The following is a 56,202-nucleotide window of genomic DNA, read 5'->3' on the forward strand; positions in this document are numbered from 1 at the left end:
TCCAGCTCCAGCTCATTCTCGACAATGAGGAACTGGACCTGACCATGCGGCACGCGGACTGCGCGGTGCGGCTGCGCCAGCCGCAGCAACCCGACCTCATCCAGCGCCGCCTGTTCACCGTCCACATGCATGTCTATGCGTCGGCGGGTTACGTGTCGAAATATGGCAAGCTGAACTCGGTCGACGAGATCGACCAGCATCGCATCGTGACCTTCGGCGAGCCTGCGCCGAGCTATCTGACCGGGCTGAACTGGCTGGAAAGCGCCGGACGCACCGATGGCAGTTCGCGGATACCGGTGTTGCAGGTGAACAATCTTCTCTCCGTCCGCCGTGCCGTGCAGCGCGGTGTCGGCATTGCCGTCCTGCCCGATTATATGGCGGACAAGGAAGCCGGTCTGGTGCAGCTTCTGCCTGAACTGGAGGAAATCCCTTCCTTCGATACGTTCTTCTGCTACCCGGAAGCTTTGAAGAATTCCGCGAAATTGCATGCCTTCCGCGACTTCCTGTTCTCCAAGGCGCGCAACTGGTCCTATTGATCGTATCTTGCAGTTTGTGAAAAGGCCGCGCTGATTGCCAGCGCGGCCTTTATCGTAGGGCCGTCCCGCACCTCAGGGCGAGGGCGTCGGCTGTTACTTGCGCGGCAGCAGGCGCTGGACTTCCTTCGCGGCATCGGCGAGAGCATCTTCCGGCGTTGCGGACTGCTCGACCACGCGGGACAGATTATCCACGATGGTCTGCGTGACCTTGACGCCGTTCGAGCCGGGGAAGGCGTACCACGGGATCATCCGGTCCATCTGGCTGAGGCCTGCCTTGAAGAGCGGATTTTCCTCGTAGAACTTGCCCAGATAGTCGTCCGACTTCGCGGCCAGTTCGTTGTTGGGCACATAGCCGGTGCCGGGAACGACGACGGAAGCGCCGTAGGGACCGGCGGCAAACTTGGCGAATTTCCAGGCCGCATCGAGCTTGGACCGGTCTTCGGTCAGGATCACGACGGCATTGCCGCCGGTCGGCAGATGGCCTTTTTCAGAGTTGATGAGCGGGATTTTCGCCGTTCGCAGATCGAATTTGTCACCGACATTCTTGATCGTGTTGCGCAGCGCGCCGGTCGTCTGGAACTCGAAGCCGACCTTGCCGGCGGCGAAAGCCTGTTCGCCCGCGGCCTTGGTCAGGACCGGCATACCGCCTTCCTTCACCATGCGGTCAACCATCTTGAAGGCTTCGAGCCCTTCCGGCCCGTCGAAGGCGACCTTCTTTTCATCTTCGGACAGCATGGTGCCGCCAGCGCCGAACAGAAGCGCGGAGAACATCCAGTCGTCGCCCTGCCAGCGGAAGTCTATGCCTTCATTGCCGTCGCCGAGCGCTTTGATCTTGCCGCCAAGCGCGATCACTTCGTCCCAGGTCGTGGGCGGCGTATCGGGATTGCCGCCAGCCGCGCGCACCAGATCGGCATTGTAATACATGATCGGGTTGGAAGTCGCGAAAGCAAGACCAACCTGACGGTCGCCGACGCGGGCGAGGCTCAGAAGGTGATCGGTGAAGCCCTGGGCTTCCATATCGGTTTCTTTTTCGACCAGCGGCTTCATGTCCACGCCGATATTGCGCTCGGCAAGTACGCGCAGACGGTTGAGGCCGGTGAAGGTGATGTCCGGCATTTCCGACGTGCCGGCCTGACGCATGATCGTCTGGATGCCTTCTTCGTAAGTGGCCGAAGGGCTGACGAAGTTGATCTTGATGTCCGGGTTCTCTTCCTCGAACTTCTTCGAGATGTCGGCCATGACATCCTTGAAGAAGCCGGGCATCGGATAATGCACGTTCAGCGTCGTGTCGGCAAAGGCAGGCGAGCCGAGGCCGGTTGCGACCGCAAGGGCGGCGAGGGCGCTTTTGAGGCGTTTCATGAGTTACTCCTGAGTATGGACGAGGTGAAAAGTCAGCCCTTGAGGCCGGTGAGGGTGATGCCTTCGATGAAGCGGCGCTGCGCGGCCAGAAATGCCAGCAGCAGCGGCAGGGTGATGATCAGGGTCGCAGCCATCAGCGCGCCGTAATCGTCGCCTGCTTCCGCGGCGCGGAAATAGAGCAGGCCCAGCGGGGGCGTGGCGCGCTCCATGCCGTTGATGACGATCAGCGGCCAGAACAGGTCGTTCCAGTGCGCGACGACCGAAAAGATCGAGAAGGCGGTGATGGCGGGCCATGCATTGGGAACGATCACCCGCGTGACGATACCGGCTTCCGACATGCCGTCGAGGCGCGCCGCGCTGATGAGATCATCGGGCATGGCGCGGAAGAACTGGAGAAACAGAAATATGCCGAAAACCGAGATGAAGAAGGGCGCGCCGAGCGCAAAATAGCTGTTGAGCACACCGAGCCGGTTGAAGCCGACATAGAAGGGCAGCGCCGTGGCGTGGATCGGCACCAGAAGGCCGAGCATGACCATCATCATCATTGTGCGCTGGCCGCGAAATTTCAGCTTCGCCATGGCATAGGCGCAGGGGATGGCGATCACCACCTGCACGACGAGGACGAGCGCGCAGACGACGACGCCATTGAACAGCAGAAGCCCCATCGGAACACGGGTCAGGGCCTTGGCGAGATTGTCCCAGAGCGCCCAGTTTCGCGGTATCAGCGACAGGGAGGACGAGAAAATGTCCTGCTGCGACTTTGCCGCCGTGGAAAGCATGAAGATATAGGGTGCTAGGAAAATGAGCGCTCCCAGCGAGAGGAGGCCGAGACGGAACGAACGGGCGAAAGACATACCGGTTTCCTCAATAGTGGGTGCGGCGGTCCAGCACGCGGAACTGCAACATCATCAGGACCACGAGAACCGCGAGAAAGATCACGGTCATGGCCGAGGCGTAGCCGACGCGCAGATAGACGAAGCCTTCCTGATAGATGGTCCAGAGCAGAACCTCGGAGGCCTTGTTCGGACCGCCCTCGGTCAGCGTCTTGACCGTTTCGAAGACCTTGACCGCATTGATGATGCTGATCGTCGTGACGAAAAGCGTGGTCGGGCCGAGCAGGGGCCATGTGACCAAGCGGAAACGCTCCCAGCTACTCTTCACCCCGTCCACTTCGGCAGCGGAATAAAGCTCGCGCGGGATGGCGGTGAGACCGGCCAGAAACAGCACCATGTTGAAGCCGACGCTCTGCCATACGCCGATGAGCGCGAGGCTGAACAGCACCGTATCGCTGGAGCCAAGCCAGTTCGGACCGGCGATGCCGACCATGCCGAGCATTGCGTTGACAGGGCCGAGGGTGGGATGCAGCAGATATTGCCAGACGGTTGCCATGGCGACCAGAAGCGAGGCGACGGGCAGGAAATAGACCGTGCGGAAGAAGGATTTTCCGCGCACTTCGCTTTCGATGAGAAGCGCGACACCCAGACCGAGAAAGACGGAAGCGGGCGCGACGATTGCCGTATAGAGAGCCGTGTTCTTAAGCGAGACGAGGAACGTGCGGTCGCTGAACAGTTCGGCATAGTTTTCCAGTCCGATGAATTCGAAGCCGTCATAGCCGAGTTCGAAATTCGTCAGGCTCCAGAAGATGACCGCCGCCGTGGGAAGAAGGATCAGCAGCACCGTCAGGATGATTGCCGGGGCGGCGAGTTTCCATGCAAGCCGCTCCTCACGGCGCCGGGCTTCGTCGGCGGCGGAGCGCGCGCCGGCGGCGGGGATACCGGATAGGGTGATGTCAGACATGAGCGGATGCCTTTGCCGGCGATGCGGTCTTGACGATGTTTCCGGCGGGCTGACGCAGACGCAGGCCGTCTTCACCGAAGAGATAGGCGTCGCCCGCATCGAAATGCAGTCCGACCGGCATTCCGATGCCGATGTCGCGGGCCTGCGCGGGGTCGAGCTTTACGGTCAGATCCTGCGAGGCGCCGGGCGCCTTGAGATAGACCAGGACTTCGGAACCGAGAAACTCGATCCGCGAAACGGTCCCGGAAATGCCGGATTTGTCATGCGGCCTGAACTGGAAATGTTCGGGGCGGATGCCGATGCGGATCTGGGCGCCGGAATGGGCGGCAACGTCCTGCAGGATGGCGCGGCCAGCAAAATGCACCACGCCGTTATCGCTGACCAGCGCGTCCAGAATATTGATGCGCGGTGTGCCGATGAACTGTGCGACCTCGATATGGCGCGGATCGTTATAGATGGCGGTCGGTGTGTCGATCTGGAGCAGTTTGCCGCCCATCATCACCGCAACACGGTCGGCCATGCTGAGCGCTTCGGCCTGATCGTGCGTCACATAGATGGTCGGCACCCCGGCGCGGCGGTGCAGATCGACGATTTCGGCACGTGTGTGAACGCGCAGATTGGCATCGAGGTTGGACAGAGGCTCATCCATCAGGAATGCGCCGGGCTGGCGCACGAGCGCGCGGGCGAGCGCCACGCGCTGGCGCTGGCCGCCCGACATCTGGCCCGGCTTGCGGTCGAGGAGATGGTCGATCCTGAGGCTGGTTGCGGTTGCCTTGACCTGTTGCTGGATGGCAGCGCGTTTGCTGCGCTGACCGGGCATAAAACGACCGATCAGCGGCAGGCGCTCCACGGTGGCGAGGTCGCGCATGGCGAGCGGCACGGCGATGTTCTGTGCCGCCGTCAGATGGGGATAGAGCGCGTAGGATTGGAACACCATGGCGATGTTGCGGTCGGCGGGATGCGCGCCGGTTATGTCGCGCCCGGCAAGCTCGACGCTCCCCTCATCGGCATGGTCGAGACCGGCGAGGATGCGCAGCAATGTGCTCTTGCCGCAGCCCGACGGCCCGACAAGGGCGATGAATTCACCCTCCGCCGCTTCGATGGATATGCCGTCCAGAATGCGGTTGCTGCCATAGGATTTGCCGATATCGCGGATGACGAGCGTGCTCACTGGCTTGTCTCCTCGGCTACCTTCTCGCCGTCGCCGCTGTGATGCGGATAGACCTCGTGCACCACGTCATCGATGACATGAGGGGTCAGGTCGTCAATGCGCACGATGCGGCTGGTGGCGACTTCGTCCAGATCGTGGACGACCGCCCCCAGAATGCGTTCGCCGGGCAGGTCGCGTTCCATCGGGCCGACGATGAAGGCGGCGGCGGGCGCCCAGACATAATTTGTGCCGAAAGCTTCGCCCGACCATGCGCGATGAAGATGGCCGCTGGCGTGAAGCTGGACGTTATATTGCGCGAAGAGATCGTAGAGACGCTGGCGCGGGGCAGGGCGGATGCCCCAATAGCCGCTGTCGCCTTCATCCGGGTCGTCCACGAAAACCGGCTTGTGCGCGAAAACGGCGACCGGCTTGCCATCGCTGTTCTTCAGTTCTTCTTCAAGCCAGACGAACTGTTCGGCCTCTTCTGCGTCGCCCGCGCCGATGACGAGGCTGTTGAGGCCGATGATGCGCCAGTCGCCGAAATTTTCCGCCCAGCGATCAGGGCCGAAATGGCGACGCCAGCGCATCAGGCGCTGCGGATTGACCGGCTGGTGGCTTTCGGGAAGGTGCCCGATATCGTGATTGCCCGGAAGGCTGAGAACACGCGCGGGAAGATCGTTCAGGCAAGCCTGACAAAACAGAAGGTCGGCCTCCACGTCGGCGCCATCGACCGACAGGTCGCCGGTATGGATGATGAGGTCGGGTCGCTGCTGGTCAATCCAGGCGACGAGCGGTTCCCAGTTGCGGTTGAAGTGCGGCTTGATGGGGCTGAGATGGGTATCGGTAATCTGAACGATCCGCACGGGGACGCTCCTTCTCGGATAGTTTGCATCTGTCGCAGCGACTTTTCACGACTGCGCTGCCGCCGGGCGCTTTTGCACGGGCGGTCTCGCGGGGGCTTTTAGGCTCGTTCTGTGACAGGCCGACTGCACTGCAATGACAGTCGCATGACATCTGCGATGGCGACTCAGCGAGGAGTGATTTGCCGTTTCTGGAGGCAGTGCTTCGGTTCATGTGCCCGCAGTTTGGGCAGCTTTTTTATATGTAATGGAGTTCTAATGCAGAGCGGATTTCTATAACTCTTTGTTTTTTGAAGTACTTTTTTGTCGAATTGAGTCATGCGTAAAATGCATGGCTGCATTGCGCTAAAGTTGCATTGCAAAAAGAATGGGCACAGGGCATATAAAGATCATCTCAGCGCTGCGTTTCCTCCTCCCATTTGCGCAGGCTGAGTGTTCCCCTCTGGAGGTTTGCCTCAAAGGCACCTTCAAAACTCAAAGCCAGACATTTGTCTGGCTTTTTTTTTGGCTTTACGCCTTTCACCATCGTCCGGGGATATGAAAAAGGGGCCTTTCGGCCCCTTGAATAGTCAGATTGTTTGGATGATCAGCGCAGGCTGGCGCAGAAGCGCTGGATGCGCGTGCAGGCTTCTTCCAGAAGGGCTTCCGAGGTTGCGTAGGAGATGCGGAAATTCGGTCCAAGACCGAATGCCGAGCCGTGAACCACGGCCACGCCTTCGGCTTCCAGCAGTTCGGTGACGAAATCTTCGTCCGTCTCGATGACCTTGCCGGCTTCCGTCTTCTTGCCGATCAGCGCCGCGCAGGACGGGTAGACGTAGAACGCGCCTTCCGGGGTCGGGCACTCGATGCCGGTCGCCTGATTGAGCATGGAGACAACCAGATCGCGACGGCCCTGGAAAATCGCCTTGTTCTTGCCGATGAAATCCTGCGGGCCGTTGAGCGCTTCGACTGCCGCCCACTGTGCGATGGAGCAGGCACCGGAGGTCTGCTGGCCCTGCACCATGTCCATGGCCTTGATGAGCTGGAGCGGACCGGCCGCGTAGCCGATGCGCCAGCCGGTCATGGCATAGGCCTTGGAGACGCCGTTCATGGTCAGCGTACGGTCATAGAGTGACGGCTCGACCTGTGCGGGCGTGGTGAAGACGAAGTCGCCATAGACCAGATGCTCGTACATATCGTCGGTCAGGATCCAGACATGCGGATGACGCACGAGAACGTCGGTCAGCGCCTTCAATTCGCTTTCCGTATAGGCGGCGCCTGTCGGGTTGGAGGGCGAGTTGAAGATGAGCCACTTGGTCTTCGGCGTAATCGCCTTTTCCAGATCGGCGGCGGTCAGCTTGAAATTGTCCTCGATCTTCGTGTTGACGAAAACCGGGTTGCCGCCATTGATCGCAACCATTTCCGGGTAGCTGACCCAGTAGGGGGCGGGCACGATGACTTCATCGCCGGGGTTCAGCGTCGCCATGAAGGCGTTGAACAGGATCTGCTTGCCGCCGGTGCCGACGATAACCTGTTCCGGCTTGTAGTCGAGGCCGTTTTCGCGCTTGAACTTGGCGACAATGGCCTGACGCAGTTCAGGTATGCCGGCAACGGGCGTGTATTTCGTTTCGCCGCGATTGATCGCTTCGATTGCCGCCTTCTTGATATTGTCGGGCGTATCGAAATCGGGTTCACCTGCACCAAGACCGATCACGTCCTTGCCTTTGGCTTTCAGTTCGCGTGCTTTCTGGCTGACGGCGATGGTCGCGGAAGGCTTTACACGGGAAAGGGCGTCGGCGAGAAATGCCATGATAGATCTCCATAGATGGCAGGCTCTGTTAACCGGCACCGGGCACGGTCCGATTTTGCGCATTTTCTATGTCGCATCGGCGCAGGAAGCGCAACAGGCGGTTTGAGATTTCATCGGCAATTGCGGGATTTCGCAAAAATGTGTTGCTGAATCGATCAAATCCATCAGCATTGCTGACCTATCGCCATGAGCAAACCGATTGAACGGGCGATATTGATCTTTATGCCTGCACCCAAGACGTGCATTGTGGCGGCCATGCTGCATGGTTCATGCGAAGCGGCATATGGGAGAAACAATCATGACGACGAGTTTCCAACTGCTTGTTCTGCTGACGGCATGGGGAAGCGCCATAACGGGCGGAATCTTCTATGCCTTTTCAAGTTTCGTGATGGCGGCGCTGGCACGCATACCGGCCAATGCAGGCATAACGGCGATGCAATCGATCAATATCACCGTCATCAACGGCACGTTCTTTGCCGCCTTTTTCGGGACCGGATTATTGTGTCTGGCAATTATCGTGTTGGGTCTGATGGGTTTTGGCGGCCTGTCCAGATGGGCGATGATCGGCGCCGCCGTCTATCTTGTCGGCAGTATCGGCGTCACGATGGCCCTGAACGTGCCGCTGAACAACCAGCTTGCGGTGATGGACGCCAATGCCGCTACGTCGGCGGAAGGCTGGCTCGCTTATGTGCGCGACTGGACCATATGGAACCATGTCCGCACCGTCGCCTCGCTGGTCGCGGCCCTTATTCTGGGGGCGAGCGTGCTGGCAAAAGCCTGAGAGCCTGTTCCAGCATGCCGCTTTTTGATTCAGGCTCTAGTGATATGGAATGGAAGACAGGCCAACAAAAAAGGCGGGTCCGGGGACCCGCCTTTTCCGTTTTATTCTGACGATCAGGCTGCGACGAGATTGTCTGCAGACGAACGGCCGGAACGACGGTCCTGCACGATCTCGTAGGAGACCTTCTGACCTTCGTCGAGCGTGGTCAGGCCAGCGCGCTGAACGGCAGAGATGTGGACGAAAACGTCCGTGCCGCCCTGATCAGGCTGGATGAAGCCGAAGCCCTTGGTCGTGTTGAACCATTTAACTGTTCCCGTAGCCATGGGAATGTCCTTTGTAACAAAGTAATCTTAAGTCCGTATGCTTCGCACACGTTCCCGTGAATCGAATTTATGGACAGGAGATCGTCAGGAAGCACGGCGGGCCGTACGGGTCGCAAAGTCACTCGACCGAAAAATCGATGCTATAAGTATATGCGACAAATTTGACCAATACAAGACGGCTCACCGGGTGGATTTGAAGTTCCTGCCATTGTCGGCGATACAACTTCTGATCGTTAAATTTCACTAATATCAATGTGTTGCCCTTGCTCCCGGTATCCGTCGCCCGACATTGCGCGCATAAGGGCTTTATCGATGGGGCGACCAATTCGCCTTTGCGAAAAGCGTGATGATCTCCTTTCCTTGACTTCCGCGAGACGTAGATATTGAGCATGTTTCTGGAATATCCGCGGATGGAGCGGAGGATTCGCAGCGACGGCAGCGAGGCAGGATATGACGCCCGGACCGGAACAGGACAAGACGAAGCAGAGCGCATCGAAAAACGAGCGCCGTCGCAGGAAACCCAGGCGCGGCGTCGGTGAGCGCTGGCGCAAAGGTTCGGCAAAGCTGCTTGGCGGCACACCCGGCCGTGACGGCACCGATCTTTTCTCGCAGGTCTCGATGATGGTCGGGGCGTTTCTGGTTTCTCCGGTGCGCAACAGGCTGCTTGCGCTTGGCTTCGGCATTTTTGCCCTCATCGTCCTGATCGCCATCGGGCAGGTCGCCATCAATCGCTGGAATGAGCCGTTCTACGATGCGCTCGCCCGGCGGGATATGCAGGCGTTCTTCCACCAGTTGATGGTTTTCTTCAGCATTGCGGGTAGCCTGCTCGTGCTCAATGTGTCGCAGACCTGGCTCAACCAGATGTTCAAGCTGAAGATGCGCGAGGGGTTGGCGCGCGACCTCGTCGGGCAATGGCTGGCGCCGGGTAGGGCGTTCCGTCTGGCCAATGCGGGCGAAATCGGCATCAATCCCGACCAGCGCCTGCATGAAGATGCGCGCCATTTTGCCGAGATGTCGTGCGATCTCGGTATCAACCTGCTTCAATCGACCGTGATTCTGGTGAGTTTCGTCGGCGTGTTGTGGTCGCTGTCGAGCGGTTTCGTGTTCCATGTCGCCGGTTACAGTTTCTCGATACCGGGCTATATGGTCTGGGCGGTCATCATCTATGCCGCTTCCGCATCCTGGCTGACTTGGATCGTCGGGCGGAGCCTCGTCAACATCAACGCCAATCGTTATGCGCGCGAGGCGGATTTCCGCGCGTCCCTGATGCGGGTGAACGAACATCTGGACGCGATCACGCTGTCGCGCGGCGAGGCGGATGAGAAGCGGCGGCTCAATCTGGATATCGACGCGGTTCTGGCCGCAATTCGCAAGATCGTCTATGCGACGACGCGGCTGACCTGGGTAACCGCCGGTTATGGCTGGTTGACCATCGTCGCTCCCATCCTCGTGGCGGCTCCGGTCTATTTCGGCGGCGGGCTGACATTCGGCGGGCTGATGATGGCGGTCGGCGCGTTTTCGCAGGTGCACAATTCGTTGCGCTGGTTTGTCGATAATTTCGGCGCAATCGCCGACTGGCGCGCAACGCTGCTGCGCGTGGCGAGCTTCCGTCAGGCCGTGCTGCATATGGACGAACTCGGCCGTCTCGACCGGCAGATCGACCTTGCCGTCAACGATGACGAGGCGCTCACGCTGGATGGCGTTTCCATCGCGACGCCGGAACAGTGCCTGAAGCTTTCGCGAAGGACGTTTGCGGTGAAGGCTGGAGAGCGTGTGCTTGTCACCGGCGGGACCGAGACGCAGAGAACCCTGTTGTTCCGGGCGCTGGGCGGGCTATGGCAGTGGGGCGAGGGCCGGATCGGGATGCCGGCGGGCGACGGCGTCGCCTTCATGCCGCGTGCGCCCTATTTCCCACCGGGGAACCTCAAGAGCATGATCGCCTATCCGCTCGATATAAAGAAGTTTTCCGACGAGGCGCTGGAAAATCTCCTGCAACGGGCCGGATTGGGGCGGCTTTCGGCAAGCCTCGACCGTGTTGCGCGCTGGGATCGCGCCCTGACGGATGACGAAAGGCAATGCCTCGCCTTCGCGCGTCTCATTCTGCAACAGCCGAAATGGATCGTCATCGACGGTGCGCTCGACGGCCTCGATGCCGAGGCTTATGAGCGGATACGCGATATGCTGAACGGTGAACTGAAAGACGCCGCCATCGTCCATCTGGGCAAGCCGCATCTGCATGAAGGACTTTTTACCCAGCAGGTCCAGCTGGAAGACGATCCAAACCACAAGCCGCTGGAACTGCCCGCGCTGAAGACGGCATGAAAAAAGCCGCCGGAATGTCCGGCGGCTTCAATCTGTTCATACGGATACGACGATCAGCGGAAATAGTCCTGAAGCGGACGCACTTCCAGCGATCCGGCCTTGAGCGCCGCAATGGCTTCGGCGGCGGCTTCGGCACCTGCCATGGTGGTGTAGTAAGGCAGTTTCTGCATCAGGGTCGCGCGGCGGATCGACTTGCTGTCCGAAACCGCGCTGGCGCTGTCGGTCGTGTTGAAGACCAGATGAATCTGGCGGTTGCGGATCGCGTCCTCGACATGCGGACGGCCTTCGATGACCTTGTTGACCTTGGTCGCCTCGACGCCGTTGGCTTCGAGGAATTTCTGCGTGCCGCCGGTCGCCATGACCCTGAAGCCGATTTCCGCCAGCCTGCGGACGGCGCCGAGCACGCGTTCCTTGTCCTCGTCGCGCACCGACACGAACACCGTGCCTTCACGCGGCAGTTCCACGCCCGCGCCGAGCTGTGCCTTGGCGAAGGCCAGCGCATAATCGTAGTCGAGGCCCATGACTTCGCCGGTCGAGCGCATTTCCGGTCCGAGCAATGTATCGACACCGGGGAAGCGGGCGAACGGGAATACGGCTTCCTTGACCGCGATGTGCGGACGCGCCGGAGCCTTCGGCTTGCCGCCATAAGCGCCGAGTGCTGCTTCGAGGCTTTCGCCTGCCATGACGCGGGCTGCGACCTTGGCAATCGGCGTACCGACTGTCTTGGCGACGAAAGGAACCGTACGCGAAGCGCGCGGATTGACTTCGAGGATGAAGATTTCACCGTCCTTGATGGCGAACTGCACGTTCATCAGGCCACCGACATTGAGCGCCTTGGCGAGTGCCGCCGTCTGGCGTTCGAGTTCGGCGACGATCTCCGGCGAGAGCGTGTGGACCGGCAGAGAGCAGGCGCTATCGCCCGAATGGATGCCGGCTTCCTCGATATGCTCCATGATGCCAGCGACGAGGCTTTCCCTGCCATCGCACAGGCAGTCCACGTCCACTTCGATTGCCTCGGTCAGATAGGTATCGAAAAGAAGCGGATTCTTGCCGAGCAGCGTGTTGATCTGGCCGGTCTTGTCGTTCGGGTACTTGGCCTTGATGTCTTCCGGCACCAGTTCCGGCACCGTGTCGAGCAGATAGTTCTGCAAGCCCCGCTCGTCATGGATGATCTGCATGGCGCGGCCACCCAGAACGTAGGACGGACGCACGACCAGCGGGAAGCCGAGATCGGATGCGATCAGGCGCGCCTGTTCGACCGAATAGGCGATGCCGTTCTTTGGCTGATTGAGGTCGAGCTTGATGAGAAGCTTCTGGAAGCGGTCGCGGTCTTCGGCAAGGTCGATGGCGTCCGGCGAAGTGCCGAGGATCGGAATGCCTGCCTTTTCCAGTGCATTGGCGAGCTTGAGCGGGGTCTGGCCGCCAAACTGCACGATCACACCGTGGAGCGTGCCTTTTTCCTGCTCGATGCGCAGGATTTCCATCACGTCTTCCGCCGTCAGCGGCTCGAAATAAAGACGGTCGGAGGTGTCGTAATCGGTCGAAACCGTTTCCGGGTTGCAGTTGATCATGATGGCTTCGTAATCGGCGTCACCGAGCGCGAAGGCCGCATGGCAGCAGCAATAATCGAACTCGATGCCCTGACCGATACGGTTCGGACCGCCGCCGAGAATGACGACCTTCTTGCGATCAGACACCTGCGCCTCCGAACGCAGCTGGCCGACGAAAGGCGTTTCGTAGGTCGAATACATATAGGCGGTCGGCGAGGCGAATTCGGCGGCGCAGGTGTCGATGCGCTTGTAGACCGGGTGAACGTCGAGATCGGCACGCAGTCGGGCCACGTCTTCGGCGTCCTTGCCCGTCAGGCTGGCGAGGCGGGCGTCCGAGAAGCCCATGGCCTTCAACATGCGCAGGTTCTCCGCATCCTGCGGCAGGCCGTGTTCGCGAATGCGCTCTTCCGTTCTCACGATGGCTTCGATCTGTTCGAGGAACCATGGATCGATCTTCGAGGCGTCGTGCACCTGTTCCACGGTCAGGCCCAGGCGCATGGCCTGAGCCACCATGCGCAGGCGGTCCGGCGTCGGGGTGCCGATGGCGGCGCGAATGGCATTCTTCTCGTCGCCTTCCTCGATGTTGGGAATAGCGATTTCGTCGAGGCCGGTCAGGCCGGTTTCCAGGCCGCGAAGCGCCTTCTGCAAGGATTCCTGGAAGGTGCGGCCGATGGCCATCACTTCGCCCACCGACTTCATGGCAGTGGTCAGGATCGGCGAGGAGCCGGGGAATTTTTCAAAGGCAAAGCGCGGGATCTTGGTGACGACATAATCGATCGACGGTTCGAACGAGGCAGGCGTCGCGCCGCCGGTGATGTCGTTGTCCAGTTCGTCGAGCGTATAGCCAACGGCCAGTTTCGCCGCGACCTTGGCGATCGGGAAGCCGGTCGCCTTGGAAGCCAGAGCGGAAGAGCGCGAAACGCGCGGGTTCATTTCAATCACGATCATGCGGCCATTGGCCGGGTTGATCGCGAACTGAACGTTGGAGCCGCCGGTTTCGACGCCGATCTCGCGCAGCACCGCAATCGAGGCGTTGCGCATGATCTGGTATTCCTTGTCGGTCAGGGTCAGCGCAGGCGCAACCGTGATCGAATCGCCCGTATGCACGCCCATCGGATCGAGGTTTTCAATCGAGCAGATGATGATGCAGTTGTCCGCATGATCGCGGACGACTTCCATTTCATATTCCTTCCAGCCCAGAACCGATTCTTCGATGAGCACTTCGGTCGTCGGCGAAGCATCCAGACCGCGCTCGATGATCTCGAAGAATTCCTGACGGTTATAGGCAATGCCGCCGCCGGTGCCACCGAGCGTGAAGCTCGGACGGATGATGGCGGGCAGGCCGACGACATCGAGCGCCTGCGCGGCCTTGGCGAGCGCATGGCTCATATAACGCTGCTTGCGTTCGACTTCACCGAGCTGCCATTCGGTTTCCAGCTTGTCGAGCGCCTTGTCCAGTTCGTCGCCCGCATACTGCGCCTTGACCTCGGCCCGGCGCGCCTCATGACGCTTGCGATCCTCGTCCTTGATCTCGGTCGCATTCGCCAGCATCGAGCCGGGCGTGTCGAGGCCGATCTTCGCCATGGCTTCGCGGAACAGCGCGCGGTCCTCGGCCTTGTCGATGGCTTCCGCATTGGCGCCGATCATCTCGACGTTATAACGTTCCAGAACGCCCATGCGGCGCAGCGACAGCGCGGTGTTGAGCGCGGTCTGACCGCCCATGGTCGGCAGCAGCGCGTCCGGGCGTTCCTTGGCGATGATCTTGGCCACGACTTCCGGCGTGATCGGCTCGATATAGGTCGCATCCGCCAGATCGGGGTCGGTCATGATCGTGGCCGGGTTGGAATTGACGAGGATGATGCGGTAGCCTTCCTCCTTCAACGCCTTGCAGGCCTGCGTGCCCGAATAGTCGAACTCGCAAGCCTGACCGATGACAATGGGGCCCGCACCGATGATCAGGATCGATTTGATATCTGTACGTTTCGGCATGGGCGCGTCCTGTTCTTTTCGGTTGCGCATGTCAGCCCGAAACGGTTCCCGTTTTCGGGGACATGCTGATCTAGCCTGCCAGAAAAGCCCGCACGGTTTACCGGCGGGTTGGCAGCGTATGAATTCTGTGGGCTAAGCGGGCCTTATAGGCAATCGTTTGCGAAAGCGGAACCCCACAAATCGTTTTATTTCGAAGAAAGTGCAGAGAAATTCCGGGCATTCACGGAAAATCCCCGTTGTGTGCCGCTTTCTTCATCGATTGTGCGATTCCACATAACGTAACTGGACGGATTTCCGGCTGGAGCGGCTGACTGGAAGCACGGCGCCGTCCCTTGTCCTGAGACCGATGCCGCCATTTGATTTGAGCAGTTCGGCGACGTTGGCATCGGCGATCCAGTGCGAGCGATGAATCTGCATACCGGGTGTTTCGCCGGTTTCCCGCAGCGCATCCGAGAAACGCAGGAGAACGAGTTCCCTGCCGCGGCTGGTGACGACATATGTGTAGTGATCCTGCGCGGACAGGCTGAGCAACTGACCGCGGTTCGCCGGCTTCAGCCGCTCCATGATCGCCGGTGACACGCAGGCTGGCGTGGGTGGCTGAGAAACCATTTCGATCTCCCGGCGTAATGTCATATAGGCCAGAATGCAGAAAAGGGCGCTTAAGGGGAGCGATATGCCGACATTTGCGATGAAGCTGCGGTAGCTGGGCGGGACGTTGGTAAAACCAAAGTCAATCAGCGTGATCCACAGGCCGATCGGTAGTGCCGCCACGAGCGAGCCTACCATCATTCTTGCGAAGGGGCTGGCGATGCGCCCTTGCAGCAACCCGTCGGCGAGAACGGCGCAGAGGATGGCGGTCGACCAGCCGGTGGCCTGAATGGCGAGCCAGTAGAAGAAGCGGATCGCGACGGGCATTGCATCGGTGCTGAACGGGCCGGTAACGGTGAACAACAGGACAACGACCAGAAACGTCACCCACAGCCTCGGGGCCTGGATGATGACCAGCAATTCGCGAAGCGTGGATTGCATGAAACTGCCAGTCACGAAGTCATCCCGCATTTGACGCCATTTCGTTTGAGGGAAGGGCAGTTTTGTTGAAAGCCGGACGAAATTCAACCGGAGCTTTCAGATGAATTTCGAACCGCTTGCCACTGCGCCACTGCCCGTTCAACTCCATGTCGCCGCCGTCGTTCCAGCCGCGATCATCGGCGCTGTCATTCTCTTTTGCCGCAAGGGGACGCGCCTGCACAAGATGCTGGGCCGCGTTTGGGTCGCGCTCATGGCGATAACCGCCATGTCGAGTTTCTTCATTCATCAGATAGACCTGCTGTGGGGTTTCAGCCCGATCCATATTCTGTCGGTACTGGTTCTGGCCGGATGTGCGCGGGCGGTTGTGGCCGCGCGGAGCGGGCAAATCGATGTTCACCGGCGCATTATGCAGCGGGTCTATCTCGGCGGTATCGCAGGTGCGGGTTTCTTTGCGTTTATGCCGGGCCGCATCATGAATGCGGTATTGTTTCCGCTGGACGTGCGAACCGCCGTTCTTCTCGCCCTCCTTGCCCTGGTACTGTCCGCCCTTGCCTTGCAGCGATATCACAGGCAGCGGCGGGGAGCTCAGGCTTCCGCGGGCGCGGCCTTAGGGTCTAAACCCAATTAGGATTTGGAGCGTGGTATGGTCGAAAATGGCACAGTTTCAGGAGCGAAACCGAGGGTGGAGTGTTCCTCCATCAAGGTTTCGCGACGCCAAAATGGGTCATTTTCGCCATATCCCTCCGGGACGTGGCGGATTTTGCCCCTGAATGCGTCGAAAAATCCTCGTGGTGGGAGACACCACGTCGGCCTTTCCTCCTGTTCAGGGACAAAGCCCGGCTCACGCCACGCCCGAAACCTGATTGAGTTTAGACCCTGAAGCCGACTTGCTGCGCTTCGTGAGAGCATGGCCGAGCCTGTTCGACGGCATTTCGACGAGACGGTAGGAAATCCTGGCCGCGACGATGGCTCCGACCGCCATGGCAACCATGCCCGCAATTTCGGTCGCGGTTCCCGGATTCAGCTTGCGCAGCACCGCCCAGCCGAAGCCGACCACGAACATATGTGTCAGGTAGAGCGAATAGGAGATCGTGCCGAGACCGACAAAGAAATTGTCCTTCAGGTCGCCGAGCCAGCGCTCGATGCCCAATGCGCCGGCAACCAGCAGGACAGCCGCGCCGCACATGACCAGATAGGTCGAGAAATCATTGAATTCGGCCAGCGGGGTGGAGAAGGTGCCATAGAGCGCCGCCACGGCGAGGAGGCCAATTCCGGCCAGTGCGGCCAGAGGCATTTTTTCCCACAGGCGATGCTTTTCCGCTTCGGCCAGCCACATGCCGCACATGAAGGTCAAAAGGTTCTTGTGAAGATAAAACGCGGCGAAGCTTGCCGACGGCTCGACAAAGAAACTTCCGACGACGCAGGCGCCGAAGATGACAGTCAGGAGGATCGTGCGCTGCAAGGCGCTTCTGCACCACCAGAAAAGCGCGAAGACCAGATAGAAGAACAACTCATAGTTCAGCGACCAGCCCAGCTTGAAGATCGGGCGCCAGTCGCTGGGGGCGCCCGGTGCGGCGGCAGGGATGAAAAAGAGCGACTTGATGAAATAGCCGACATCGGCGACCGTGGTCTTGAACAGGGACGGCAGATAGAGCGCGCAGAAGAAAACCGTGATCGTGCACAGCCAGTAAAGCGGCACGATGCGGAAGATGCGCCGTATCAGAAAGTTGCCGGGCCGGAACGGACCATCCGCGTTGACATAGGCGATGATGAAGCCGCTGATGACGAAGAACAATTGCACGCCGAAGACGCCCAGCATCGTGATGGCATTGTTCGTTTCCGCACGTGGATGCTCGATCATATGGGCGATCATGACGATGGTCGCCGCAAGGCCGCGCAAGATCTGGATCGAATAAAGCTGTCTGCGGCTCTGCATCGCCTGTGTCTCCTGATTGACGGGGGATGCTGTAGCGGTTCCCGTGTGCTTCTGCAATCGCTGCGCGTACAGATTGTGGAGGGCGGGCCGTCATTTACTTTTTAATTTGCCGAACCAGTTCTATATGCGACAATTACTTCGATATATGGAATATCGTCATTATCCGTGGCGGTGTTGTTAAGGGAGTTGGTGAATGCGCTGGCAGGGCCGTAGGCAAAGCGACAATGTGGAAGATCTGCGCGGAGGGCAGCGCGGCGGTTTTGGCGGTGGTGGTGGCTTTGGCGGCCCCGGCTTCCGAATCGTGCGCGGCGGCGGCATTTCCGGCATTCTCATTCTGGTGGTGATGTTCTTCGTGCTGCGCGCGGTCGGCATAGATCCACTACCGATCCTGTTCGGTGATGGCGGCATGGGACCAGCCGTTACCCAGCAGACCGGGCAATCCGGCCGCACCGTTGCGGAAGGCGGCAATATCGCCAATGACGAGACAACCCAGTTCGTTCGTACCGTCCTCGCCGAAACGGAAGACGTGTGGAGCGGCATTTTCCAGTCGCGCGGCCAGACCTATACACCGCCGACAATGGTGCTGTTTTCCGGTCAGGTCCGGTCCGCCTGCGGTTTTGCTTCGGCTGCATCCGGTCCGTTCTATTGCCCCGGCGACCGCAAGCTCTACATCGACCTGAGCTTCTACAATGAACTGGCGAACCGCTTCGGCGCTTCGGGCGATTTCGCGCAGGCCTATGTTCTGGCGCATGAAGTGGGCCATCACATCCAGAATCTTCTGGGTATCCTGCCCAAGTTCAACCAGATGCGCCAGCAGATGAGCGAAGCGCAGGCCAATCAGATGTCGGTGCGTGTCGAGTTGCAGGCCGACTGTTTCGCCGGTGTCTGGGGTTACTATACCGAGCAGAAAGGTATTCTGGAGGCAGGCGATCTCGAGGAAGCGCTCAATGCCGCGCACCAGATAGGCGACGATACGTTGCAGCGGCGCAGCCAGGGCTATGTCGTGCCGGAAAGCTTCAACCACGGCACCTCCGCGCAGCGCGCCAAATGGTTCCAGCGCGGTTTCGACAGCGGCAAGCTGGAAAGCTGTGACACATTCAGCGGCGACGTTTAAGAGCTTGTTCCAAAAGTCGCATGAGCGGCTGCAAATGGCAATTTTCTGCGTTCCGGTGCTCATGTACATCCAGTACTATTCAAGCTCCGGTACTTTAAAAAAGGCGGTTTTGACCGCCTTTTTCTTCTGTTGGGAAAATCGCGCATTCTTTTTGTCCAAACTCGGCAATATTCGTCTTGTCGTGGAATAATTTTCCAGATAATGCATTGGCTCCGGCGCGGCCTTTTTTGCAATCTGCAAGCGTGACGCTCAGTTTTGAGCGGCGATGACGCGCGAGCTTTCCAATCAGCACAATTTTCGATGTTCCATCTCTCCCGATGTGGAGCGTATTTCAGGTGTCCCATGCATGATCCCCAGTTTGTACGGCGGGGCTTGTTACTCGTCTTCATGACACTGTTTCTGGACATTATCGGCATTGCGATCATCATGCCGGTTCTGCCCACCTTTCTCGAAGAACTGACGGGGGCGGATATCGGCACCGCCGCCGTCGATGGCGGCTGGCTGCTTCTGGTCTATGCCGGGATGCAGTTCCTGTTCGCGCCGATGATCGGCAATCTGAGCGACCGTTTCGGCAGACGCCCGGTATTGCTGGCCTCGATCTTCACTTTCGCGCTCGACAATCTGATCTGCGCGCTGGCGACGACTTATTGGGTGCTGTTCGTCGGGCGCGTGCTGGCGGGCATCAGCGGAGCGAGCTTCGCGACGGCTTCGGCTTATATCGCGGATGTCAGCGACGACAGCAATCGCGCGCGCAATTTCGGCCTGATCGGCATCGCCTTCGGCGTCGGTTTCGCGCTCGGCCCGGTTCTGGGCGGTCTGCTGGGCGAATTCGGGCCGCGCGTACCGTTCTATGGTGCAGCGTTCCTGTCCTTCGTCAATTTCATCCTTGCCTATTTCCTCCTGCCCGAAACGCTCTCCCGCGAGAACCGGCGCGCATTCCAGATCGCGCGCGCCAATCCGCTCGGCGCACTCAGGCAGATGCGCAGCTATCCGGGCATTGGCTGGGTGGTCCTGGTGTTCTTCCTGTTCTGGCTGGCACACGCGGTCTATCCGTCGGTCTGGGCCTTCGTGGGCGCTTATCGCTACAAGTGGAGCGAAGCGCAGATCGGCCTGTCGCTGGGCCTTTTCGGGATTGGAGCCGCCTTCGTAATGGCTGTCGTGCTGCCGCGCATTCTGCCGGTTCTTGGCGAAAGGCGCACGGCAATCACCGGCATCCTGTTCTCCTCTATCGGGCTTGCCGGTTACGCCATCGCGTGGGAGGGGTGGATGGTCTATGCCGTCATTTTCCTGACGGCGCTGGAAGGGCTTGCCGATCCGCCGCTGCGCAGTATCGCGGCAGGCAAGGTTCCGCCTTCGGCGCAAGGCGAATTGCAGGGCGCGCTGACGAGTGTTTCGAGCATCACCACCATCGTCGGGCCGCTGATCTTCACGCAGCTTTTCGCTATTTTCACCGGCACTCATGCGCCGTTCGTCTTTGCCGGAATGCCCTATGCCGTTGGCGCGGGGCTGGTCTTCCTGGCGCTGGTCATCGTGGTGGCGCGGGTTCCTCCAGTACCATCGGCGAAGCTGTCCGAGGTTTGATCGATACTGAAGCGAGAAAAGGCCGAGGTTTTCACCTCGGCCTTTTCAATTGGTCCCGGTTCATGCTGACGGATCAGGCGGCCTGCTCGCGCTCCGGAAGGGGCGCTTCGCCCTTCTTCTCGCGGATCAGGTTGATGAAGCGGCGGAACAGATAGTGCGAATCCTGCGGGCCGGGCGATGCTTCCGGGTGGTGCTGCACCGAGAAGACCGGCTTGCCGACCACGCGCAGACCGCAATTGGTGCCGTCGAACAGTGACACATGGGTTTCCTCGACGTGTTCCGGCAGGGAATCCGAATCGACGGCAAAACCGTGGTTCATCGACACGATCTCGACCTTGCCCGTCGTGTAATCCTTGACCGGATGGTTGGCGCCGTGATGGCCCTGATGCATCTTCTCGGTGCGTCCGCCGAGCGCCAGCGCCAGCATCTGGTGACCGAGGCAGATACCGAAGACCGGAAGGCCGGTTTCGACAAGCTTGCGAATGGTCGGAACGGCATATTCGCCGGTTGCAGCCGGATCCCCGGGGCCGTTGGACAGAAAGACGCCATCGGGATTGTGTGCCAGAACGTCTTCCACCGTTGCGGTGGCGGGCAGCACCGTAACCTCGGCGCCAAGCCCGGTCAAAAGGCGCAGAATGTTGCGCTTCACACCGAAATCGAGCGCCACGACGCGATATTGCGGCTGGTCCTGCTCACCATAACCGTCCTTGAGCGTCCATGGCGTTTCCTTCCAGACGAGGCTCTGGCCGACCGTGACGTCCCTGGCGAGATCGAGATTTTCGAGGCCGCTCCACCCGGCGGCGCGGGCCTTGAGCGCATCGAGGTCGAAATTGCCGCTTGGATCGTGAGCGATGACGGCGTTCTGCGCGCCGCGTTCGCGAATGAGCGCGGTCAGCGCGCGCGTGTCGATACCGGCAAGGGCGATGATGCCGCGCTGCCTGAGCCAGTTGTCGAGGTCTTCCGAGGCGCGGAAGTTTGAGGGTGCGGTGATGTCCGCCTTGAAGATCGCGCCGACCGCACCGTGGCGGTTGGCGGGCGTCAGGTCTTCGATGTCCTCGCCATTGGCGCCGACATTGCCGATATGCGGGAAGGTGAAGGTGACGATCTGGCCAGCATAGGACGGATCGGTCAGGATTTCCTCGTAACCCGTCAATGCGGTGTTGAACACGACTTCGGCTTCGATAGCGCCGGTCGCGCCGAGACCCTTGCCTTCGATCACTGTCCCGTCGGCCAATACAAGAATGGCGGTTCGCTTCTCGGTGGTCCAGGGTGCTGTCTTCGGGGTCGTTTCAGTCATCTTCTGCACTCCTGTTTCGTGGGCGTCGCCAGCCTGTGCTGTTATTCTGTCACCAGTTGGAGCGCGTTCGATCGGATAGAATCAGATCGGCGCTCCAAGCCTTTGTATTCACCGCATTTATGCGCCGCCAAATGTTTCCACTCGGCTGCAAAATGCTGTAGGCGGCACGTATTCGCGTTTCGACCCGCCACAGCGCCTTATGGGCCGGTGGCTTGAAAGATGAAGCATCAAGGGTCATATATGCGCCAAAAGGCAGCGGGGATTTCAAACCTCCCGCCGCGAGCACGTGCCGATGTCCTGCTAAGCCTTGAGCAATAGAGAAACTTGAGGGCCGGGTCAATCGTCCGAAACCCGCTTTCGCGAAATAATGACGACAGGTATCGCATATATTTCACGGGATGGCGGTTCGGACAGCTTCGGCGCTTGTTTTCGTTTGCTATATATTGTTTCACAACGATAACGACACCAAACAAAACCGTCAGGAGAGACGTTATGCTTCGCCAGGAGATTTCCCAGGCCCTCACGACCGCGCTGAAAGCGCAGGACAAGCGTCGCATGTCGACGCTGCGCCTTGTCTTGGCCGCGGTGAAGGACCGAGATATCGCCAATCGTACCGCAGGCAAGGACCCGGTCGGGGACGAGGAGTTGCTGGGCATTCTCAGCAAGATGGTCAAGCAGCGTGAGGAATCCGCCCGCATCTACGAGGAAGGCAGCCGTATCGAGCTGGCCGATGCGGAACGCGAGGAAATCGCCGTCATTTCGGAATTCCTGCCGCAGCAGATGACCGAGGAAGAAACGAAGAAAGCCTGTGAGGATGCCATTGCCGAAATCGGCGCGCAGGGCCTGCGCGATATGGGCAAATGCATGGCCGTGCTCAAGGAGCGCTATGCCGGCAAGATGGATTTCACCAAGGCCAGCGCGATCGTCAAGTCGCTGCTGCAGTGAAAGCGCAAAGCTTCCCGGCAAGCCTTTCAGGCCTCCGCTTCGGCGGAGGCTTTTTTTGAATCGGATCAGCCCTGCCTGGCCGTTTTCAGGCGCGTGTCGCTAAGCAGGCCCTGTTCTTCCAGAACCGGATAAGCCATCGACGCCAGCAGCGAATTGATCTGCTTCAGGTCGCGAATCGTGTCGAGGTGGATCGTGCTCGTCTCGATGCTGCGGGTCGCGCCTTCGCGAAGGCGCGTGAAATGGCGCATGCTTGTCTGCTTTTCCAGTTCGCGCAGCCGGTCCTTTTCCTGAACGAGCTGGCGGGCGGTGCGCCCGTCGCGCGACACGATCACGTTGAAGGCCATATGGGCGTTGGCAAGCACCATGGCATGGAAATGGCTCAGTTCCTTCCAGCCTTCCTCGGTGAATTCCAGCTTGTGATCCATCTTCTTCTGAACCTGCGCCAGCATGTTGCGCACGATGATATCGCCCACCTGTTCGAGCTTTACGCAGGCGCCGAGCAATTCCTGCATCCGCAAGGCCTCGAAATCGCTGAGGCTCCGCGTTGCAAGCCTGGTGAGATAGAGCTTTATCGCGGCGTGTTTCCTGTCCACGCGGTCGTCCAGTGCTCCCAGTTCGTTGATGCGAGCCTGATCGGGCTTTTCATAAAGCTCGATGATGCGACGCAGCATGACCTCGATGGTGTCGCAGACGCCGACCACTTCGCGGGTGGCGTTGGCGAGGGCCTGTGACGGGCGGTCCAGCACGGCATTGTCGAGCGCGCTATATTCCTCGACAGCAATGGGCCGGGCGGGCGCGTTCTCGTCGGCATTGAGATGCACCAGCGCCTCGGTGGCACGCAGGACGAGACGGGAAAGCGGAATGCCCGCGATCATGACGATGACATTGAACAGGATATGCGCGTTGACCACCTGCGAAACCGGGTCCGCGCCCAGAAAGGCGACGGATGGCCTGAAGGTTTCGTAAAGCACCAGCATGACGAGCGAGCCCGCTCCGCGCATCAGGAGATTGCCGAGGGGAACCACGCGGGTTTCGGGCGGGGCGTTGCGGGTCAGAATGGGCGCGATGATGGAAGAGCCCAGATTGACGCCGAGCACCATCACCACGGCCAGTTCCGGCTCGATCAGGCCGCGCGAGGCGAAGGTGGTGAGCAGGATGACCGCCGCGACGCTTGAGTGAAACAGCCATGTCATCAGCGCGGCCAGAAGATAAGCCGTGACCGGATCGCCCGACAGATAGTTGACGATGACAGGAAGCAACTCGCTCTGGCGCAGCGGTTCGGTCGCCTGGCCGGTCATTTCAAGAGACATGATGAGAAGGCCGACGCCGACCACGATACGCCCGATCTGCCGCCAGTCGCGGCGCTCGGTCGTCATGAAGATGGCCGTGCCCACGACGAGGCAGAGCGGCACCAGAAGGGTCAGGTCATAGCTCAGGATCTTGACGACGAGGGCGGAGCCGAGTTCGCCGCCGCGCACGGCCATGAGACCCGCGACACCGGTGACAATACCCGAACCCACGAAGGAGCCGACGAGAAGCGTGACCGCCGTCGAGCTTTGCAGGGCTATGGCCAGTGCAAGGCCGAAGGCCACGGACAATAGCGGATTGTGCATCTGGTTGCGCAGGCGCCGGCGCAGCTGGTCGCCATAGGCGCGCTCCACCCCGGTCCGCACCATGCGCGTTGCCCACAGCAGGAGGGCGACCGCACCGGCCAGATGCAAAAGGACTACAGAACCATTCACGGCAGGATCCCTTCGGGTTGGAGGTGGTTGATGAGGGCGAACTTATTCGACAAACTGAGAAAAATTATGTTCCGGCTAATCAAATATGCCTGAGATATGGGCTTGTTCGCGATAAATTGCAATCCGCCAAAGCAGGGTCATGACGAACATATGACAGTTTTGTGACAGTCTGGAACGTCTGGTCGCGGCATGTGATTAGCGGGGAGGGACAAGTCTGCGCGATGGACTGTGCGGGCCAGTAAGCCTATATACTCTTCAGAGCCTGTTCCAAAAGTCGCCATGAGCGGCTGCAAATGGCAATTTTCTGCGCTCCGGTGCTCATGTAGCTTTCTTTGGCGCATAGTCTTATCCGAAAAGTCTGCAACTTTTCGGGACTATGCTCGGAAGTACACTCAAGCTCCGGTACTCGAAAATCACCATTTTCGCACGCACATGCCGTTTTTTAATTCAGGCTCTTAGAGTCTGTTCTTCCGACCTGAAAGTGAATCTGTAATGCGTTTTCCGCCCTCCTTTCTCGATGAGATCAGAGACCGCGTCCCGATCTCGACGCTGATTGGAACGCGTGTTTCGTTCGATCGCAAGAAGAGCAATCCGCCGAAGGGCGATTTCTGGGCCTGCTGCCCCTTCCATGGGGAGAAGACGCCGAGCTTTCACTGTGAAGACCGCAAGGGCCGCTATCATTGCTTCGGCTGCGGCGTTACCGGCGATCACTTCAGGTTTCTGACCGATCTGGAAGGGTTGAGCTTTCCGGAAGCCGTGGAGCGTGTCGCCGATATGGCAGGCGTTCCGATGCCTGCGCGCGACCCGGAAATGGAAAAGCGCGAAGCCCAGCGCGCCACGCTTTACGATGTGATGGAACTGGCGGCGCAGTTTTTCGAAAACCAGTTGCAAAGCGGGGTCGGCGCGAAAGCGCGCGCCTATCTGCGCGACCGCGGGCTGTCGACCGCAACGCAGCAGGCTTTCCGCATCGGCTACGCACCGGAATCGCGCAATGCGCTGAAGGAGTTTCTGGCGGGCAAGGGCGTTTCGCGCGAGCAGATCGAGGCCTGCGGCCTTGTGGTACACGGCGAAGGCATTGCCGTTTCCTATGACCGCTTCCGCGACCGCGTCATGTTTCCCATTGAAGACCTGCGCGGACGCATCATCGCCTTTGGCGGTCGCGCGCTGTCGGCGGATGTGCCCGCCAAATATCTCAACTCGCCGGAAACCGAACTGTTTCATAAAGGCCGCGTTCTTTATAATGGCCTCAAGGCGCGAAAAGCCTGCCAGCCGCAGGGCGGAGAGTCGGCGAAGGCGATCATTGCCGTTGAAGGCTATATGGATGTGATCGCGCTGGCGCAGGCGGGCATTCATCACGTGGTGGCTCCGCTCGGCACGGCGCTGACCGAAGAACAACTGGAATTGCTCTGGCGCATCAGCCCGGAACCGGTTCTCTGTTTCGACGGCGACGGCGCGGGTCTGCGTGCCGCTTATCGCGCCGCCGATCTCGGTCTGCCTGCGCTTCAGCCGGGCAAATCCTTGCGGTTCGCGCTTCTGCCGGAGGGGCAGGACCCGGACGATCTCGTCAAGGCGGAAGGCCCTTCGGCGTTTCATGCCGTCCTGCGCGATGCGAAACCGCTGGTCGATATGGTCTGGACGCGGGAGACGACCGGCGGCGTGTTCGACACGCCGGAGCGCCGGGCCGAACTTGAGGCGCGCCTGCGTGAAATCACCAGCCGCATTGCGAATGAGGACATTCGCCGCCATTACAGCCAGGATATGCGCGAGCGGGCGCAGATATTTTTCGGGCGAGGCAGGCAGGGACGGCCGGGCGGGAACCAGCGCAACCAGCCGTTCACGCGCCGCAATGAGGGTGGACGCGGCGGGCCGGCCATGGGCGGCGGGCGATTTGCGTTTTCGGATAGTCTGGTGCGCTCGACGCTGGTGAAGGGCGGTCGGCACGGCGGCGTGACCCATGCGCCCCTGCGCGAGACGGCCATCGTGCTGACACTTCTCAATCACCCCCGGCTCATCGAGGAGGATTTCGAGACCGTGGCCGCGCTTGATCTGGGGCACGATTCCCTCAAGGCGCTGCATCTCGCCATGCTGGACGTGCTGGCGGCAGGTCATGTGGATGACGGCGGTGCCATGCGTCATGCGCTGGTCAATGCCGGTCACGGCGAGCTGATCGGAATGCTGGAACTGGCGGTGAAGGGCGCCAAGCTTTGGACCGCAACGGCGCGGGCCGCCGAAGACGATGCGCGCGAAGCCCTTCGCCAGGCGCTTCACTTGCATCAGCGCGCGCGCACACTACATAAGGAACTGCGAGCGGTTGAGGCCGCACTTGAAACGGACGAGACGGGCGAGTTGTTTGCACGGCTCAGAGATATACAAAATCAGATTTTGAAGGCTGATGCGACTGAAGCGCTGATCGACGGCTTTGGCCTGTCATCGGGGCGACCGCCCGGCGGTTTCTGATTCGCCCGGCGAATCAGTTCTGCGAAAGCTGCCGGCAAAGCGGGCTTGCGACCGTGAAATCGTGCCCTAATTGGCTTCTGAGCGGAAGGCGACAATAAATGATTCGCTTTTTGAGCCCGAATCAGGTGAGTCGCTCTTGACGTGCGGCGTAAATGACGGAATCACGACTGTCCGAATACTGGTCGAACAAGGAAAACAATGAACCGGTGATATTCCCGATGCCCGTTGCCGCGATTATTCCGGCAGGAAGGCAAGGGGCGGAAACCGTGGCGTTGGCTTGCTGCCTGCCTGATCCGTCCACAGGAAATCGGAGATAATGAAGCCCGATGACGATGGCAAGGTTAATCCGCCATTAACAGGAAATCGGTTACTCGCAGAATCAACTGACGGCTTGCGGCCTCGCAAAACCGTCCGAGCACTCTATATATCTTAGACGCGACCGGGGTCGCCTGGAGAAGAGCATATGGCAACGAAGGTTAAGGAAAACGAAGAAGCCGAAGTCGAGCGCGAAGGTGCTGCCGACGGTCCGCTTCTCGACCTTTCTGACGATGCTGTCAAGAAGATGATCAAGGTCGCCAAGAAGCGCGGCTACGTCACCATGGACGAGCTGAACGCCGTGCTTCCTTCCGAGGAAGTGACGTCCGAGCAGATCGAAGACACCATGTCGATGCTTTCCGACATGGGCATCAATGTCGTCGAAGACGACGAGCAGGATAACGATCGCGAAGAAAACAGCGACGACGAAGCGGAAGAAGGCGGCGAACTGGTTGAAGCCGGCAGCACGGCTGTCGCTACCACCACGACCAAGAAGGAACCGACGGACCGCACCGACGATCCGGTGCGCATGTATCTGCGCGAAATGGGTTCTGTCGAGCTTCTGTCGCGCGAAGGCGAAATCGCCATCGCAAAGCGCATCGAAGCTGGCCGCGAAACGATGATTGCCGGGCTTTGCGAAAGCCCGCTGACCTTCCAGGCCATCATCATCTGGCGTGAACAGCTTAACGAATCCAATATTCTCCTGCGTGAAATCATCGATCTCGAAACCACCTATGCCGGCCCGGAAGCCAAGCAGGCTCCGGTAATCGAGCGTGTGGAAGAGGAAAAGCCGCGCGACGACAAGTCTCCGCGCCGCTCTCGCGATGACGACGACATCACCAATGTCGGCGGCGACGCGCAGGTGGAAGAGGAAGAAGACGACGAAGACGAAGCCAACCTGTCGCTGGCGGCCATGGAAGCCGAACTGCGCCCACAGGTCATGGAGACGCTCGACCTTATCGCCGACACCTACAAGAAGCTGCGCAAGCTGCAGGACCAGCAGGTCGAGGGCCGTCTGGCTGCGACCGGCGAGCTCTCCTCCAGCCAGGAGCGTCGTTACAAGGAACTGAAGGATCAGCTCATCAAAGCGGTGAAGTCGCTGTCGCTGAACCAGAACCGTATCGAACAGCTTGTCGAACAGCTTTACGACATCAACAAGCGTCTGGTGCAGAACGAAGGCAAGCTTCTGCGCCTGGCCGAATCCTTTGGCGTGCGCCGCGAGGAATTCCTGAAGGAATATCAGGGCCACGAGCTGGATCCGAACTGGGTCGAGCGCGTCGGCACGCTTTCGGCTCGCGGGTGGAAGGAATTCGCGGCCAAGGAAGCGCGCGCCATCGACCGCCTGCGTTCGGAAATCCAGATGCTGGCTACCGAAACCGCGATTTCGATCGGCGAGTTCCGCCGCATCGTCAATCAGGTGCAGAAGGGCGAACGCGAGGCGACCATCGCCAAGAAGGAAATGGTCGAGGCGAACCTGCGTCTCGTTATTTCGATTGCCAAGAAATACACCAATCGCGGACTGCAATTCCTCGATCTCATTCAGGAAGGCAATATCGGCCTGATGAAGGCGGTCGACAAGTTCGAGTACCGTCGCGGCTACAAGTTCTCGACCTATGCCACATGGTGGATTCGTCAGGCGATCACACGCTCGATTGCCGATCAGGCGCGCACGATCCGCATTCCGGTGCACATGATCGAAACGATCAACAAGATCGTTCGTACATCGCGCCAGATGCTGCATGAAATCGGCCGCGAGCCGACGCCGGAAGAACTGGCGGAAAAGCTCGCCATGCCGCTTGAAAAAGTGCGCAAGGTGCTGAAGATCGCCAAGGAACCGATCAGCCTCGAAACGCCGGTCGGCGACGAGGAAGATTCACACTTGGGCGATTTCATCGAGGATAAGAACGCGCTTCTGCCCATCGATGCGGCCATTCAGGCCAATCTGCGCGACACGACGACCCGTGTTCTGGCGTCGCTGACGCCGCGTGAGGAACGTGTTCTGCGTATGCGCTTCGGCATCGGCATGAACACCGACCACACGCTGGAAGAGGTTGGCCAGCAGTTCTCGGTCACGCGCGAACGTATTCGCCAGATTGAAGCCAAGGCGCTGCGCAAACTGAAACATCCAAGCCGTTCGCGCAAACTGCGTTCGTTCCTGGATAGCTAAAACAGTACGGGAAGGGGAGGCGACATGTCCTTTTTGAAGCGTCTTTTCGGCGGAGGTTCCGCCTCCGAAACGCCGGCGGAGCCAAAAGAGGCCGGTCGCCTTGAGCACAAGGATTTTCTGATCGTTGCCACGCCTTATAGCGAGGGCGGGCAGTATCAGGTCTGCGGCGTCATCTCGAAGACGATTGACGGCGAGCTGAAGGAATATCGTTTCGTGCGCGCCGACCGTTGTCCCGGTATTGAAGACGCCGCCAGCATTGCGCTGAACAAGGGACGTCAGATTGTCGACGAACAGGGCGAGCGCATTTTCGGCTGAAGAAGATCGCAGCTCAATGGAACGAGGGAACAAGCCGCGCAACATGGATGCGCGGCTTTTTATTTGACGATCAGTGCGGATGGCACACGAAGGAGACGATTTTCCGGACGATCGGCAGGATGGTGAGCAGGACCGGAAAAGCGATCAGCCAGGAAAGAGCCCATGAGCTCATCCAGCTCGATGCGAGATCGGGGTGGCCGATACCAAGACTTTTCGCCGTTGCGACCAGCGAGACGACAAATGTCATCATGATCGATAGAATGAAAGGCATCACAATAGATGCATAACGTGCTGGCAGTTTTCTGCGCCGCGCGCCTTCAAGCCGAGACATGTGTATTCCTGAATGTTACGTGGGGGACATGCAACAAAACATCGAGGTGAATGGCCGCTCTGGCCGGTTCGATGCGTTGCCTGACGTAAGATACTTTCAGCCATCGTGATGGCCGTAATCGATTATCCTGACAACAGTCGCATTTCAAGAGTTCGGGGCGGCGGCGATTTGTCCATGCCATTCCCGACACAATTCCGTTATACGCTGCATCATGAACGACAAACCTTTCTGGCGTACCAAGACCCTGAATCAGCTTACCCGCAGTGAGTGGGAGAGCCTTTGCGACGGTTGCGGAAAGTGCTGCCTGCACAAGCTGCTGGACGACGACACCGACGAGATTCACTGGACCAGCGTCGCCTGTACGCTGCTCAATCCCGAAACCTGTCAGTGTCGCGACTATCCCAACCGGAAGAAAACCGTACCCGATTGCGTGTTCCTGACGCCGGAGATCGTGGACGAGGTGAACTGGCTGCCCGTGACATGCGCTTATCGTCTCGTCGCGGAAGGCTCCGATCTCTACTGGTGGCACCCGCTCGTGTCGGGTTCGCCCGATACCGTGCATGAGGCGGGCATTTCCGCGCGCGGCAAGGTGACGGCATTCGACCACGACATGGAAGACGACAACGATTATCTCGACCATATGGTGATGGAGAGTCCAGGTCGCTGACCCTTCCAGATGAGGGGGAAAAATTCCGCCGGAATCACAATTCAAACATTGCTTAAATTTAATCTTGCGCCATATGGCGCGGGGATTTCATCGCGCAATCATTTAACTGTCTGTTTTGTATGGATTATTCGGGTGGCCGGTACGCCGGCATCCGTGATATGCGCCCGGATGAACCAGACATGAATACCGGTTTTCTCTTCCATTCATATCCCGGGGACTAATTATCGGATGTCTCAGGCAAGGGTCTGGAAACAAATCGAAAGAGGTTCAGCATGTCTGCTATTTCGCTCAAGTCGTTCGTCGTGACCGCTGCTGTTGGTGTTGCGGCCATCTTCACCATGGCTGCTTCGGCTGGCGCCGCATCGCCGGTTGCCGCTCCGGCGATCAGCACTTCGGTTCATTCCGCCGTCGTGAATGTCGATTATCGTAGCTATCGCCACGGTCGTCCCGTCTATCGCGGGCGGGCCTGCTCGGTGGAACGTGCGAAGATGAAAGCAAATCGGATGGGTATCCGGAAAGCACGTGTCGTCTATCGTGGCAAATCGGTTCGGGTGCGTGGTTTCCGCCATGGTCGCCCGGCAGGCGTTGTGTTCGCCAATGCTCGCGGTTGCCCGATCATCCGCTAAAGCCTGTATTTGACTTTTAAAAGCCCCGACCCGAGCAATCGTGTCGGGGCTTTTCTTTGCCTGTCGAGCGGTTGTTATTCCTTGATTTCGAAAACGACGTTGACCGAGACGTTGTAGCTGTTTTCGCCTGCCGCCACCGGTACGGAATCTTCCGGCGCCGCGGCAGCCATGGTCTTGAACTGCTGGCGGGCAATCGGCATCGGCATTGGCGGGCGGCTCTGTTCGCTGATTTCGACAACACGCCCCAGGCTGACGCTGGCGGCATCGGCGAGTGTCTTGGCCTTGGCTATAGCGTCGGCAACGGCCCGTTTGCGCGCCTCATTGACGGTGGCGGCTGGGTTGTCGTTGACGAAGGTCAGGTCGCCGCCCTGATTGACGCCGAGGGTAACGGATTCATCCAGTACGTTTCCGACCTTGGCCAGATCGCGTACGCGAACCGTCAGGCTGTTGGAAACGGTGTAGCCGGTGATGCTCGGCTCCTTCAGGCCGTTCTTGTCGTCCGGATAGACGTAGCGCGGCTGGATATTGATGCCCCCGGTCTGGAGGTCGCGATCCTCGATGCCGGCCTTTTTCATGGCTTCGAGCACCTTCGACATGGCTTCGTTATTCGCAGTCATGGCTTCGCGGGCGGTCTTTGCCTCGCGCAGCACGGAGAGATTGAGAATGGCCATGTCGGGCGAGGCAGTCATGGTACCTTCTCCGGTCACGGCGATACGCGCGGGCTGCTTCGTCATCTGATTCTCCTGTGCCGAAGCCGGCAGTGCCAGAGCGCCAGCGAGCATGATTGCAGAAAAGGAGGTTGCAAGAAGAGTGGTAGCGCGGTTGTTCATAAAATCTCCTGTACAGAAAGTTGATGCAGTCGGAACAAAGCAGAGCGGGCCGGTGAGCTTGTCTGTTTTGCCTTCGAAATCAATCGTTTCTTGGGTTACCCCTCAATTATTGAGCCGATAATAGCAGATTCGAAGCGCCCGCGAATTACAACCGGCGGTTCATGTCCTGTTTTTCACGGTTCCTGATTGCACCCATCGCAACCGAATATGTGCGCATTAGGGCAGGTGATGTAATTGACAGCTTGTGTCCCGGCTTTCTTTAGGGTAGGGCAGGACTTGCGTGGGGCCTGTAGCTCAATTGGTTAGAGCCGGCGGCTCATAACCGCTTGGTTGGGGGTTCGAGTCCCTCCGGGCCCACCATTTTCCCTTTTCTTTTACATAGCTGTCCGGTGCGCAGAGGCTCCGTTCAAACCGCATTTCCGCATATGGCAAACAGACAGTCTTGTCGGCAGTCAGCATCTCCAGATTTTCAACGGATTTTTAGCATTTCGTTAAGGAAATAGTAACGGAATGAAACAATTTTTTATGCTGAGTGAAAAGGTGACCAATAAGGAGGTTCTGGGCGATGAGAAAGAATGCAACCACCGTTGCGCTGGCGCTGGCAGGGTTGGTGGCGAGCTCTCTCGCGGCATCGGCGAAGACAAGTTATCTCGGTGAATTCAGCGATTGGGGCGTTTATCGGAACAGCGAACTGGCGGGTAATCAGTGTTATGCTTTGACCGTGCCGCGCAGTTTCCAGCCGACCAGTGTGCGACATGGCGATAATTTCGTCATCGTTTCCAAGGCGGGCGGACAGTACAGCCCCCAACTGGTCATGGGGTATCAACTGAAAGCGAATAGTCCCGTCAATGTCATGATCGACGGTGCCAAATTTCCCTTTTTCAGTGAAGGCAATCGCGCCTGGGCGGAAAATGTCTCCGACGAGGCGAAACTGATGAAAGCAATGCGCGCTGGAAAAACGCTCAATGTACAGGCGGTTTCGGCTCGTGGCACGAAGACCCGCTATACATTTTCCCTGATGGGGCTCTCAGCTTCCTTGCAGCGCGTGGATGGCTGCAAATAGAGGTTGTGTGGAGGTCGGGTCGAGGTGCGCGCCGGGGTAAAAAGCGAACTGGCTGGAGCGGTTCCAGTTTGAACGGAACCGCCGGCCTGCCTCATCTCTGCCCGCCGTAACCGCGCCGCTTCCATTCGCGAAGCGGCATGATATCCGGCTTCCCGCCACCGGCTTCGTACCAGGAATCCACCGCCCAGCGCTCTCCCTGCTTGTCCTCGATAACGGCGGTCCAGTGCGGATAGCGCCCGTCGAAGAACGCCCCGCGCGAGGTGCGACGCGCAACAGTATGGTATTTCAGCCATCCCTGTGACTGGATATAGCGCAGAAAAGCATCTGTGTTGGTCGATTCATCGATGCAGTCCATCTGCCCTTTGATGCGGGCCTTGCCAAACTGCATTCGCGGCTTGTCGCGCACGCCAATCGCGCTCGTGCCGCGCCGTTCGAAAAAAGCTATCGCATTTTGCAGTGCCATTCGTTCGGCATCTGCGGTGCGGCGGCCTTTCTGAAGCGTGTTGCGAATCCGATTCCGGTCACTCGCCGAAAGGGTCAGCTTGGTGCGGTAATAGCAGCCATAACCATGACAGACCCTGAAAGTCTGCGCCAGGGCAGGCGCTGCCAGAAGCAGCGAACCTGCGAAAAGGACGAAGCCCAACCGTTTTCCCAAATCACAACCCCGTTCGGCGGTGAAAATTGCCGGCACCCATTTTTCCGCGACATGCTTTAGAACGTAACAGACATACCGATAACCGGGCCGTGCTGTGTCACGTCATATTTGAACTTACCGGCGCCGTCATCGTCACGGTAATCCTGGTAAAGCGCGCGGTAGCCGAAACGCAAAGTGGTCGGAATATCGAAAACGAGAGTGCGATAACCGAGATAGATCTGACCGTTGGCGCTCAATCTGGTACCAGCGCCAAAACCGCCAATGTCAGCTTCGGCGAAGATATTCCATCGGTCGTTGATGTCATAATGGATGCGCGTTCCGACAAAGGGATCGGTCCATTCGACTTCGCGCGAGCCGCTGAAGGCGTCGACTTCAAGCTCTGCCTTCATCTTGGTCCAGCGAACGCCGACCGTTGGTTCGATGGCGAAAACGCGCTGCTCGCCGAAGAGCGTCGTTCCCTGCAACGCCTGTTCATAGATGCGGTAATAGGCGCCTGCGGCCAGGCTCGTCGTGGTCATTTCGAGGTCGAGCTCGTTGTCACGGATATTCTCGCCCTGACTCGTTTTGACGTATTGGCCGTTGATGTAAAAGCCCATCGTGCCGTTGGTGATTTCGGCTTCGCCCATGAAACTCATGTCGAGATTGTCGAAAATATCCCGGAAGGGGACATCGACATCGGTGCTGTGGCCGAAAAGCCCTGCGCTGCCGTTCAGCGATGCGCCCCATACGTAAGGGCTGAAAATCACGCGCCACCGCTGTTGGTCCTGAATCTCGGCCTGGGGTGGCGATACAACGTCCGCAGCCAGGGAAACAGAAGTCGATATAGCTAATAAAGTAGTAGCTAATATTGATCTACGTATGGCTGTGCCCAATAAAGTTCCGTTGTTCTTGCCGCAATTCCGTATAGCCACGATTTATCCCCTCGGAACTGTAAATTAGAAAGACGTAAAAACTTGCCAAGATCGGCATAGGGCAATGATTATATTAATCGCACCAAGAAATAAACGGAAAATGCGAGTAAGGCCATGATATTCTCTGGCCTTTTTGTGGGAGGCGATTTCTGTCGGCGGCTGCAAGGGTTCAGGCGGTGGAGATGAGTAGAGCGCCGATCTGACTGAATCAGACCGGCGCTCTAATGGCGGCCCGAATTCGTGTTCTTCTTCTTGCCCGCGTCCGTAATGATGGTTTCGAGCAGCCAGGGTTTACGGTCGATGATGTCGTTAAGTTCGCTGACGCCTATATCGGACCCGGCTTCCTTCAGCAGGTTTCCGGCTGCTGCCGCCGATCCGTTCAGGCCTTCCCGCGCGATACGGTGCGCCCGGCGGATCAGCAGTTCCGGCTGTGAAAAACTGTTCTCGGCGAGGCTCTTCTCAATTCGGCGTTGCAGCTCTTCCGACGCGGTCATTTTGATGAAATTCCTTATTTCCGGATCGTGGGCACCCTGCGGGATTTCGCAGGGCCACCCTGAATTTATGATGTGATAAAGTTTTTGCCACGCGACAATTCGTACAAATCGGCCTTGCGGAGGTTTTGCGGCGATGAAGACATCCCATCAATCGCGGGGTGTGTCCGGTTTTGCTCGCCCCTGTAGTAACGAAATATTTCAACACATCAAATCCTCAAAGAGGCCAATTTATTGCCATGCTTTCTCTTGTTTGCATCAGACACGCTTCTTACATAGCTGCTACGCTCCGGCGGGAGGGGGCGGCGGTTAAGCGGCTGGTGCCGGTTACCGTTTGACAAACAAAAACAATTCGATGGTTGGAAATGGCCACTCTTCGTTATTTCGTCTGGCCCATGGTCTTTACGGTAGTGGGTCTCTTAGGTGCGCTCTGGCTCGGTTACGGGTTGACCGGCACTTTTGGGGGAATGGTCTCCGTCTTCATCATCTGCGCTGTACTGAGCGTTCTCGAAATCTCGCTTTCCTTTGACAATGCCATCGTCAATGCGCGGATACTGCGCGACATGTCGCCCGTTTGGCAGCACCGCTTTCTGACATGGGGCATCGTCATCGCCGTTTTCGGTATGCGCATCATCTTCCCGCTGGCCATCGTCGCCGTGGCGATGTGGACCGATCCGATTTCGGCGCTGAAGCTCGCCATCTGGCAGCCCGACGAATATGCCCGTGTCATCGCTGAATCCCATACGGGCATCGCGGCATTCGGCGGCACGTTCCTGCTGATGGTCGGCATGAAATATTTCTTCGACGTCGAAAAAGACGTGCACTGGATGAAGGCTCTGGAAAGCCGTATGTCGAAATTCGCATCGGTTCAGGGGATCGAGGTCGGGGTGGCTATCGCCCTTATCATCTTCTTTTCCTACCAGCTCGATGCAGAACATTCGCACACTTTCCTGATCGCCGCGCTGTTCGGCCTGCTGACCTTTCTCGCGGTCGAAGGGTTGGGCGAAGTGCTGGATGCGACGCAGGAACAGATGGACATGGTTCATCGCGGCGGTCTGGGTGCTTTCATCTATCTCGAAGTGCTCGATGCGAGCTTCTCCTTCGACGGCGTGATAGGCGCGTTCGCCCTGACGACCAATCTGTTCATCATCGCCATCGGGCTGGGTATCGGCGCCTTCTATGTGCGCTCCCTCACCATCATGCTCGTTGAACGCAAGACGCTCGGCCAGTACCGCTATCTCGAACACGGCGCGTTCTATGCAATCCTCGTTCTTGCGGTCATCATGTATGTGCAGACGCTGGTGCATATTCCAGAAGTCGTGACCGGCCTTATCGGCGCGGCGTTGATCGGGCTCTCCTTCGTGTCGTCGCTGCGCTATAACCGGCTCAACCCCAACTGGCAGGACAATGCCAACGGGGCGACGGAGCATTAAGTTCTCAACTTAATGGATCGACGGGCAGCCTTGAGCTGCCCTTTTTTCTGCCGTTTGGGGTGTCTTGACCGAATCGCCGGAGTTGGTGACGATTGATTTCGCAATTGTGCCGCGGATCGCCCTAAAGCGTGTTGCGTTCAATCGTATTCGGGCAACACGCTTTAAGCTTTTGTTTTTAAGCATGTCTTTATCCCATTGAAGCGGGCCTAGAAATCAGTCCGGTGGACTGATTTCTCCGCGTAGGCGGTTCCCACTTTTGGGAGACATGCTTTAGAGTAGATGCGAAGCCGAAACAGGCTCGTCCACCAGTTCGACACCAGCCTGTTTCATCTTTTCAAGCATGACGCTCATTGAGCCGTTGAGATCGATGCCGCGACAGGCATCGAGGCGAACGCGCACCTGAAAGCCCTCGGTCACTGCGTCGAGCGCTGAATAGGCGACGCAGAAATCAGTCGCCAGGCCGACTAGCGTCAATGAGCCGATATTGCGTTCGCGCAGATAGCCACCGAGGCCGGTGGGCGTGCTGTGATCGTTTTCGAAGAAGGCGGAATAGCTGTCTATGCCGATGCGAAAGCCCTTGCGGATCACCAGTTGCGCGCGCGTCCATTGCAGGTCGGGGTGAAACTCCGCCCCGTGGCCGCCCTGCACGCAATGGTCGGGCCATAGTGTCTGCGGCCCGTAGGCCATCTGAACGGTGCCGAACGGCTTGGCTCCGGGATGAGCGGAAGCGAAGCTCGAATGATTGGCGGGATGCCAGTCCTGCGTCAGGATGACGTGGTCGCTTTCGGCGATGAGCCGATTGACGGCTGGAATGATCTCGTCGCCGCGCTCTACTGCCAGCGCGCCACCCGGACAGAAATCGTTCTGGACGTCGATAACCACAAGTGCATGACTGATCATGGGGCGCTCCCGCTACAGCTTCAGCCCAAAAACCGGAATCGATTTTGGAGAGCACGATGCGTAGTTTCAATAGTTTAGAGCGCCAACTATAGCCGGACAGCTTTCGCGAGGCCAGCAATAAGCGGCGTTCTGGTATAACGTCGGCAAGAGTGCTATGGACGGCTCAAACCAGAACCAGACAGGAAATCACCATGACAGATGTAATCGTTCGCGACAGCAATGGCACTCAGTTGAATGACGGAGATTCCGTCACGCTGATCAAGGATCTGAAGGTCAAGGGAACATCGACGACGTTGAAGCGGGGAACGCTCGTCAAAGGCATTCGCCTCACCGGAAATCCTGCCGAAGTCGATTGCAGCACCAAGCAGGTCAAGGGGCTGGTGCTGAGGACCGAGTTTCTGAAGAAGGCTTGAGCCAGGCTTCCGACGTGGCTCCGTCCCGGACGGAGCCGCTTCACATTTTTGTTAATGATGCTTTATGCATCGATCTCCACGCGGCCGCGCGGACGGCTGCAGCAGGCGAGAATATAGCCTTCCGCGATCTCGTCGTCGCGAATGCCGCCATTGTGGTTCATCTCGGTTTCGCCGCCAAGGCATTTTACCTTGCAGGTGCCGCAGATGCCGAACTCGCAGGCGCTCGGTATTTTCAGTCCACCATTGCGCGCGGCCAGCAGGATCGTGTCGTTTTCCGTGCATTCGACTTCGATGCCCGAAAGGCTGAAGACGACGCTGGCGGAAGCGACTGCCGGGGCGGCGGGCGGTGCCGCGGCGGCACCAGTCGTGTCGGAAAGCTCGGTAGGTACCGGAACCGACGAGATTTCGCTTGCGGGCTGGAAGCTCTCCTGATGGTAGTTGGCCATGTTGAAACCGGCTTCCTCCAGGAGGCCGCGCACGCCGTTCATGAAGGGTTCCGGCCCACAGCAGAAAACCTTGCGATGCAGGAAATCGGGTGCCAGCAGTTCCAGCCGGGCCCGGTCGATGCGTCCGTGCAGGCCGGGCCAGACGTGGCGCGCGGAAGACTGTTCGACGATGAACGCCAGGCGCATCGCTTCCATCCGGCCGGAAAGCAGCTCAAGCTCGCGCCGGAAAATGATGTCATCCGGCGTCCGCGCGCAATTGATGAAAGCAACATCGGTTGCCGGTGCGCAATCGAACAGCCAGCGTGTCATCGACACCATGGGCGTGATGCCTGAACCGGCGGAAATGAACAGATATTTCTCACCGGAATGATTGGCGAGCGAGAAGTCGCCGTTCGGCCCGTAGGCCTTGATCTTCATCGGCGGACGCAGATTATCGAGCATCCAGCGCGTGCCGATGCTGTCCTTCTGCGCCTTGACCGTGACGGAGATGTGGTAGGGGCGGGAAGGGGTTGAGGATAGCGTGTATGTCCGCAGCACCGGCCCAAGGCCGTCCGTCCGTTCTATCGGCAGCTCCAGTGTGACGAACTGGCCCGGCATGTAGCGGAACCAGTTGTCCTCGGCGGTCTTGAAGGAGAAGGTCATCACGTCTGGCGCTTCCTCGATGGCCGAGATGCATTCCAGCATCTGCAACCTGTCGTTCCACGGCAGCATCTCGTCCAGATATTTCAGAGGCTGCATGGCCTTCTCACTTTTCAGTTCGCATTACGGTATCAGGCGACGCGGCTGAGCGTCGCCGTTTCGCCACGCAGACGCGGTGTAATGGTATTGGCGTACCACTCCAGGAACTGCATCACGCCGCCTTCGTGCTCGACCGAATAGGGGCCGGGCTGATAGGCGGGCGAACGAATGCCGACCGCGTTTTCCTCCACGATGCGCCGATCCTGATCGTTGGTCTGTATCCACACATGGGTCAGTTCGTCGAGATCGTAATCGACACCTTCCACCGCATCCTTGTGAACCAGCCATTTGGTGGTGACAAGCGTTTCTTCGGCGCTGATCGGCAGCACGCGGAAGGAAATCGCGTGATCCGCCATCAGGTGGTTCCATGTGGTCGGATAATTGAAGAGCAGCATGGCGCCGATATTCGTGTCGCCCGCCACCTTCTCGCCCAACGGCTTCCTCACAGCAGCCTTGCCGGACATCGTGTAGCTCACCGCATCGCGCAGAAGCGGAATGCGGGTGATGCGGTAACGACCGTCTTCGGACATATTGAACTGTGCTGGAAGGCCGACGCCGGCGCAATTTTTCCAGAGCTGATTGATTTCCGGGTCTTCCATCACGCCCTGCACGCCAGTCGCGGTCGGGGCTTCGGGATAGGTGCGGCAAAGTTCCGGGTGGTTGGCGGCACAGTGATAGCACTCGCGATTGTTTTCCCAGACGAGCTTCCAGTTGCCCTTTTCGATGATCGAGCTTTCGAAGGCGACCTTGGCGTCCTTGATGTTATGCGGCGCGAGATAGGGTTCGACCAGATTGCGGAAAGCCGTGAAGTCAGGCGCTTCCTCGGCGACGCAGATGTAGATATAGCCCGCGACGGTTTCGCAATGGACCGTCTTCAGGCCATATTCGGACGGTTTGAAATCCGGCCCGACCTGTCGTGCGAAGAGCAGGCGGCCGTCGAGTTCGTAGGTCCACTGGTGATAGGGGCAGACGAGCTTTGCGGCGGTGCCCTTTTCGGCAGCGCAGATACGCGAGCCGCGATGGCGGCAGGAATTATGGAAAGCACGGATGCCGCCCTGCGCGTCGCGCACGACGATGACCGGATATGCGCCGATCTGCACGGTCAGATAGGAGCCGGTCATCGGCAATTCGCAATCATGGCCGACGAACAGCCAGTCCTTGTAGAAAATGTTTTCCAGATCCAGCTTGTGATATTCCGGGTCGGTGTAGAATTTCTGCTCCAGGCTGAAATTGGGGTCGCGCCCGGTCAAAAGCCCCAGCATTTCGTTGCGAACGTCCATAGCCTCGACTCTTGCTTTCCATCTTCGGATCGGCTTCGCGCTGTTCTCCCAGCGACCACGACGCGATCCCGTGTTTCCCTTGTCTTCCGGAAGCACGGCTTGTCCCGTTATCTCAATGGCTTGCCCACAACTCTAAAGGTCTGCGAACGAGCTTCCGTTGTGCTGATTCAATCACTGAACCAGTCCGAACGCTCATTGGGATGCGACATGGTTTTCGCGTAAAGACGACACGTCCGGAGCATTTCCTTTTTTCCTGAATCGCTGGAAATGCTCCGTCTTTTTAGCTTGACGCGCATCTTGTCCGAAAACCGTTTCACACTTTTTCGGGATGCGCTCGAAATGTCGCTTTTGCGGCGTGGTCAGATCGTTGCAAATGTGTGTTACATCCGCTTTCGAGGCGTTTCCGGGATTGCAAATTGGTTTAAAAGCCAGTTACCACGTCAACGACATCCCAATCTGTTTCATCCCATGGGAGGCTCAGTGGCCATGAAACGTTCTGAAATCAACGAAATCATTCGCGAAAGCGACGCTTTCATCCGTTCTTTCGGCTATGTCATGCCGCCTTTTGCCTATTGGTCGCCCGAGGAGTTGAAGGCGCGAACCTCTTCTGATGCGCGCGCGATCCGCGATGCGCGTCTTGGATGGGACATAACCGATTACGGCCAGGGCAAGTTTGCCGATATGGGCCTGTTCCTCTTCACCACGCGCAACGGCAATGCCGAGGATCTCAAGCGTGGTGGCGGAATGCTCTATGCCGAGAAAATCATGATCTCGCGCAAGAACCAGCTTTCGCCGATGCACCGCCATGTGGTGAAGGCGGAAGACATCATCAATCGTGGCGGCGGCACGCTGGTGCTGGAACTGTTCAATTCGCTTCCCGATGGCAGTGTCGATGAGGAAAGCGACGTGACCGTCGCAACGGATGGACGCCTTGTCACGCAGAATGCGGGCGCCCATCTGAAGCTTCAGCCGGGTGAAAGCGTGACGCTTCTGCCCGGTAACTGGCACGCATTCTGGGGTGAGGGCGCCGATGTTCTGATCGGCGAGGTCTCGACGGTCAATGACGATCTGACCGACAATATTTTCCGCGAGCCGATCGGCCGTTTCTCGAATGTCGAAGAGAACGAGAAGCCGCTGCATCTGCTCGTTTCCGACTACGACAATTATCTCTGAGAGAGCTTGAAGGACTGAGCATATGAAGCTGGCGATGATCGGAACGGGCTATGTGGGTCTGGTTTCGGGGGTGTGTTTTGCCGAATTCGGTTTTCACGTCACCTGTGTCGACAAGAATCCGTCGATCATCGAGCGGCTGACGGCCGGAAAGGTCACGATTTTCGAGCCGGGGCTGGACGAACTGATGACGCGCAATATCCGCGACGGACGTCTGGATTTCAGCACCGATCTTGCTTCGAGTGTCGCCGATGCCGACGTTATCTTTATCGCTGTCGGCACGCCGTCGCGACGCGGCGACGGCGAGGCGGACCTGCAATATATCGAAGCGGCCGCCGATGAAATCGCCGCCGCCATGAAGCCGGGCGCGGTGGTCGTCATCAAGTCCACGGTCGTCGTCGGCACGAACGCGCGCATTCGCGACCGCATTGCGGCTGCGCGCCCCGGCGTGGCGTTCTCGATGGTTTCCAATCCGGAATTCCTTCGTGAAGGCTCTGCGATCGAGGATTTCATGCGGCCCGATCGGGTGGTTGTGGGTGTCGAGGACGAGCGCGGCGAAGCGGCGATGCGCCGTCTCTATCGCCCGCTTTACCTGCGGGAAACGCCGATGGTCGTAACCTCGCTGGAAAATGCGGAAATCATCAAATATGCCGCAAATGCGTTTCTCGCGATGAAGGTGACCTTCATCAACCAGGTGGCAGACCTGTGCGAAAAGACCGGCGGCAATGTGCAGGAAGTGGCCCGCGCCATCGGCATGGACAACCGTATCGGCTCGAAGTTTCTTCATGCCGGCCCCGGTTTCGGCGGCTCCTGTTTCCCGAAGGATACTAGGGCTTTCGCTGCTACCGGCAAGAAATATAACGCGCCGCAGGCCCTGATCGAGGAAGTGATTTCGGTCAACGAAGCGCGCAAGCAATCCATGGCCGAACGGATCGTTGCCGCCGCCAGGGAAAGCGGCGTGGAAATGGTCGCGGTACTGGGAATTGCGTTCAAGCCGAACACCGATGATATCCGGGAATCGCCTGCGCTGGACATCGTCGCTGCGATCCAGAAGGCTGGCATCCGCGTTCAGGCACACGATCCTGAAGCCATGGATGCTGCAAAAACGGCGCTGCCCGGCGTCGTCTGGTGCGGTTCTGCCTATGATGCGGCAAGGGGTGCTGGCGTGGTGGCCCTGCTGACCGAGTGGAACGCCTATCGTGCGCTCGACCTGAAACGCCTGGCCAGCGTGATGAACGGCAATGTGCTGGTCGATCTGCGCAATGTCTACAAGGCCGAAGACATTGCAGGCACGGGCCTTGATTATCGCTCTGTTGGCCGCACGCTGAAAGCTTGATGATTATGGTGTTCAAGCGGGCTTATTCGCCCGCTTGATGCCGCTTCTTTTCATTGGCGATGAGCCAGAGATTGCGGATATAGACCACGAGGCCGAGCGCCTGTCCGGCGATGAAGACGGGGTCCTTGCGCTGGATCGCGTAGATCAGCAGCAACGTGCCGCCGCCCAGCGAGAAGAACCAGAACGCCACCGGCATGACGCTGCGTCTGGCCTTTTCAGAGGCGAGCCATTGCACGACGAAGCGCATGGTGAAGCAGGCCTGTGCGATGAAGCCCAGCACGATCCAGCCATCCCATTGAGCGATGAAGACCTCGTGCAGCCATTGCGACAGGCTGTTGAAAATATCAGTCATGGGCGATCTCCCTCACACGAGGGACAACCTTGCGGCGCCTGCGCAGCCACCAGACGCCGTAAAGGTCGAGAATGCCGCGAGCCCCGCGGTCGAGGATGCCGTAATTCGATTTTCCGTGGCGGCGTTCGCGATCCACGACATCGACATGCACGACGTCATATCCTTCGCGCAGCGCTAGGGCGGGCAGATAACGATGCCAGCCATCGAAGAAGGGCAGTTGCCGGAAAAGCTCGGTGTGCAGGGCCTTGAGGCCGCAACCGGAATCGCGGGTCTTGTCCTTCAGGATGACCCCGCGCAGATTATTGGCAAAGCGGGATGAAAGCTGCTTGAGTTTCGTATCCGTGCGCTTGAGGCGCTGCCCCGCGGCAATGCCGTAATCAGGCCCGGCCTTTATCAGGGCGTCTGCCAGAACGGGAAGGTAAGCCGGGTCGTTCTGCCCGTCGCCATCCATCGTCACGACGATCTGGCCGCGTGCCGCAAAGACGCCGGAACGCACAGCGGCGCTCTGGCCCGACGAGCGGTCATGGCGCAGGTGGCGGAGCGGTTTGCCCGAATGGATACGGCCTGCAAGCACATCGCTGGTCGAATCCGTCGAGCCGTCGTCCACGACGATGACTTCATATGCACGGCCCTGCATGGCGGCATCGACTTCATCCAGCAGAAATGCAAGATTATCGGCTTCGTTGCGGCAGGGGATAACCACAGAAATCGTCGGTGTTTCCAAGCGGGGCGTTCCTTCATTCCTCGCGCTATCTGCTCAAGCTCGGCTTTCCTGCCCGGAAAGCCGATAGCGCGCAAGGCGCGCTCCTTAGCATTGATTGGGCGGCAAAGCCAAGATGGTTCAAGAAATCGTGAGTTTTGCCTTGACCCATAGCTCGGCCGGTCTTTTTTAGCCGGACATTGCCGGAGACGGAAGAGCGTCCGCAAGCCAATCCATAAATTTCTGTGTCACCTCATCCCGGTTGATCTCGTTGAGGCTTTCATGGCGTGTGCCGGGCAGGATCGTGCAATCGACCTGCTTGAAACCCATTCCGCGCAGCCACTCCGCCAGCCGCGTGACGGCGGCGCCGTTTGCCGTTGCCGGGTCTTCCGCGCCGCCGACGAGGTTAAAGGGCAGGGATTTGGGAACATCCGCGAAGTTCCGGTCGTCAGCACCGCGCCGGATCAGGCGGAAAATATCGATCCATAGCGCCACGCTGGCATCGAAGCCGCAAAGCGGATCGGCGATATAGGCATCGACTTCCGCCGGATCGTGCGACAGCCAGTCGAAAAGCGTGCGATGGCCGGAAATGGCTCGTCCCCACGCGCGGAATGTGAGTTTGGGAAGGAGAGTGCTTGGAACATCCGACCCCTTCAGCATCCGCTCCATATAAAGAAGCATCAACGCTGCCGCGCTTTCCACTCCGCCGTCGAGATTGGAATTCCAGATGGCGACCGCATCCACGGTGTCGCTGTGATCCAGCACGTAATTCAGCGCGATCAGTCCGCCCATCGAATGGCCGAACAGGACGACCGGCAGGCCGGGGTGAGATTCGTGAATGTAGCGGTTGAGTGACCGCACATCCCCAATAGCCACGGCATATCCTTGCCTGGTGGCGAACATTCCCCTGGGTGCATGGGAGCCGATATTGCTTCCATGCCCCCGATGATCGTGCGCATAGACGTGATAGCCCGCCCCGGAGAGTGCCGAGGCAAAGCGCTCATATCGCGCGGAATGTTCGGCAAGGCCGTGGCATATCTGGACAACAGCTTTCGGCCCACTGGCGTGAGCGCGGCGGAAGGGGAGTTCCGTGTTGTCGGAAGCCCGGAGGCGATGGATGGTCTTAAACGTCATTTCACCATCAGATTTTATGCCGCTCAAATAGTCAATCTCGGGCGTGGAAGCGTCGCGAAAACAGGCATTGGCGCCGGTTATGAGGGAATTTTAGGCAATCGCGTAATTTGTGCAGATTCTGCTTGAAAACGTTAAAAACCTGCGCAAATCTAGCTTTATAGAGGCGTGAAAATGGGTTTTTGCAGGGAAATCGGAGGCTTTCGCCAAAGTATCCACGCCATCATTTGCAGGCTGTTCGATGAAAGGGAGGAAACTTTCACGGACAGCGGCCAGAGGGGAAACCGGGTGACGGAAATATCCGCGCCCGGTTTCGTAATTCAGGGTCGTCATCCCGGTTTTGCCTCGCCGGATCAAGCGCGCCGGATTTACGGGTTGCCGTTTGCGTCCCGTGCATATTTAGCCTACATACGCGTCAGCTTTTTCCGCGCGGTTCGGCGAGCATTGGACCGACCGCGCCTTTCAACCTGCGGAGACGACGCGCTTTATGGCTCGCCAGTTTATTTATCATATGTCCGGCCTTAACAAGGCCTATGGCAACAAGAAGATTCTGGAGAATGTTCACCTCTCCTTCTATCCCGACGCCAAGATCGGTATTCTGGGTCCTAACGGCGCTGGTAAATCGACCATTCTCAAGATCATGGCCGGTCTCGACAAGGAATATACCGGCGAGGCATGGCTGGCTGACGGCGCGACCTGCGGTTATCTCGCGCAGGAGCCGGAACTCGACGCGTCCAAGGACGTGCTCGGCAATGTGATGGAAGGCGTCGCTGCCAAGAAAGCCATCATCGACCGTTATAACGAGCTGATGATGAACTATTCCGACGAAACGGCGGATGAGGGCGCGAAGCTTCAGGACATCATCGACAGCCAGAACCTCTGGGATCTGGAAAGTCAGGTCGAAATGGCCATGGAAGCGCTGCGCTGCCCGCCCGGCAACGCCGACGTAACCATGCTTTCGGGCGGTGAAAAGCGCCGTGTGGCGCTGTGCAAGCTGCTTCTGTCGAAGCCCGATCTGCTGCTGCTCGACGAGCCGACCAACCATCTCGATGCCGAAACGACGGCCTGGCTTGAAAAGTACCTGCGCGAATATCCGGGCTCGGTGCTGATCATCACCCACGACCGCTACTTCCTCGACAATGTGACGGGCTGGATTCTCGAGCTCGACCGTGGCCGCGGCATTCCTTATGAGGGCAATTATTCTGCCTATCTGGAAGCCAAGGCCAAGCGCATGGCGCAGGAGGGCCGTGAAGAAGCTGCCCGTGAAAAGGCGCTGTCGCGTGAACGCGAGTGGATTTCGGCCAGCCCCAAGGCGCGTCAGGCCAAGTCCAAGGCACGTATCAAGGCCTATGACGAGCTGGTCAGAAGTGCCGAAGAACGCCGTCCGGGTGATGCGCAGATCATCATTCCGGTGGGCGAGCGTCTGGGTCAGGTGGTTATCGAGGTCGAGAACCTGTCCAAGGGTTTTGGCGACCGTCTGTTGATCGATGACCTTTCCTTCAAACTGCCTGCGGGTGGCATTGTCGGCGTGATCGGTCCGAACGGCGCCGGTAAATCGACCCTGTTCAAGATGCTGACAGGGCAGGAGCAGCCGGACAATGGTTCGGTGCGTGTCGGCGACACGGTGCATATGTCCTATGTGGACCAGAGCCGCGATGCGCTGGATGCGAACAAAACCGTGTGGGAAGAAATTTCCGGCGGCAACGATGTCATCAAGCTCGGCAAGTTTGAGATGAATTCCCGCGCCTATTGCGGTGCGTTCAATTTCAAGGGCGGCGATCAGCAGCAGAAGGTCGGCAATCTTTCCGGTGGTCAGCGCAACCGCGTGCATCTGGCCAAGATGCTGAAATCGGGCGGCAATGTCCTGCTTCTCGACGAACCGACCAACGATCTCGACACGGAAACGCTCGGCGCGCTGGAAGACGCACTGGAAAACTTCGCTGGGTGCGCCGTTATCATCAGCCACGATCGCATGTTCCTCGACCGTCTCGCGACGCATATCCTCGCTTTCGAAGGCGACAGCCATGTCGAATGGTTCGAAGGCAATTTCGAGGATTACGAAGCCGACAAGGTTCGCCGTCTGGGACCGGACAGCGTTAACCCCAAGCGGGTGACTTACAAGCCGCTCACCCGCTGAGGTTCGAGATGTTCAGGTTCTGGCGGTCTGCAAATGGCGTGGTTCTCCGCTTCCGGTGCTCACGCGGTCTTTATTCACATATTCTTATCCGAAAAGTCTGCAACTTTTCGGGAATATGCGTAAGTATGCTCCGCTCCGGTTCTCGAACCCACCATTTTCGCCTCGCCATAACCAGAACCTCAACGAACCTTGGGCGCTTAATCTTTGACGTTTTATCAGGCCGGTGCATCGCACCGGCCTTTTTGTTGGGAGAATGTTCATGAAGGACTGGTCCGCAACGCAATATCTGAAATTCGAGGATGAACGTAGCCGCCCGGCGCACGATCTTCTGGCGCAGATTCCGATAGGCAAACCGCGCAAGGTGGTCGATATCGGTTGTGGGCCGGGTAACTCCACCGAGCTTCTGGTCGAGCGCTGGCCGGATGCGCAGGTTTCCGGCTTCGATACGTCGCCGGACATGATCGAGAAGGCGAGGGCGCGTCTGCCGCAGGTGGATTTTTCCATCGATGATGCGACGACTTTCATGCCGGATGCCGGGACGGATGTCCTGTTCTCCAATGCGGTCTTCCAGTGGTTTCCCGATCACATCGCGGAGATGAAGAGGCTGCTGTCGCTACTTTGTTCCGGCGCATTTCTGGCGGTGCAGATGCCGGATAATATGGGTGAGCCTACCCATATTGCCATGCGGGAAGTTGCGAAAATGCAGGCGTTCGCAGCCAAAATCGGCGACGAGGGCAGGGACCCGCTGCCGCCTGTGAGGGAATATTATAACGCCTTTGCCGATCAGGCGGCGCGGATCGATATATGGCACACGATCTATAATCATCCGCTGGATGGTGTTGACGCCATTATCGAATGGGTCAAGGGAACGGGTCTTCGCCCGTTTCTCGATCCGCTGGATGACGAGGAGCGGGCGGCTTACCTTGCTGCTTACAGGACGCGGATAGCGCCGCATTATCCGCTGACGCGCGATGGAAAGGCGCTGCTGCGTTTTCCGCGTATTTTCATGGTTTTGCGGAAGCGTTGATTACGCGGCCATAGCTGTTCTGGTTCGGGATTGTTGTTATTCCGGGCTCAAGTCCGATGGTTTTGGGCTGCTGAATGCGCTATCTTGCAGAAATCGGGGGTGCATCATGATAACCAAACGTCTGCTGACTGTATTTGCGCTGTTGTTTTTAACGCTGCCTGCACATGCCGTGCTGGCGCCCAATGTCGAGGAAAGCCGCGAAGTGGCAGCAGTGACGGAGGCGGTGCAAAAGCGCTTTCCCGATAAATCCATCAAAACCATTACCCGCCGGGATTATAGCTTATATGATGTCGTCGTCGGGACTTGCAGGCTCAAGGCCAGACTGGTGACGCAGCCAATGCCGAAAGGGATGGTTGGCCCACGGCGCTTCACTGTAAAGCTTTCACGGACAAAGTGCGGCGCGAGCAAACAATAGGCATGTTTTGCGGTATGCGGTTTATATCTGCACCGCTTCATCGTCTTCCGGCGTCAGAAGCCGCGTCGCGCGCCATTCCGTCAGTTTTGCGTTGATCGCATCCAGCACGAAAAAACGCGCCGAATCCCTGTCGTAACCATCGTCGCGCAGGGCATCGTAGTCGGTATGGGCGTGACGCACATGCGCGACGGTTGCCAGCCATACCGCGGTCGAAGGTGGCAGTGTCTTCATATGCGGGCTGAGTGCCGCCGCGCGGATCGGCTCGGAATCCGAATAGGGAACTGCCGGGAGCAGTAGTGTCAGCGATTTGGCAATCGCCTTCTGGCGCAATGTGCCTGCACGCATGGTGGTTCTCCCGCCGACTGTTGTGAACGAATCTCTTGTCCTGTTCATTCTGCCATGAAAAGCCCTTGCGCAGGAGTAATTTTCCATATAAACATATCTTTATATCTTTTATGGAGCTTGAGAGCGAAACGATGGCCGGTTTGCAATTGCAACTCGATCAGATGGTGGATGTGCTGAAAGCGGTGGCCGAGCCGAGCCGCTTGCGCATTCTTGCGCTTTTGGCGCGGGGCGACCTGACGGTTTCCGATCTGACGACCATTCTGGGGCAGTCGCAGCCACGCGTGTCGCGGCATCTGAAGCTTCTGGGCGAGGCCGATCTCATCAGCCGTTATCAGGAGGGGGCGTGGGCCTATTTCCGTCTTGCCGATAATGCCATTGGCGGCGATCTGGCGCATGGTCTTCTGGCGCGCCTTGATCGTTCGGACGCATTGGTCGAGCGCGATCTGGAGCGCCTGTCGCAGGTCAAGTCCAGCCGTCAGGAAAAGGCTGCGGCCTATTTCAGCGCCAATGCCGGAAGCTGGGATGAAATCCGCAAGTTGCATGTATCCGAAACCGCTGTGGAAACGGCGCTGCGGCAGATCGTCGGTGACAGGCCGTTTCAGGCCATGCTCGACATCGGTACCGGAACGGGGCGCCTGCTTGAGCTTTTCGCGCCGCTTTATGCGCGCGGGCTTGGCATCGATATCAATCGTGACATGCTGGCGGTGGCGCGCGCCAATCTCGATCTTGCCTCGGTCGGCAACGCACAGGTGCGGCAGGGCGACGTTTATGCGCTCCCCGTTGAGCGCGAGAGCTTCGATCTGGTGACGATCCATCAGGTTCTGCATTTTCTGGACGATCCGTTGGCCGCCATTCGCGAAGGCGCGCGTGCGCTGCGCCCCAATGGGCGTCTGCTGATCGTGGATTTTGCGCCGCACAGGCTGGAATTCCTGCGCGAGGATCACGCTCATTTGCGGCTTGGTTTCAGCGACGAGCAGATGCTGGGCTGGATGAAGGACGCCGGGCTTGAGCCCGAAAAGACACTGGAGCTGGAACCGAAGGCAACCAACGGAGATGCGGGACTGACCGTCAAGCTGTGGCTTGCGCGCGATCCGCGCCTTCTCATTGCCGATCCGGCATTGAATGAAACAAGCATGACGGAGACAGTTTGATGGGTTTCTACGGTCTTTCCCGCCGACCGGATGTCGGCCAGACCACCCGGGTATCGTTCGAATTCTTCCCACCCAAGACGGAAGAAATGGAACAGCGTCTCTGGGATACGGTCACGCGGCTCGCGCCGCTTCAGCCCGAATTCGTTTCCGTGACCTATGGCGCGGGCGGTTCCACGCGCGAACGCACGGCGCGTACCGTGGCGCGCATCCTGAAGGAAACCGATATCGAGCCGGCTGCGCATTTGACCTGCGTGGATGCGACGCGCGATGACGTCGACCGGGTGGTTCGCGAGTTCGCGGCGCTTGGCGTCAGTCGCTTCGTGGCGTTGCGCGGCGATCCGGCTGCGGGTATCGGTGAAAAATATGTGCCGACGCCTGACGGTTATCAGAACGGCGCCGATCTGGTCGCCGGCTTGCGCGGCATTGCGGATTTCGACATTTCCGTCTCGGCTTACCCGGAAAAGCACCCGGAAAGCCCGGATTTCGCGACAGATATCGATATGCTGAAGCGCAAGGTGGACAATGGCGCTACCCGCGCCATTACCCAGTTCTTCTTCGATAACGATCTTTACGAACGTTATGTCGAGCGTGTGCGTCGCGCCGGCATCTATATTCCGATCATTCCGGGCATGTTGCCGGTGCATAATTTCAAGCAGGTGCGAAATTTCTGCTCGCGCTCCGCAACGCATATTCCGGCATGGCTGGCCGAGCGTTTCGAGGGACTGGAAAACGATCCGCAGACGCATCAGCTTGTGGCCGCAGCCGTTGCCGCCGAACAGGTGATGGATTTGATCGAGCGCGGCGTGCAGGATTTCCATTTCTACACCATGAACCGTGCCGATCTGCCTTTTGCCATCTGTCACATGATCGGAATAAGGCCGAAGGCGGAAGCGGCGCTGGAAGTTGCGTAAAAGAGAAAAGCCCGGCGAAATCGCCGGGCTTTTCTTTTCAGAACGGGTCGGCCTATCCTCAAAAGCCGAAGCCGCTGTAATGTGGTTCAGGCGATCACCATCAAGGGATGAGGCCTGCTATCAACGCTGCAACAAATGCAAATGCCGCACAGATCATGAGGACATTCAAAGATCGCGTCAGTCCCATTGGTCTGTCTCCTTCATATGCGTCCGAACTGATCGGACGCGCGCTGGTAGGAGCCAGGAATCTAAGCGCAAAAAGCCCCGAACAAAAGATGATTTCGTCCTGCAATCTGTCGTGATGGGGAAATAAACCTACTGTTTACCACCTAAACCATTGAAATAATTGGCCAGAAAAATCTGTTCACATTTCATGAAAAAGACACCGAACTGCCATGTTTCGTACTGTTTTCGCCGTAGTTGCCACAGCGTTTTTGACAGGTTTCGTGCCGGTTTTCAGCGAATTAGTGCGAGATAGGCCGACAAGGTGAGTACGGAGATGACGGTCGAATAGAGGATGACATTGGAGGTAATGGCCGCTTCGCGCCGATAATGCTCGGCGAGCATGAAGGGGCCGGTGCCGGTCGGAAGCGCGGCGAGGAGTGCTGCGCTTTGCGCCAGGAGCGGAGGTAGTGCGAACACATAGACCGCCAGCAGCCATGTCGCCAGCGGCTGGACGATGAGCTTGACCGCAACGAGGAAAGCGATGGCGTTGATGCTTTCGCGTTCGATCTTTCGCGGCTGGGCAAGGAAGAGTCCGAGTGCCACGAGTGCGCAGGGCGAGGCGGCACCGCCGAGCATCTTGAGGAAGGTTTCCGCGGAAGCGGGAATGGAAAGGCCAAGCGCGGAGACAAGCGCGCCCAGCGCCGGTGCGACAAGCAGCGGATTGCGGGCCAGCGAGCGCACGACCTTCCAGATCAGGCGAAGCGGCCTCTTTTCGGTCTGCAATCCAATCTCGATCAGCACGATGGCGAAGGCGAAAGTAATGCAGACCGTTATGATGATGGAAATGGTGGTCGCCGCCAGCACACCGGACCCGAAGGCGATCATCGAAAGCGGGATGCCCATATAGCCGGTATTCGGATAAGCGGCGTTGAGGCCGTCAAGCGCGGTATCAGACAGAGGCCGTTTTCCGCGCAGCCGCACCAGAAACGGCAGGACGAAAGCGATGGCGCTGGAAAGCAGAAAGACGGCGATGAAGCCCGGCTGCCAGAGTTCGCCGCCATGGGTATTGGCCATGATATCGAACAGAAGGGCGGGCAGCGCCAGATAGACCACGAAACGGTTCAGCTCCGTTATCGCGTGCGGCCCCAGTATTTTCAGCCTGAACGCGCCCCAACCGGAGAAGATCAGCGCGAAAACGGGAAGAACGACGATCAGCGTTGTGAGCATGGGCGCATTTCATTTCAGGAAAGGAAAAGGCGCGGGTTTGAAGACACCGCGCCTTGTCGAAACTCAGAGCTTATCGAGCAGTTCCTGTGTTGGCCAGGAATCGGCGGGCATACCGAGGCGCAATTGTTCGGCGCGCACGGCATCGCGGGTCGCGACACCGAAAACGCCGTCGATCTTGCCCATCTCGTGGCCGCGCGCCTGAAGCTTGGTCTGAAGCTCCTTCAGTTGATCCTGCGTCAGACCCGGAACCGGATTGCCCGGATCGAAGGCGGGCGCACCGGCGAGACGGGTCGCGAAATAGGCGGCCGTGGTGGCGTAAACGATGGATTTGTTCCATTCCACGAAGACGTCGAAGTTCGGATAGGACAGAAAGGCCGGTCCCTTGCGACCGAGCGGCAGGAGAAGCGATGCGTCGCCATCGTCCGGGCCGAGCGGGCCTTTCAGCCCGGTTACACCCTGCTGCGCCCACCATGAATGCGGTTTGCGGTTGGTGCGGATCGCTTCTTCCCAAGGCAGGTCCTTGGTGAGGCGCACTTCTTCCAGCCAAGGCTGGCCGCGTTTCCAGCCCAGCTCGGAAATCATGCGACCGGCGGTCATCATGGCATCGGGAACACTGTTCTTCAGATCGACCTTGCCGTCGCCGTCGCCATCCACACCACGTTCCAGATAATCCTTCGGCAGAAGCTGCATCATGCCGATTTCGCCAGCCCATGCGCCGGTGGTCGCCGCATCGACGACGCCTTGATCGAACAGCTTGAGAAGGGCGATGAGCTGCGGGCGGAAGAGATTCGGGCGGCGGCAGTCATAGGAAAGGGTGACGAGCGCATTCAGCGTGTCGAAATCGCCCTGAATGGCGCCGTAGTCCGTCTCCAGCCCCCAGAAGGCCGCCAGAATTGGGCCGGGTACGCCATAGGTATCCTCGACCTTCCTGAAGACATCGGCATATTTGACGAGGTTGTCCTGGCCTTTCTTCAGACGGGCTTCGGAAATGAGGCGCTTGGAAAATTCGGTGAAGGTCAGGTTGAACACGGTCTGCTTGCGATCGCGGCCCAGAACTTTCTGGTCTATGAAAGCCTTGTGCAGCTCTGCAATGCCCTTATCGCTGACGCCGGCTTCGCGAGCCTCTCTGGTCAGGTTTTCCATCCACTGGCCGAAATCGGTTTCGCATTCGGGTTTCGGCAGGTCGACGGTGTTCCCGGCCGGCGTTACGGCGGGGGCCGCAGACGTCGCGGCCTCAACGCCGGATAGGCCGGATAGGGTTGTCGAGGCCAGCAGGCCCGCTGCAATGACTGAAGCAAAGAACTTCATTGGTAACTCACACTGATAAGCTGGGAGCGAACTGCTCCCGTCCGAAATCTGGTCTTGCCTCAACAAGACTCGGAAATGAAGCAAAACTTGGTGTGAATAGCCAAACCGTGCCGGGTTAACGGACCTTGTTGCTTTCCAGCCACTTTTTCCACGAACCGGCGTCCCCTGCAAAAACGTTGATGTCTGCATCGCCCCGGATACCGGGGATGGAACCGGTGCCGGTATATTGCCAGAACGTCCAGGGATGCGGACCGTATTTCTCGTCCGGATGTCCCGCGACCGAGCGCAGCCAGAACGGATAATCGCGCATCTGCTTCAGATCGTTGTCGTCGAAAAAATCGACCGTTGTGTAGATGATCGGGCGTTTGCCATAGTGCTTTTCGAGCGCTTTCAGGAAAATGCGCATTTCCTTGCGCACCACTGCCGCATTGGGGCGCAGCTTGCAGGTTGGCGAATGCGGGTTCCACTCCATGTCGAGTACGGGCGGAAGCGCGCCGGGATCGCGCGGTACGTTCCGGATGTACCAGCGCGCCTGTTCGATGGCGGGACGGCAGAAATAATAGAAGTGGTAGGCGCTGCGCGAAATGCCTGCCTGACGCGTGCCGTTCCAGTGTTCCAGAAAACGGTCATCGACACGGTCGCCGCCTTCCGTCGCCTTGATGAATGCGAAGGAGATGCCGCTGGCCCGCACCGCGCTCCAGTCCACATTGGTTTGATATTTGGAAACATCGGTGCCGTGGATCGGATAATGCCACGGCGTCTTTCCGGTCCAGTCATGCGGATCGCGGTCGCCGAAGCGCGGCGCCTTGACCGCGCCGGAAGGCGGGGCGATGCGGGCAACGGTACTGCGCTTCTTTACATCGGAAAAATCGTAATCCACCGTGGTGCAGGCGGAGAGAAGAAAGACGCCAAGGGCGAGAATGCTGTGGCTGGCCAAACGGTTCATGCAGTGTTTCCGTGTCGCGAATCAGTCCCTTAACGGTTACGCGATCCGGAGGCGAACGTCACCAGTCTAGCTGGTTATGGAACGAATGACCGCTATCCAGGCAAAGCCGCGATAGAGAATGCGCCGTTCAACGTTTGCGCCACGCTCATCGGCGAGTTGTTCGCAGACCGGGAACAGATCTTCGCGCGGACTGACGTGAAACCATTCGAGCCATTGGAAAAGTGCGGAACGGAACCAGCGCGGCAGGCGCGCCTGATCGCCGAAATCGACGATATGCAATTCGCCGCCCGGATTGAGATGCCGGATGCTTTCACGGATGACCGATTGCCATTGCGGTATCATCGAGACGGCATATGAAATGAAAATCCGGTCGAAACCCGATTGCCCGAAGAGGTGTTGGGGGTCGAACTGCGCCGCATCGGCGCGGTCGAGGCGAAGGCGGTCCTTGATGCCTGCCCGTTCTGCCGCGCGGCGTGCCGTATCCAGCATTTCGGCGGAGATATCGATCCCGAACAGTCTGGTATCGGGATAGAGCCGCGCTGTCTTGACGAGATTGCGCCCCGTCCCGCAGCCGATTTCCAATACGTCGCCGCCTTCTGGAACGCCGAGACCTGCTATCATGGGGTCGCGACCCAGAAGGTAATATTTGCGGGTCGCATCGTATAAATGACGCTGGCGCCGATAGACGCGGTCCATGAGGCTGGCATGATCCACGCCCTGAATGCTCCATGGGCTGCGCAGCATATCAGTCGTCCTTCAATATGTAGAGATGGAAGCCGCCATAGATCGATGAGCGGTCGCGGTCGTGCAGGGTGCGCGATTCCTCCGCGCGATAATCCCAGCGGTCGAGGGTGCCGGGCGCGACACGTCCGGGCAGAAGGCTCGGTTCGGCGGCGGTGCGGAAGATCACGCGGGCGCCGGGGGCGGCGGTACGGGTAATTTCGCTCCACAGGGCATTGAGTTGCTCGTCGTTCATCCAGTCCTGCGCATCGAGCAGGATATAGCGATCAACCGACGCGGCAGGCTTGGCGGCGAGAAAATCGGTGTAGCTTGCATTCTGCACCGTCATGCGGTCGGCGCGGGCGCGCACCGTTTCGAAATTGCTGCGCGAGAGATAGGGCGGGAGTGGCCCGGTTTCCTCGTCGCCGCTATAGCCGCGCCCGAAAGCCTGCCAGGCGAAATAATTATCGGTGAGGGGGAAGCCGCAGGCCAGCTTCTCAAGGCGGCTGCGCAACACGTCGGCCATATTGCCGTTACCGGCCGTTGCCAGAGCATCATATTGCTGCGGCGGTATGCCCAGCCCGAACAGCGAGGATTTGCGGGCTGTTGCCCAGCGCACCATGCGCTTTTCGAACAGCGGCGCGAGCGCCGTATCGAAAAAGGAGCGCTGTTCTTCAATCGTGCGTGCCTTGAGGATATCACGCGGGTCGATGCCGTAGAGGCGGGCGACGCGATGCCCCATGCCAATGAAGACGCCGAGCAGGCCATGTCGGTAAAGATCGCGCCAGAAGATGGAAATGCGCTGGCGGCCATTCCACTTGCGCTTTTCCCAATAGGCGCGGCTTTCATCGTCCAGATGCGGGCGGATGAAGCGCCTGTAGGCTGCAAGGTTGGTCTTGTCGTCGGCCTTGCCATAAAAGCGGTAGAATGCATCGTAGTCGGGCAGGTTCCTGATGGCGGCGAGCTTCAGCCGGTTGAACGCCACATGGGCCTGATTGAGGTCGACCGCCTCGACGCGCGCGG

At 58.8% G+C, this 56,202-nt stretch carries 53 protein-coding genes and 1 tRNA gene (2 of these 54 only partly in view); 23 read left to right on the forward strand and 31 right to left on the reverse strand.

Annotated elements, in window-relative coordinates:
- Nucleotides 1–536 carry the 3' portion of a LysR family transcriptional regulator gene (locus FHS76_RS12140; RefSeq protein WP_183652696.1) on the forward strand. 370 nt of this gene lie to the left of the window's left edge, so the window shows 536 of its 906 coding nt (coding positions 371–906); the start codon falls outside the window, past its left edge; its stop codon occupies nt 534–536.
- A gap of 93 nt (nt 537–629) precedes the next feature.
- Here the strand turns inward: FHS76_RS12140 and FHS76_RS12145 are convergent, their stop codons facing one another.
- From FHS76_RS12145 to FHS76_RS12170, 6 genes are all read right to left on the reverse strand, one after another.
- Entirely contained in the window at nt 630–1,895 is a 1,266-nt protein-coding gene (locus FHS76_RS12145; RefSeq protein WP_183652699.1) for an ABC transporter substrate-binding protein, read from the reverse strand.
- Nucleotides 1,896–1,927: 32 nt separating this feature from the next.
- Nucleotides 1,928–2,749 carry a carbohydrate ABC transporter permease gene (locus FHS76_RS12150; RefSeq protein WP_183652702.1) on the reverse strand — a complete coding sequence of 274 codons (822 nt, stop codon included), beginning with the start codon at nt 2,747–2,749 and terminating at the stop codon, nt 1,928–1,930.
- A 10-nt stretch (nt 2,750–2,759) separates the two neighbouring features.
- Nucleotides 2,760–3,692 carry a carbohydrate ABC transporter permease gene (locus tag FHS76_RS12155; RefSeq protein ID WP_183652705.1) on the reverse strand — a complete coding sequence of 311 codons (933 nt, stop codon included), beginning with the start codon at nt 3,690–3,692 and terminating at the stop codon, nt 2,760–2,762.
- Complete coding sequence (locus tag FHS76_RS12160; RefSeq protein WP_183652708.1) at nt 3,685–4,863, reverse strand: ABC transporter ATP-binding protein; 1,179 nt, start codon at nt 4,861–4,863, stop codon at nt 3,685–3,687. Before FHS76_RS12160 ends, FHS76_RS12155 begins: the two co-directional genes overlap by 8 nt.
- Entirely contained in the window at nt 4,860–5,705 is an 846-nt protein-coding gene (locus FHS76_RS12165) for a metallophosphoesterase family protein (RefSeq protein ID WP_183652711.1), read from the reverse strand. Before FHS76_RS12165 ends, FHS76_RS12160 begins: the two co-directional genes overlap by 4 nt.
- A 583-nt stretch (nt 5,706–6,288) precedes the next feature.
- Nucleotides 6,289–7,491: a pyridoxal phosphate-dependent aminotransferase gene (locus tag FHS76_RS12170; RefSeq protein ID WP_183652715.1), complete on the reverse strand. Its 1,203-nt coding sequence runs from the start codon at nt 7,489–7,491 to the stop codon at nt 6,289–6,291.
- A 298-nt stretch (nt 7,492–7,789) separates the two neighbouring features.
- On the opposite strand from FHS76_RS12170, the gene FHS76_RS12175 reads away from it, so the two are divergent.
- Nucleotides 7,790–8,272 carry an anthrone oxygenase family protein gene (locus tag FHS76_RS12175; RefSeq protein WP_183652718.1) on the forward strand — a complete coding sequence of 161 codons (483 nt, stop codon included), beginning with the start codon at nt 7,790–7,792 and terminating at the stop codon, nt 8,270–8,272.
- 113 nt (nt 8,273–8,385) lie between these two features.
- Here FHS76_RS12175 and FHS76_RS12180 read toward each other — a convergent pair whose 3' ends face one another.
- On the reverse strand, nt 8,386–8,595 hold the full coding sequence (locus FHS76_RS12180; protein WP_004684049.1) for a cold-shock protein: 210 nt from the start codon (nt 8,593–8,595) through the stop codon (nt 8,386–8,388).
- A 450-nt stretch (nt 8,596–9,045) separates the two neighbouring features.
- Between FHS76_RS12180 and FHS76_RS12185 the strand changes: the two genes are divergently transcribed.
- Nucleotides 9,046–10,917, forward strand: a complete 1,872-nt coding sequence (locus FHS76_RS12185) for an ABC transporter ATP-binding protein/permease (protein ID WP_183652721.1) — start codon at nt 9,046–9,048, stop codon at nt 10,915–10,917.
- A gap of 53 nt (nt 10,918–10,970) precedes the next feature.
- Here FHS76_RS12185 and carB read toward each other — a convergent pair whose 3' ends face one another.
- Both carB and FHS76_RS12195 read right to left on the reverse strand, forming a co-directional pair.
- Complete coding sequence (gene carB / locus FHS76_RS12190) at nt 10,971–14,456, reverse strand: carbamoyl-phosphate synthase large subunit (protein ID WP_183652734.1); 3,486 nt, start codon at nt 14,454–14,456, stop codon at nt 10,971–10,973.
- 252 nt (nt 14,457–14,708) lie between these two features.
- Nucleotides 14,709–15,500 carry a LytTR family DNA-binding domain-containing protein gene (locus FHS76_RS12195; RefSeq protein WP_374828591.1) on the reverse strand — a complete coding sequence of 264 codons (792 nt, stop codon included), beginning with the start codon at nt 15,498–15,500 and terminating at the stop codon, nt 14,709–14,711.
- An 85-nt stretch (nt 15,501–15,585) separates the two neighbouring features.
- Between FHS76_RS12195 and FHS76_RS12200 the strand changes: the two genes are divergently transcribed.
- Nucleotides 15,586–16,113 carry a DUF2306 domain-containing protein gene (locus FHS76_RS12200; protein WP_183652740.1) on the forward strand — a complete coding sequence of 176 codons (528 nt, stop codon included), beginning with the start codon at nt 15,586–15,588 and terminating at the stop codon, nt 16,111–16,113.
- Between the two features lie 213 nt (nt 16,114–16,326).
- On the opposite strand, the gene FHS76_RS12205 is transcribed toward FHS76_RS12200, so the two are convergent.
- Nucleotides 16,327–17,421 (reverse strand): acyltransferase family protein, encoded by a 1,095-nt coding sequence (locus FHS76_RS12205; RefSeq protein ID WP_183652745.1) that lies wholly within the window; start codon nt 17,419–17,421, stop codon nt 16,327–16,329.
- Between the two features lie 193 nt (nt 17,422–17,614).
- On the opposite strand from FHS76_RS12205, the gene ypfJ reads away from it, so the two are divergent.
- Nucleotides 17,615–18,535 (forward strand): KPN_02809 family neutral zinc metallopeptidase, encoded by a 921-nt coding sequence (gene ypfJ / locus FHS76_RS12210; RefSeq protein ID WP_183652748.1) that lies wholly within the window; start codon nt 17,615–17,617, stop codon nt 18,533–18,535.
- A gap of 94 nt (nt 18,536–18,629) precedes the next feature.
- Here the strand turns inward: ypfJ and FHS76_RS12215 are convergent, their stop codons facing one another.
- Nucleotides 18,630–18,827 carry a hypothetical protein gene (locus FHS76_RS12215; RefSeq protein ID WP_183652750.1) on the reverse strand — a complete coding sequence of 66 codons (198 nt, stop codon included), beginning with the start codon at nt 18,825–18,827 and terminating at the stop codon, nt 18,630–18,632.
- Between the two features lie 50 nt (nt 18,828–18,877).
- Here FHS76_RS12215 and FHS76_RS12220 point away from each other — a divergent pair, with 50 nt between their 5' ends.
- Nucleotides 18,878–20,116, forward strand: coding sequence for a TCR/Tet family MFS transporter (locus FHS76_RS12220; protein ID WP_183652753.1), 1,239 nt, complete (start codon nt 18,878–18,880; stop codon nt 20,114–20,116).
- Nucleotides 20,117–20,189: 73 nt separating this feature from the next.
- Here the strand turns inward: FHS76_RS12220 and carA are convergent, their stop codons facing one another.
- Nucleotides 20,190–21,413 carry a glutamine-hydrolyzing carbamoyl-phosphate synthase small subunit gene (carA, locus tag FHS76_RS12225; protein ID WP_183652755.1) on the reverse strand — a complete coding sequence of 408 codons (1,224 nt, stop codon included), beginning with the start codon at nt 21,411–21,413 and terminating at the stop codon, nt 20,190–20,192.
- 492 nt (nt 21,414–21,905) lie between these two features.
- On the opposite strand from carA, the gene FHS76_RS12230 reads away from it, so the two are divergent.
- A complete protein-coding gene (locus tag FHS76_RS12230) occupies nt 21,906–22,358 on the forward strand; it encodes a GatB/YqeY domain-containing protein (RefSeq protein ID WP_183652757.1) in 453 nt (150 codons plus the stop codon).
- A 65-nt stretch (nt 22,359–22,423) separates the two neighbouring features.
- Here FHS76_RS12230 and FHS76_RS12235 read toward each other — a convergent pair whose 3' ends face one another.
- A complete protein-coding gene (locus FHS76_RS12235) occupies nt 22,424–24,100 on the reverse strand; it encodes a Na/Pi cotransporter family protein (RefSeq protein WP_183652759.1) in 1,677 nt (558 codons plus the stop codon).
- A gap of 492 nt (nt 24,101–24,592) precedes the next feature.
- Here FHS76_RS12235 and dnaG point away from each other — a divergent pair, with 492 nt between their 5' ends.
- From dnaG to FHS76_RS12250, 3 genes are all read left to right on the forward strand, one after another.
- Entirely contained in the window at nt 24,593–26,557 is a 1,965-nt protein-coding gene (gene dnaG / locus FHS76_RS12240; RefSeq protein WP_183652761.1) for a DNA primase, read from the forward strand.
- A gap of 463 nt (nt 26,558–27,020) precedes the next feature.
- Nucleotides 27,021–29,039 carry an RNA polymerase sigma factor RpoD gene (rpoD, locus tag FHS76_RS12245; protein ID WP_183652763.1) on the forward strand — a complete coding sequence of 673 codons (2,019 nt, stop codon included), beginning with the start codon at nt 27,021–27,023 and terminating at the stop codon, nt 29,037–29,039.
- Nucleotides 29,040–29,063: 24 nt separating this feature from the next.
- A complete protein-coding gene (locus FHS76_RS12250) occupies nt 29,064–29,354 on the forward strand; it encodes an HlyU family transcriptional regulator (RefSeq protein ID WP_183652765.1) in 291 nt (96 codons plus the stop codon).
- Between the two features lie 70 nt (nt 29,355–29,424).
- Here the strand turns inward: FHS76_RS12250 and FHS76_RS12255 are convergent, their stop codons facing one another.
- A complete protein-coding gene (locus FHS76_RS12255; protein ID WP_183652767.1) occupies nt 29,425–29,685 on the reverse strand; it encodes a DUF2798 domain-containing protein in 261 nt (86 codons plus the stop codon).
- A gap of 211 nt (nt 29,686–29,896) precedes the next feature.
- Here FHS76_RS12255 and FHS76_RS12260 point away from each other — a divergent pair, with 211 nt between their 5' ends.
- Both FHS76_RS12260 and FHS76_RS12265 read left to right on the forward strand, forming a co-directional pair.
- Nucleotides 29,897–30,352 (forward strand): YcgN family cysteine cluster protein, encoded by a 456-nt coding sequence (locus tag FHS76_RS12260; protein WP_183652770.1) that lies wholly within the window; start codon nt 29,897–29,899, stop codon nt 30,350–30,352.
- Between the two features lie 272 nt (nt 30,353–30,624).
- On the forward strand, nt 30,625–30,978 hold the full coding sequence (locus FHS76_RS12265) for an antifreeze protein (RefSeq protein WP_183652773.1): 354 nt from the start codon (nt 30,625–30,627) through the stop codon (nt 30,976–30,978).
- Nucleotides 30,979–31,052: 74 nt separating this feature from the next.
- On the opposite strand, the gene FHS76_RS12270 is transcribed toward FHS76_RS12265, so the two are convergent.
- Nucleotides 31,053–31,808, reverse strand: a complete 756-nt coding sequence (locus tag FHS76_RS12270) for an SIMPL domain-containing protein (RefSeq protein WP_183652776.1) — start codon at nt 31,806–31,808, stop codon at nt 31,053–31,055.
- Nucleotides 31,809–32,091: 283 nt separating this feature from the next.
- Between FHS76_RS12270 and FHS76_RS12275 the strand changes: the two genes are divergently transcribed.
- Nucleotides 32,092–32,168, forward strand: a tRNA-Ile gene (locus FHS76_RS12275).
- Between the two features lie 205 nt (nt 32,169–32,373).
- A complete protein-coding gene (locus tag FHS76_RS12280; RefSeq protein WP_183652779.1) occupies nt 32,374–32,871 on the forward strand; it encodes an invasion associated locus B family protein in 498 nt (165 codons plus the stop codon).
- Nucleotides 32,872–32,962: 91 nt separating this feature from the next.
- On the opposite strand, the gene FHS76_RS12285 is transcribed toward FHS76_RS12280, so the two are convergent.
- From FHS76_RS12285 to FHS76_RS12295, 3 genes are all read right to left on the reverse strand, one after another.
- Nucleotides 32,963–33,514 carry a hypothetical protein gene (locus tag FHS76_RS12285; RefSeq protein ID WP_183652782.1) on the reverse strand — a complete coding sequence of 184 codons (552 nt, stop codon included), beginning with the start codon at nt 33,512–33,514 and terminating at the stop codon, nt 32,963–32,965.
- Nucleotides 33,515–33,582: 68 nt separating this feature from the next.
- On the reverse strand, nt 33,583–34,386 hold the full coding sequence (locus FHS76_RS12290) for a hypothetical protein (protein WP_183652989.1): 804 nt from the start codon (nt 34,384–34,386) through the stop codon (nt 33,583–33,585).
- Between the two features lie 272 nt (nt 34,387–34,658).
- Nucleotides 34,659–34,931, reverse strand: a complete 273-nt coding sequence (locus FHS76_RS12295; protein WP_183652785.1) for a hypothetical protein — start codon at nt 34,929–34,931, stop codon at nt 34,659–34,661.
- Nucleotides 34,932–35,293: 362 nt separating this feature from the next.
- On the opposite strand from FHS76_RS12295, the gene FHS76_RS12300 reads away from it, so the two are divergent.
- On the forward strand, nt 35,294–36,361 hold the full coding sequence (locus tag FHS76_RS12300; RefSeq protein ID WP_183652788.1) for a DUF475 domain-containing protein: 1,068 nt from the start codon (nt 35,294–35,296) through the stop codon (nt 36,359–36,361).
- Nucleotides 36,362–36,631: 270 nt separating this feature from the next.
- On the opposite strand, the gene pncA is transcribed toward FHS76_RS12300, so the two are convergent.
- Nucleotides 36,632–37,261, reverse strand: a complete 630-nt coding sequence (pncA, locus tag FHS76_RS12305) for a bifunctional nicotinamidase/pyrazinamidase (RefSeq protein WP_183652791.1) — start codon at nt 37,259–37,261, stop codon at nt 36,632–36,634.
- A gap of 191 nt (nt 37,262–37,452) precedes the next feature.
- Here pncA and FHS76_RS12310 point away from each other — a divergent pair, with 191 nt between their 5' ends.
- Nucleotides 37,453–37,674 (forward strand): alkylphosphonate utilization protein, encoded by a 222-nt coding sequence (locus FHS76_RS12310; protein ID WP_006467255.1) that lies wholly within the window; start codon nt 37,453–37,455, stop codon nt 37,672–37,674.
- Nucleotides 37,675–37,736: 62 nt separating this feature from the next.
- On the opposite strand, the gene FHS76_RS12315 is transcribed toward FHS76_RS12310, so the two are convergent.
- Complete coding sequence (locus FHS76_RS12315; RefSeq protein ID WP_183652794.1) at nt 37,737–38,858, reverse strand: hybrid-cluster NAD(P)-dependent oxidoreductase; 1,122 nt, start codon at nt 38,856–38,858, stop codon at nt 37,737–37,739.
- A gap of 32 nt (nt 38,859–38,890) precedes the next feature.
- A complete protein-coding gene (locus tag FHS76_RS12320; RefSeq protein WP_183652797.1) occupies nt 38,891–40,138 on the reverse strand; it encodes an aromatic ring-hydroxylating oxygenase subunit alpha in 1,248 nt (415 codons plus the stop codon).
- A 486-nt stretch (nt 40,139–40,624) separates the two neighbouring features.
- Here FHS76_RS12320 and FHS76_RS12325 point away from each other — a divergent pair, with 486 nt between their 5' ends.
- Together FHS76_RS12325 and FHS76_RS12330 are read left to right on the forward strand one after the other, a co-directional pair.
- Nucleotides 40,625–41,311: a D-lyxose/D-mannose family sugar isomerase gene (locus tag FHS76_RS12325; RefSeq protein WP_183652799.1), complete on the forward strand. Its 687-nt coding sequence runs from the start codon at nt 40,625–40,627 to the stop codon at nt 41,309–41,311.
- Between the two features lie 22 nt (nt 41,312–41,333).
- Nucleotides 41,334–42,644, forward strand: a complete 1,311-nt coding sequence (locus FHS76_RS12330; protein WP_183652801.1) for a UDP-glucose dehydrogenase family protein — start codon at nt 41,334–41,336, stop codon at nt 42,642–42,644.
- A 22-nt stretch (nt 42,645–42,666) separates the two neighbouring features.
- Here the strand turns inward: FHS76_RS12330 and FHS76_RS12335 are convergent, their stop codons facing one another.
- The 4 genes from FHS76_RS12335 to FHS76_RS12350 form a co-directional block, all read right to left on the reverse strand.
- The gene (locus FHS76_RS12335; protein WP_183652803.1) at nt 42,667–42,996 is read right to left on the reverse strand and encodes a lipid-A-disaccharide synthase N-terminal domain-containing protein; all 330 of its coding nucleotides are present in this window, start codon (nt 42,994–42,996) and stop codon (nt 42,667–42,669) included.
- A complete protein-coding gene (locus FHS76_RS12340) occupies nt 42,989–43,720 on the reverse strand; it encodes a glycosyltransferase family 2 protein (protein WP_183652805.1) in 732 nt (243 codons plus the stop codon). Before FHS76_RS12340 ends, FHS76_RS12335 begins: the two co-directional genes overlap by 8 nt.
- A 165-nt stretch (nt 43,721–43,885) precedes the next feature.
- The gene (locus FHS76_RS12345; protein WP_183652807.1) at nt 43,886–44,830 is read right to left on the reverse strand and encodes an alpha/beta fold hydrolase; all 945 of its coding nucleotides are present in this window, start codon (nt 44,828–44,830) and stop codon (nt 43,886–43,888) included.
- A gap of 90 nt (nt 44,831–44,920) precedes the next feature.
- Nucleotides 44,921–45,160 (reverse strand): hypothetical protein, encoded by a 240-nt coding sequence (locus tag FHS76_RS12350; RefSeq protein WP_183652810.1) that lies wholly within the window; start codon nt 45,158–45,160, stop codon nt 44,921–44,923.
- A 154-nt stretch (nt 45,161–45,314) separates the two neighbouring features.
- On the opposite strand from FHS76_RS12350, the gene ettA reads away from it, so the two are divergent.
- From ettA to FHS76_RS12365, 3 genes are all read left to right on the forward strand, one after another.
- The gene (ettA, locus tag FHS76_RS12355; RefSeq protein WP_183652812.1) at nt 45,315–46,964 is read left to right on the forward strand and encodes an energy-dependent translational throttle protein EttA; all 1,650 of its coding nucleotides are present in this window, start codon (nt 45,315–45,317) and stop codon (nt 46,962–46,964) included.
- Nucleotides 46,965–47,223: 259 nt separating this feature from the next.
- Nucleotides 47,224–47,991, forward strand: coding sequence for a trans-aconitate 2-methyltransferase (tam, locus tag FHS76_RS12360; protein WP_183652815.1), 768 nt, complete (start codon nt 47,224–47,226; stop codon nt 47,989–47,991).
- Nucleotides 47,992–48,097: 106 nt separating this feature from the next.
- Complete coding sequence (locus FHS76_RS12365) at nt 48,098–48,406, forward strand: hypothetical protein (RefSeq protein ID WP_183652819.1); 309 nt, start codon at nt 48,098–48,100, stop codon at nt 48,404–48,406.
- Nucleotides 48,407–48,427: 21 nt separating this feature from the next.
- Here the strand turns inward: FHS76_RS12365 and FHS76_RS12370 are convergent, their stop codons facing one another.
- Nucleotides 48,428–48,751, reverse strand: a complete 324-nt coding sequence (locus FHS76_RS12370; RefSeq protein WP_183652822.1) for a DUF2293 domain-containing protein — start codon at nt 48,749–48,751, stop codon at nt 48,428–48,430.
- A gap of 131 nt (nt 48,752–48,882) precedes the next feature.
- Here FHS76_RS12370 and FHS76_RS12375 point away from each other — a divergent pair, with 131 nt between their 5' ends.
- Both FHS76_RS12375 and metF read left to right on the forward strand, forming a co-directional pair.
- Nucleotides 48,883–49,902: an ArsR/SmtB family transcription factor gene (locus FHS76_RS12375; RefSeq protein ID WP_183652825.1), complete on the forward strand. Its 1,020-nt coding sequence runs from the start codon at nt 48,883–48,885 to the stop codon at nt 49,900–49,902.
- The gene (gene metF, locus FHS76_RS12380; RefSeq protein WP_183652827.1) at nt 49,902–50,813 is read left to right on the forward strand and encodes a methylenetetrahydrofolate reductase [NAD(P)H]; all 912 of its coding nucleotides are present in this window, start codon (nt 49,902–49,904) and stop codon (nt 50,811–50,813) included. The genes FHS76_RS12375 and metF overlap by 1 nt, the downstream gene beginning before the upstream one ends.
- A 456-nt stretch (nt 50,814–51,269) precedes the next feature.
- Here metF and FHS76_RS12385 read toward each other — a convergent pair whose 3' ends face one another.
- From FHS76_RS12385 to FHS76_RS12405, 5 genes are all read right to left on the reverse strand, one after another.
- Nucleotides 51,270–52,205, reverse strand: coding sequence for an AEC family transporter (locus FHS76_RS12385; RefSeq protein ID WP_183652829.1), 936 nt, complete (start codon nt 52,203–52,205; stop codon nt 51,270–51,272).
- A gap of 63 nt (nt 52,206–52,268) precedes the next feature.
- Nucleotides 52,269–53,513: a lytic murein transglycosylase gene (locus tag FHS76_RS12390; protein WP_183652831.1), complete on the reverse strand. Its 1,245-nt coding sequence runs from the start codon at nt 53,511–53,513 to the stop codon at nt 52,269–52,271.
- A 115-nt stretch (nt 53,514–53,628) separates the two neighbouring features.
- The gene (locus tag FHS76_RS12395; RefSeq protein ID WP_183652833.1) at nt 53,629–54,459 is read right to left on the reverse strand and encodes a glycoside hydrolase family 25 protein; all 831 of its coding nucleotides are present in this window, start codon (nt 54,457–54,459) and stop codon (nt 53,629–53,631) included.
- 66 nt (nt 54,460–54,525) lie between these two features.
- Nucleotides 54,526–55,203 (reverse strand): class I SAM-dependent methyltransferase, encoded by a 678-nt coding sequence (locus FHS76_RS12400; protein WP_183652835.1) that lies wholly within the window; start codon nt 55,201–55,203, stop codon nt 54,526–54,528.
- Nucleotide 55,204: 1 nt separating this feature from the next.
- A protein-coding gene (locus tag FHS76_RS12405; protein WP_183652837.1) for a DUF3419 family protein crosses the window boundary here: on the reverse strand, nt 55,205–56,202 show its 3' portion. The gene runs 238 nt beyond the window's last position; the window shows 998 of its 1,236 coding nt (coding positions 239–1,236); its start codon lies beyond the right edge, outside the window — the gene reads right to left on this strand; the stop codon is at nt 55,205–55,207.

The organism is Brucella daejeonensis (assembly GCF_014199265.1).
Classification (GTDB): Bacteria; Pseudomonadota; Alphaproteobacteria; order Rhizobiales; family Rhizobiaceae; genus Brucella; species Brucella daejeonensis.

Excerpts from the sequence above, each read along its gene's own strand:
- carA (WP_183652755.1), bottom strand. The coding sequence starts at position 21,413 with ATGACTGAAACGACCCCGAAGACAGCACCCTGGACCACCGAGAAGCGA.
- FHS76_RS12395 (WP_183652833.1), bottom strand. The coding sequence starts at position 54,459 with ATGAACCGTTTGGCCAGCCACAGCATTCTCGCCCTTGGCGTCTTTCTT.
- FHS76_RS12325 (WP_183652799.1), top strand. The coding sequence starts at position 40,625 with ATGAAACGTTCTGAAATCAACGAAATCATTCGCGAAAGCGACGCTTTC.
- FHS76_RS12270 (WP_183652776.1), bottom strand. The coding sequence starts at position 31,808 with ATGAACAACCGCGCTACCACTCTTCTTGCAACCTCCTTTTCTGCAATC.
- FHS76_RS12280 (WP_183652779.1), top strand. The coding sequence starts at position 32,374 with ATGAGAAAGAATGCAACCACCGTTGCGCTGGCGCTGGCAGGGTTGGTG.
- FHS76_RS12370 (WP_183652822.1), bottom strand. The coding sequence starts at position 48,751 with ATGCGTGCAGGCACATTGCGCCAGAAGGCGATTGCCAAATCGCTGACA.
- dnaG (WP_183652761.1), top strand. The coding sequence starts at position 24,593 with ATGCGTTTTCCGCCCTCCTTTCTCGATGAGATCAGAGACCGCGTCCCG.
- FHS76_RS12205 (WP_183652745.1), bottom strand. The coding sequence starts at position 17,421 with ATGCAGAGCCGCAGACAGCTTTATTCGATCCAGATCTTGCGCGGCCTT.
- FHS76_RS12255 (WP_183652767.1), bottom strand. The coding sequence starts at position 29,685 with ATGTCTCGGCTTGAAGGCGCGCGGCGCAGAAAACTGCCAGCACGTTAT.
- FHS76_RS12200 (WP_183652740.1), top strand. The coding sequence starts at position 15,586 with ATGAATTTCGAACCGCTTGCCACTGCGCCACTGCCCGTTCAACTCCAT.
- FHS76_RS12250 (WP_183652765.1), top strand. The coding sequence starts at position 29,064 with ATGTCCTTTTTGAAGCGTCTTTTCGGCGGAGGTTCCGCCTCCGAAACG.
- FHS76_RS12375 (WP_183652825.1), top strand. The coding sequence starts at position 48,883 with ATGGCCGGTTTGCAATTGCAACTCGATCAGATGGTGGATGTGCTGAAA.
- tam (WP_183652815.1), top strand. The coding sequence starts at position 47,224 with ATGAAGGACTGGTCCGCAACGCAATATCTGAAATTCGAGGATGAACGT.
- FHS76_RS12400 (WP_183652835.1), bottom strand. The coding sequence starts at position 55,203 with ATGCTGCGCAGCCCATGGAGCATTCAGGGCGTGGATCATGCCAGCCTC.
- FHS76_RS12335 (WP_183652803.1), bottom strand. The coding sequence starts at position 42,996 with ATGACTGATATTTTCAACAGCCTGTCGCAATGGCTGCACGAGGTCTTC.
- carB (WP_183652734.1), bottom strand. The coding sequence starts at position 14,456 with ATGCCGAAACGTACAGATATCAAATCGATCCTGATCATCGGTGCGGGC.
- FHS76_RS12265 (WP_183652773.1), top strand. The coding sequence starts at position 30,625 with ATGTCTGCTATTTCGCTCAAGTCGTTCGTCGTGACCGCTGCTGTTGGT.
- FHS76_RS12310 (WP_006467255.1), top strand. The coding sequence starts at position 37,453 with ATGACAGATGTAATCGTTCGCGACAGCAATGGCACTCAGTTGAATGAC.
- ypfJ (WP_183652748.1), top strand. The coding sequence starts at position 17,615 with ATGCGCTGGCAGGGCCGTAGGCAAAGCGACAATGTGGAAGATCTGCGC.
- ettA (WP_183652812.1), top strand. The coding sequence starts at position 45,315 with ATGGCTCGCCAGTTTATTTATCATATGTCCGGCCTTAACAAGGCCTAT.
- FHS76_RS12150 (WP_183652702.1), bottom strand. The coding sequence starts at position 2,749 with ATGTCTTTCGCCCGTTCGTTCCGTCTCGGCCTCCTCTCGCTGGGAGCG.
- FHS76_RS12185 (WP_183652721.1), top strand. The coding sequence starts at position 9,046 with ATGACGCCCGGACCGGAACAGGACAAGACGAAGCAGAGCGCATCGAAA.
- FHS76_RS12220 (WP_183652753.1), top strand. The coding sequence starts at position 18,878 with ATGCATGATCCCCAGTTTGTACGGCGGGGCTTGTTACTCGTCTTCATG.
- FHS76_RS12350 (WP_183652810.1), bottom strand. The coding sequence starts at position 45,160 with ATGACGACCCTGAATTACGAAACCGGGCGCGGATATTTCCGTCACCCG.
- FHS76_RS12155 (WP_183652705.1), bottom strand. The coding sequence starts at position 3,692 with ATGTCTGACATCACCCTATCCGGTATCCCCGCCGCCGGCGCGCGCTCC.
- FHS76_RS12180 (WP_004684049.1), bottom strand. The coding sequence starts at position 8,595 with ATGGCTACGGGAACAGTTAAATGGTTCAACACGACCAAGGGCTTCGGC.
- FHS76_RS12145 (WP_183652699.1), bottom strand. The coding sequence starts at position 1,895 with ATGAAACGCCTCAAAAGCGCCCTCGCCGCCCTTGCGGTCGCAACCGGC.
- FHS76_RS12385 (WP_183652829.1), bottom strand. The coding sequence starts at position 52,205 with ATGCTCACAACGCTGATCGTCGTTCTTCCCGTTTTCGCGCTGATCTTC.
- metF (WP_183652827.1), top strand. The coding sequence starts at position 49,902 with ATGGGTTTCTACGGTCTTTCCCGCCGACCGGATGTCGGCCAGACCACC.
- FHS76_RS12175 (WP_183652718.1), top strand. The coding sequence starts at position 7,790 with ATGACGACGAGTTTCCAACTGCTTGTTCTGCTGACGGCATGGGGAAGC.
- FHS76_RS12365 (WP_183652819.1), top strand. The coding sequence starts at position 48,098 with ATGATAACCAAACGTCTGCTGACTGTATTTGCGCTGTTGTTTTTAACG.
- FHS76_RS12390 (WP_183652831.1), bottom strand. The coding sequence starts at position 53,513 with ATGAAGTTCTTTGCTTCAGTCATTGCAGCGGGCCTGCTGGCCTCGACA.
- FHS76_RS12230 (WP_183652757.1), top strand. The coding sequence starts at position 21,906 with ATGCTTCGCCAGGAGATTTCCCAGGCCCTCACGACCGCGCTGAAAGCG.
- FHS76_RS12260 (WP_183652770.1), top strand. The coding sequence starts at position 29,897 with ATGAACGACAAACCTTTCTGGCGTACCAAGACCCTGAATCAGCTTACC.
- FHS76_RS12315 (WP_183652794.1), bottom strand. The coding sequence starts at position 38,858 with ATGCAGCCTCTGAAATATCTGGACGAGATGCTGCCGTGGAACGACAGG.
- FHS76_RS12170 (WP_183652715.1), bottom strand. The coding sequence starts at position 7,491 with ATGGCATTTCTCGCCGACGCCCTTTCCCGTGTAAAGCCTTCCGCGACC.
- pncA (WP_183652791.1), bottom strand. The coding sequence starts at position 37,261 with ATGATCAGTCATGCACTTGTGGTTATCGACGTCCAGAACGATTTCTGT.
- FHS76_RS12330 (WP_183652801.1), top strand. The coding sequence starts at position 41,334 with ATGAAGCTGGCGATGATCGGAACGGGCTATGTGGGTCTGGTTTCGGGG.
- FHS76_RS12295 (WP_183652785.1), bottom strand. The coding sequence starts at position 34,931 with ATGACCGCGTCGGAAGAGCTGCAACGCCGAATTGAGAAGAGCCTCGCC.
- rpoD (WP_183652763.1), top strand. The coding sequence starts at position 27,021 with ATGGCAACGAAGGTTAAGGAAAACGAAGAAGCCGAAGTCGAGCGCGAA.
- FHS76_RS12300 (WP_183652788.1), top strand. The coding sequence starts at position 35,294 with ATGGCCACTCTTCGTTATTTCGTCTGGCCCATGGTCTTTACGGTAGTG.
- FHS76_RS12320 (WP_183652797.1), bottom strand. The coding sequence starts at position 40,138 with ATGGACGTTCGCAACGAAATGCTGGGGCTTTTGACCGGGCGCGACCCC.
- FHS76_RS12345 (WP_183652807.1), bottom strand. The coding sequence starts at position 44,830 with ATGACGTTTAAGACCATCCATCGCCTCCGGGCTTCCGACAACACGGAA.